The 55,132-nt window shown below is 63.8% G+C and carries 56 protein-coding genes (2 of these 56 cut by a window edge); 27 read left to right on the top strand and 29 right to left on the bottom strand.

What is annotated here, in order from left to right; genetic code table 11:
- The 11 genes from IVB50_RS39280 to IVB50_RS39230 form a co-directional block, all read right to left on the bottom strand.
- Positions 1–359, bottom strand: partial view of a zinc-binding dehydrogenase gene (locus tag IVB50_RS39280; protein WP_018458567.1) — the 5' end (the start) only. It extends 610 nt beyond the left edge of the window; the window shows 359 of its 969 coding nt (coding positions 1–359); its start codon is at positions 357–359; the stop codon falls past the left edge of the window.
- Between the two features lie 25 nt (positions 360–384).
- Positions 385–1,380, bottom strand: a complete 996-nt coding sequence (locus IVB50_RS39275) for a nitronate monooxygenase family protein (RefSeq protein ID WP_018458568.1) — start codon at positions 1,378–1,380, stop codon at positions 385–387.
- Between the two features lie 1,027 nt (positions 1,381–2,407).
- The gene (locus tag IVB50_RS39270) at positions 2,408–3,055 is read right to left on the bottom strand and encodes a hypothetical protein (protein WP_085352311.1); all 648 of its coding nucleotides are present in this window, start codon (positions 3,053–3,055) and stop codon (positions 2,408–2,410) included.
- Positions 3,056–3,125: 70 nt separating this feature from the next.
- Complete coding sequence (locus tag IVB50_RS39265) at positions 3,126–3,326, bottom strand: hypothetical protein (RefSeq protein WP_007608336.1); 201 nt, start codon at positions 3,324–3,326, stop codon at positions 3,126–3,128.
- A 183-nt stretch (positions 3,327–3,509) separates the two neighbouring features.
- The gene (locus IVB50_RS39260; protein ID WP_247300165.1) at positions 3,510–4,916 is read right to left on the bottom strand and encodes a hypothetical protein; all 1,407 of its coding nucleotides are present in this window, start codon (positions 4,914–4,916) and stop codon (positions 3,510–3,512) included.
- Positions 4,917–5,190: 274 nt separating this feature from the next.
- Positions 5,191–5,976: a fumarylacetoacetate hydrolase family protein gene (locus tag IVB50_RS39255; protein ID WP_204510720.1), complete on the bottom strand. Its 786-nt coding sequence runs from the start codon at positions 5,974–5,976 to the stop codon at positions 5,191–5,193.
- Positions 5,976–6,995, bottom strand: coding sequence for a 2-dehydropantoate 2-reductase (locus tag IVB50_RS39250; RefSeq protein WP_018458572.1), 1,020 nt, complete (start codon positions 6,993–6,995; stop codon positions 5,976–5,978). Before IVB50_RS39250 ends, IVB50_RS39255 begins: the two co-directional genes overlap by 1 nt.
- Before the next feature lie 103 nt (positions 6,996–7,098).
- Positions 7,099–7,524 carry a CBS domain-containing protein gene (locus IVB50_RS39245; RefSeq protein ID WP_018458573.1) on the bottom strand — a complete coding sequence of 142 codons (426 nt, stop codon included), beginning with the start codon at positions 7,522–7,524 and terminating at the stop codon, positions 7,099–7,101.
- A gap of 173 nt (positions 7,525–7,697) precedes the next feature.
- Complete coding sequence (oxlT, locus tag IVB50_RS39240) at positions 7,698–9,020, bottom strand: oxalate/formate MFS antiporter (protein WP_018458574.1); 1,323 nt, start codon at positions 9,018–9,020, stop codon at positions 7,698–7,700.
- Positions 9,021–9,275: 255 nt separating this feature from the next.
- Positions 9,276–10,562 carry an oxalate/formate MFS antiporter gene (gene oxlT, locus IVB50_RS39235; RefSeq protein WP_026233613.1) on the bottom strand — a complete coding sequence of 429 codons (1,287 nt, stop codon included), beginning with the start codon at positions 10,560–10,562 and terminating at the stop codon, positions 9,276–9,278.
- Positions 10,563–10,813: 251 nt separating this feature from the next.
- Complete coding sequence (locus IVB50_RS39230; RefSeq protein ID WP_018458576.1) at positions 10,814–10,951, bottom strand: hypothetical protein; 138 nt, start codon at positions 10,949–10,951, stop codon at positions 10,814–10,816.
- Between the two features lie 278 nt (positions 10,952–11,229).
- Between IVB50_RS39230 and IVB50_RS39225 the strand changes: the two genes are divergently transcribed.
- Entirely contained in the window at positions 11,230–12,561 is a 1,332-nt protein-coding gene (locus IVB50_RS39225; RefSeq protein WP_018458577.1) for an Hsp70 family protein, read from the top strand.
- Positions 12,562–12,600: 39 nt separating this feature from the next.
- Here IVB50_RS39225 and IVB50_RS39220 read toward each other — a convergent pair whose 3' ends face one another.
- A complete protein-coding gene (locus tag IVB50_RS39220) occupies positions 12,601–13,044 on the bottom strand; it encodes an SRPBCC family protein (protein ID WP_026233614.1) in 444 nt (147 codons plus the stop codon).
- 398 nt (positions 13,045–13,442) lie between these two features.
- On the opposite strand from IVB50_RS39220, the gene IVB50_RS39215 reads away from it, so the two are divergent.
- The 3 genes from IVB50_RS39215 (at position 13,443) to IVB50_RS39205 (ending at position 14,271) form a co-directional block, all read left to right on the top strand.
- Positions 13,443–13,652, top strand: a complete 210-nt coding sequence (locus tag IVB50_RS39215; RefSeq protein ID WP_007593324.1) for a cold-shock protein — start codon at positions 13,443–13,445, stop codon at positions 13,650–13,652.
- Positions 13,653–13,749: 97 nt separating this feature from the next.
- Positions 13,750–13,992, top strand: a complete 243-nt coding sequence (locus IVB50_RS39210; protein ID WP_026233615.1) for a hypothetical protein — start codon at positions 13,750–13,752, stop codon at positions 13,990–13,992.
- A 54-nt stretch (positions 13,993–14,046) separates the two neighbouring features.
- Positions 14,047–14,271: a hypothetical protein gene (locus IVB50_RS39205; RefSeq protein ID WP_026233616.1), complete on the top strand. Its 225-nt coding sequence runs from the start codon at positions 14,047–14,049 to the stop codon at positions 14,269–14,271.
- 64 nt (positions 14,272–14,335) lie between these two features.
- Here IVB50_RS39205 and IVB50_RS39200 read toward each other — a convergent pair whose 3' ends face one another.
- The 4 genes from IVB50_RS39200 to IVB50_RS39185 all read right to left on the bottom strand — a co-directional run bounded on the left by IVB50_RS39200 (position 14,336) and on the right by IVB50_RS39185 (position 18,738).
- A complete protein-coding gene (locus tag IVB50_RS39200; RefSeq protein WP_007608360.1) occupies positions 14,336–14,518 on the bottom strand; it encodes a hypothetical protein in 183 nt (60 codons plus the stop codon).
- Positions 14,519–14,891: 373 nt separating this feature from the next.
- Positions 14,892–16,169, bottom strand: coding sequence for a formyl-CoA transferase (gene frc, locus IVB50_RS39195; protein WP_018458582.1), 1,278 nt, complete (start codon positions 16,167–16,169; stop codon positions 14,892–14,894).
- A 64-nt stretch (positions 16,170–16,233) separates the two neighbouring features.
- On the bottom strand, positions 16,234–17,967 hold the full coding sequence (gene oxc / locus IVB50_RS39190; protein WP_007608367.1) for an oxalyl-CoA decarboxylase: 1,734 nt from the start codon (positions 17,965–17,967) through the stop codon (positions 16,234–16,236).
- 78 nt (positions 17,968–18,045) lie between these two features.
- On the bottom strand, positions 18,046–18,738 hold the full coding sequence (locus tag IVB50_RS39185; RefSeq protein ID WP_162496371.1) for a GntR family transcriptional regulator: 693 nt from the start codon (positions 18,736–18,738) through the stop codon (positions 18,046–18,048).
- A gap of 348 nt (positions 18,739–19,086) precedes the next feature.
- Between IVB50_RS39185 and IVB50_RS39180 the strand changes: the two genes are divergently transcribed.
- The 11 genes from IVB50_RS39180 (at position 19,087) to IVB50_RS39130 (ending at position 32,055) form a co-directional block, all read left to right on the top strand.
- Positions 19,087–21,216 (top strand): acetate--CoA ligase family protein, encoded by a 2,130-nt coding sequence (locus IVB50_RS39180; RefSeq protein ID WP_018458584.1) that lies wholly within the window; start codon positions 19,087–19,089, stop codon positions 21,214–21,216.
- Between the two features lie 61 nt (positions 21,217–21,277).
- Positions 21,278–22,120: an IclR family transcriptional regulator gene (locus tag IVB50_RS39175; protein WP_018458585.1), complete on the top strand. Its 843-nt coding sequence runs from the start codon at positions 21,278–21,280 to the stop codon at positions 22,118–22,120.
- 103 nt (positions 22,121–22,223) lie between these two features.
- On the top strand, positions 22,224–23,192 hold the full coding sequence (locus tag IVB50_RS39170; protein ID WP_018458586.1) for a tripartite tricarboxylate transporter substrate binding protein: 969 nt from the start codon (positions 22,224–22,226) through the stop codon (positions 23,190–23,192).
- Positions 23,189–23,674 (top strand): tripartite tricarboxylate transporter TctB family protein, encoded by a 486-nt coding sequence (locus tag IVB50_RS39165; protein ID WP_018458587.1) that lies wholly within the window; start codon positions 23,189–23,191, stop codon positions 23,672–23,674. The genes IVB50_RS39170 and IVB50_RS39165 overlap by 4 nt, the downstream gene beginning before the upstream one ends.
- Positions 23,674–25,173: a tripartite tricarboxylate transporter permease gene (locus tag IVB50_RS39160; protein ID WP_018458588.1), complete on the top strand. Its 1,500-nt coding sequence runs from the start codon at positions 23,674–23,676 to the stop codon at positions 25,171–25,173. The genes IVB50_RS39165 and IVB50_RS39160 overlap by 1 nt, the downstream gene beginning before the upstream one ends.
- A 52-nt stretch (positions 25,174–25,225) precedes the next feature.
- Complete coding sequence (locus IVB50_RS39155; RefSeq protein ID WP_018458589.1) at positions 25,226–26,026, top strand: NYN domain-containing protein; 801 nt, start codon at positions 25,226–25,228, stop codon at positions 26,024–26,026.
- Positions 26,027–26,111: 85 nt separating this feature from the next.
- Positions 26,112–27,914, top strand: a complete 1,803-nt coding sequence (locus IVB50_RS39150) for an adenine deaminase C-terminal domain-containing protein (protein ID WP_247300163.1) — start codon at positions 26,112–26,114, stop codon at positions 27,912–27,914.
- 153 nt (positions 27,915–28,067) lie between these two features.
- Positions 28,068–29,858, top strand: a complete 1,791-nt coding sequence (gcl, locus tag IVB50_RS39145; protein ID WP_018458591.1) for a glyoxylate carboligase — start codon at positions 28,068–28,070, stop codon at positions 29,856–29,858.
- Between the two features lie 12 nt (positions 29,859–29,870).
- Complete coding sequence (gene hyi, locus IVB50_RS39140; RefSeq protein ID WP_018458592.1) at positions 29,871–30,656, top strand: hydroxypyruvate isomerase; 786 nt, start codon at positions 29,871–29,873, stop codon at positions 30,654–30,656.
- A gap of 12 nt (positions 30,657–30,668) precedes the next feature.
- A complete protein-coding gene (locus IVB50_RS39135; protein ID WP_018458593.1) occupies positions 30,669–31,556 on the top strand; it encodes a 2-hydroxy-3-oxopropionate reductase in 888 nt (295 codons plus the stop codon).
- A gap of 115 nt (positions 31,557–31,671) precedes the next feature.
- Positions 31,672–32,055 carry a DUF1236 domain-containing protein gene (locus IVB50_RS39130; RefSeq protein WP_018458594.1) on the top strand — a complete coding sequence of 128 codons (384 nt, stop codon included), beginning with the start codon at positions 31,672–31,674 and terminating at the stop codon, positions 32,053–32,055.
- 43 nt (positions 32,056–32,098) lie between these two features.
- Here IVB50_RS39130 and IVB50_RS39125 read toward each other — a convergent pair whose 3' ends face one another.
- From IVB50_RS39125 to IVB50_RS39115, 3 genes are all read right to left on the bottom strand, one after another.
- Positions 32,099–32,476 (bottom strand): antibiotic resistance protein VanZ, encoded by a 378-nt coding sequence (locus IVB50_RS39125; RefSeq protein ID WP_018458595.1) that lies wholly within the window; start codon positions 32,474–32,476, stop codon positions 32,099–32,101.
- Positions 32,477–32,552: 76 nt separating this feature from the next.
- Positions 32,553–33,155 carry a thiamine pyrophosphate-dependent enzyme gene (locus tag IVB50_RS39120; RefSeq protein ID WP_018458596.1) on the bottom strand — a complete coding sequence of 201 codons (603 nt, stop codon included), beginning with the start codon at positions 33,153–33,155 and terminating at the stop codon, positions 32,553–32,555.
- Between the two features lie 11 nt (positions 33,156–33,166).
- Positions 33,167–33,733 (bottom strand): thiamine pyrophosphate-binding protein, encoded by a 567-nt coding sequence (locus tag IVB50_RS39115; RefSeq protein ID WP_026233617.1) that lies wholly within the window; start codon positions 33,731–33,733, stop codon positions 33,167–33,169.
- 278 nt (positions 33,734–34,011) lie between these two features.
- On the opposite strand from IVB50_RS39115, the gene IVB50_RS39110 reads away from it, so the two are divergent.
- Positions 34,012–35,061: a hydroxyacid dehydrogenase gene (locus IVB50_RS39110; protein WP_018458598.1), complete on the top strand. Its 1,050-nt coding sequence runs from the start codon at positions 34,012–34,014 to the stop codon at positions 35,059–35,061.
- A 185-nt stretch (positions 35,062–35,246) separates the two neighbouring features.
- Positions 35,247–35,459: a hypothetical protein gene (locus tag IVB50_RS39105; protein ID WP_007608382.1), complete on the top strand. Its 213-nt coding sequence runs from the start codon at positions 35,247–35,249 to the stop codon at positions 35,457–35,459.
- Between the two features lie 60 nt (positions 35,460–35,519).
- Here the strand turns inward: IVB50_RS39105 and IVB50_RS39100 are convergent, their stop codons facing one another.
- The 4 genes from IVB50_RS39100 to IVB50_RS39085 all read right to left on the bottom strand — a co-directional run bounded on the left by IVB50_RS39100 (position 35,520) and on the right by IVB50_RS39085 (position 39,855).
- Positions 35,520–37,724, bottom strand: coding sequence for a xanthine dehydrogenase family protein molybdopterin-binding subunit (locus IVB50_RS39100; RefSeq protein ID WP_018458600.1), 2,205 nt, complete (start codon positions 37,722–37,724; stop codon positions 35,520–35,522).
- A gap of 7 nt (positions 37,725–37,731) precedes the next feature.
- On the bottom strand, positions 37,732–38,748 hold the full coding sequence (locus tag IVB50_RS39095) for a xanthine dehydrogenase family protein subunit M (protein ID WP_018458601.1): 1,017 nt from the start codon (positions 38,746–38,748) through the stop codon (positions 37,732–37,734).
- Positions 38,745–39,236, bottom strand: a complete 492-nt coding sequence (locus IVB50_RS39090) for a (2Fe-2S)-binding protein (RefSeq protein ID WP_018458602.1) — start codon at positions 39,234–39,236, stop codon at positions 38,745–38,747. The genes IVB50_RS39095 and IVB50_RS39090 overlap by 4 nt, the downstream gene beginning before the upstream one ends.
- Before the next feature lie 139 nt (positions 39,237–39,375).
- Positions 39,376–39,855 carry an Lrp/AsnC family transcriptional regulator gene (locus IVB50_RS39085; protein WP_018458603.1) on the bottom strand — a complete coding sequence of 160 codons (480 nt, stop codon included), beginning with the start codon at positions 39,853–39,855 and terminating at the stop codon, positions 39,376–39,378.
- A gap of 134 nt (positions 39,856–39,989) precedes the next feature.
- Between IVB50_RS39085 and ald the strand changes: the two genes are divergently transcribed.
- Positions 39,990–41,105, top strand: a complete 1,116-nt coding sequence (gene ald / locus IVB50_RS39080) for an alanine dehydrogenase (RefSeq protein WP_018458604.1) — start codon at positions 39,990–39,992, stop codon at positions 41,103–41,105.
- A gap of 9 nt (positions 41,106–41,114) precedes the next feature.
- On the opposite strand, the gene IVB50_RS39075 is transcribed toward ald, so the two are convergent.
- Complete coding sequence (locus IVB50_RS39075; RefSeq protein ID WP_247300161.1) at positions 41,115–41,750, bottom strand: DsbA family protein; 636 nt, start codon at positions 41,748–41,750, stop codon at positions 41,115–41,117.
- 201 nt (positions 41,751–41,951) lie between these two features.
- Between IVB50_RS39075 and IVB50_RS39070 the strand changes: the two genes are divergently transcribed.
- A complete protein-coding gene (locus IVB50_RS39070; protein ID WP_007593267.1) occupies positions 41,952–42,170 on the top strand; it encodes a hypothetical protein in 219 nt (72 codons plus the stop codon).
- A gap of 149 nt (positions 42,171–42,319) precedes the next feature.
- Positions 42,320–43,378 (top strand): putative sulfate exporter family transporter, encoded by a 1,059-nt coding sequence (locus IVB50_RS39065; RefSeq protein ID WP_085352331.1) that lies wholly within the window; start codon positions 42,320–42,322, stop codon positions 43,376–43,378.
- Between the two features lie 73 nt (positions 43,379–43,451).
- Here IVB50_RS39065 and IVB50_RS39060 read toward each other — a convergent pair whose 3' ends face one another.
- From IVB50_RS39060 to IVB50_RS39040, 5 genes are all read right to left on the bottom strand, one after another.
- Complete coding sequence (locus IVB50_RS39060; protein WP_026233618.1) at positions 43,452–44,324, bottom strand: ABC transporter ATP-binding protein; 873 nt, start codon at positions 44,322–44,324, stop codon at positions 43,452–43,454.
- On the bottom strand, positions 44,321–45,190 hold the full coding sequence (locus tag IVB50_RS39055) for an ABC transporter permease (protein ID WP_198288234.1): 870 nt from the start codon (positions 45,188–45,190) through the stop codon (positions 44,321–44,323). The genes IVB50_RS39060 and IVB50_RS39055 overlap by 4 nt, the downstream gene beginning before the upstream one ends.
- Before the next feature lie 35 nt (positions 45,191–45,225).
- Complete coding sequence (locus IVB50_RS39050; RefSeq protein ID WP_162496366.1) at positions 45,226–46,647, bottom strand: ABC transporter substrate-binding protein; 1,422 nt, start codon at positions 46,645–46,647, stop codon at positions 45,226–45,228.
- A gap of 181 nt (positions 46,648–46,828) precedes the next feature.
- Entirely contained in the window at positions 46,829–47,605 is a 777-nt protein-coding gene (locus IVB50_RS39045; protein WP_198293387.1) for a Crp/Fnr family transcriptional regulator, read from the bottom strand.
- A gap of 194 nt (positions 47,606–47,799) precedes the next feature.
- Positions 47,800–48,096 (bottom strand): gamma-butyrobetaine hydroxylase-like domain-containing protein, encoded by a 297-nt coding sequence (locus IVB50_RS39040; RefSeq protein WP_018458611.1) that lies wholly within the window; start codon positions 48,094–48,096, stop codon positions 47,800–47,802.
- Positions 48,097–48,305: 209 nt separating this feature from the next.
- Here IVB50_RS39040 and IVB50_RS39035 point away from each other — a divergent pair, with 209 nt between their 5' ends.
- The 7 genes from IVB50_RS39035 to IVB50_RS39005 form a co-directional block, all read left to right on the top strand.
- The gene (locus IVB50_RS39035; RefSeq protein ID WP_018458612.1) at positions 48,306–49,079 is read left to right on the top strand and encodes a ferredoxin--NADP reductase; all 774 of its coding nucleotides are present in this window, start codon (positions 48,306–48,308) and stop codon (positions 49,077–49,079) included.
- Positions 49,080–49,183: 104 nt separating this feature from the next.
- Entirely contained in the window at positions 49,184–50,926 is a 1,743-nt protein-coding gene (locus tag IVB50_RS39030; protein WP_026233620.1) for a fumarate reductase/succinate dehydrogenase flavoprotein subunit, read from the top strand.
- Between the two features lie 28 nt (positions 50,927–50,954).
- A complete protein-coding gene (locus tag IVB50_RS39025; RefSeq protein WP_007593252.1) occupies positions 50,955–51,188 on the top strand; it encodes a ferredoxin family protein in 234 nt (77 codons plus the stop codon).
- A 2-nt stretch (positions 51,189–51,190) separates the two neighbouring features.
- A complete protein-coding gene (locus IVB50_RS39020) occupies positions 51,191–52,168 on the top strand; it encodes a HEAT repeat domain-containing protein (RefSeq protein ID WP_085352336.1) in 978 nt (325 codons plus the stop codon).
- 111 nt (positions 52,169–52,279) lie between these two features.
- Positions 52,280–53,452, top strand: coding sequence for a fumarylacetoacetate hydrolase family protein (locus IVB50_RS39015; RefSeq protein WP_026233621.1), 1,173 nt, complete (start codon positions 52,280–52,282; stop codon positions 53,450–53,452).
- A gap of 445 nt (positions 53,453–53,897) precedes the next feature.
- On the top strand, positions 53,898–54,863 hold the full coding sequence (ytfQ, locus tag IVB50_RS39010) for a galactofuranose ABC transporter, galactofuranose-binding protein YtfQ (protein WP_018458617.1): 966 nt from the start codon (positions 53,898–53,900) through the stop codon (positions 54,861–54,863).
- A 119-nt stretch (positions 54,864–54,982) separates the two neighbouring features.
- On the top strand, positions 54,983–55,132 hold the beginning of the coding sequence (locus IVB50_RS39005; protein ID WP_085352337.1) for a sugar ABC transporter ATP-binding protein. Its footprint extends 1,395 nt past the window's final position; 150 of the gene's 1,545 nt are visible here — the first part of the coding sequence; it begins with the start codon at positions 54,983–54,985; its stop codon lies beyond the right edge, outside the window.

Genomic DNA, 55,132 nt, shown 5'->3' with positions numbered 1-55,132 from the left:
AGTGCGACGGGCAGGGTGGCGGCTTCCTCGAAGTTCATGTTCGAGGGCGCGTGGAAAAGCCGGCCGTGATCGGCCAGCGTGTATTCGGCAAACGCCGCGCCGCCCGAGCCCATGATGCGGTCGCCGACCTTGAGGCCCTTGGCATCCGGTCCGAGCGCGGCGACCTCGCCGGCCCATTCCATGCCGAGCACGGTGCCGGCGCCGCCGGCCGCGCCATGGGCGTGGCCCTTGCGCATGCCGGTGTCGGCGCGATTGAGGCCACAGGCGCGGACCCGGACCAGCACCTGCGTGCCTTCAGGCTTTGGTTGAGCGACGTCGGAAATCGTAGCGCCACCAGGGCCGTAGACATAAGCCTTCATGAATTGCTCTCGCTTCTTGCAGTGATTATTCAGCAGCCTGCGCTGTCGGATGAACGATCATGCCTTCGAGCCGGCTGCGGATGATGGCCTCCGCTTCGCGCACGATGCGGGAGATCAGTTCCGCGCAGGTCGGGATGTCCTGGATCAGGCCCTGGACCTGGCCCGCCGACCAGATGCCTTCGTCCGAGTTGCCGGTCGCGTAGACCATCTTGCCGCGGGCGCCCGCGACGAGTTCGCGGATGTCCTCGAACTTGGCGCCTTCCTTCTCCATCGCTACGACCTTGGTCGAGATCTCGTTCCTGGCGACGCGGGAGGTGTTGCGCATGGTGCGGAAGATCAGCTCGGTTTCGCGCTCGTCATTGGCCACGATCTTCTCCTTGATGAGCTGATGAATGGGGCTCTCTTTGGTCGCCATGAAGCGGGTGCCCATGTTGATGCCTTCGGCGCCGAGCGCCAGTGCGGCGACGAGGCCGCGGGCGTCGGCAAAGCCGCCGGAGGCGATCATCGGGATCTTGATCTTGTTGGCGGCGGCCGGGATTAGGATCAGGCCGGGGGTGTCGTCCTCGCCGGGATGGCCGGCGCATTCGAACCCGTCGATCGAGATGGCGTCGACGCCCATGCGCTCGGCCGAGAGCCCGTGACGGACGCTAGTGCATTTGTGCACGACCTTGACGCCGTGCTTCTTGAACTCGTCGACATGCTCCTGCGGCTTGTTGCCGGCGGTTTCGACCACCTTGATGCCGCTCTCGATGATGGCGGCGCGATATTCGGCATAAGGCGGCGGCTTGATTGCGGGCAGGATGGTGAGGTTGACGCCAAACGGCTTGTCGGTGAGATCGCGGCAGCGGGCGATCTCCTTCCTGAGGTCCTCCGGTGTCGGCTGGGTCAGCGCCGTGATGAAGCCGAGCGCGCCGGCATTGGCGACGGCGGCGACCAGCTCGGCGCGCCCGACCCACTGCATGCCGCCCTGGACGATCGGGTGCTCGACTCCGACGAGCTTGGTGAACCGTGTCTGCAGCATGATCTGTTTCCCCGCTTGCGTGGCGCTCTTTTATCGGTCGATGCCGGCAGGATGCCGCCCGGGTCGGGAAAAGTCTATTGCGAGGGCGTGCGGTGGAGGCGGGGCGATCATGCGGGGAGTGGGGGGATTCCGTGAGGCGGATAATTGACGCGGGCTCGTGTCCCGGACGCGCTGCAACGCCTCTTCGCGTTGCCGCGCAGAGCCGCGACCCATGCCCAGCGAGCGCTCTGAAAGATGGGCGCCGGCTCTGCAGCGCACCGTCGAACCGGACGATGCTTCGCTCTGCCGGGGGATGCTGCGCTGCGTCCGGGGCACGGACGCACAATCTTCCGATCAATCTCGATCCGACTTGCAAACAGCAGACGCATCTTCGCATCCTCGCGGCGCATTTCGCCCGAGCTTTGCCTGATCGCATCGCCCTCGTCGTGACAAGGGCGCAGGGAAGGCCGGGCGCCGGCTGGCACCCGCAAGTCCGTGCGCCAGAAGAATGCACACGGGGTGGACCACAGGTCAGCCAATCGCCCGGCCTTCCCTGCGCGGTGGTTTACGGCTTACTTCGTGCTCTCCCCGGGGAGCGATGCACTATTGCCCCCGTCGCCCCGCAGATGGCTGATGCAAGCGCCCGGTCGGGCAGCACGCATCACCACAGGACTTGACGCACAGACCCCGGGCGTCAGGACCACACGACTTCGCCGTCCGCGCACGTCCTCGCTGGGTCTTCGGGAGCTGGCGTGTGCTCGCACCCGAAGCCATGCGAAGACGCTGTCGGCGCCGTGTCGTAGGCGCGAAAGCCTGTGCTCACGGTTTCCCGCCCTGCAAGGCTCGCCGCGCCCGACGCCGTCGCGTCCATCGCTGCCCCACCCGCGGTCCGTGACGATCGCGATCCGCCCCTTGTCCCGGGTCAGGGTGTGTCGTAGGTGCGCCAAATCCGAATTTCGGTAAAGTGGAATATTTTGGCAGACGGGGATTGACAGGCGGCGCGCGAAATTTGTGCGGCTGTTTTGCCCGACGGGCGAACCCTGCCGGGCTATTCCGTCGACAGCCGCACCATCTGGCGGCCGCCGTTCATTTCCTTGAGGCTGTTGACGAAGTTTTCGGGGCGCTGCCAGCGGTATGGGACCTTCAATCCCATGTACTCGGCGATGTCGCCGATGAAGCCGGTGCAATTGGTGGTCTCGGCGTTCCAGACCGGCGAGCTCGCCTGCAATTTCTTGATATAGGCAAACACGCGCTTGGCGTCGGCTTCGTTCAGATATACGCGGTAGTTCGCGGTCAGATACTCCGGGTCGAGATCGCCGTAGCTCGCGCCGGTCTCCGCCGGCACCCAGGTGAGGTGACCAAGCACATAGGCCCAGGTGTCGCCGGCGGGCGTGAGCCCTGCCACTTCGACGGCGCGCTCGCTGGTCTTGCCGTACCAGACGAAGGCGTGGCCCCAGCTCGCCGCCGTGCGGGCGCGGAAATCGACGTAGTACGGACCTTTTTCCGCGCGCGCGACCGGGCGCCGGGTCGATGGCGCCGGCCGTGATACGGTGTCGGTCGTGGCAAGCGCGTTTGCGTCAGCAACGCGCTTGTTCGCTTCGTGGGCCGAGGCCGAAGGTGTCGTACACGCGAGCATGGCCGCGAGCGCGAATCCCGCAAGGATGCAGGGTCCCGATCGATCAGGTTTGTTCGTCACGCTGTGCCCCTCGACTGTCGGCCACTCACGCAGAGTCTACGCTTGCTTCTGCGGGTATTTCGCTAACGCGTCAGTAGCGCGCTGCGACGGGGCCGGGCGCCTTGCCGATCGGGGCCTTTCCAACCGGGCTCTTGCCAATCGGCATCTTGCCGATCGGCGCCTGCTCCGAATAGACGGGAACGGGCTGCCGGCGCGGCAGATCCGCGGCATTCGCGACCGTTACCAGAGCAAGCGTAGCACCCACGACAAATACAATCTTCTTCACAGTCATACCCCTAGAAGGTTTGGTCCAAACACGGCACCGCCGTGCCCCCAGACACGCCTCACAGAAGGGCGGCCGAATGCGTCCACAGTGCGGCATCGGCGCGACATGTTGGCGGCATCTGCCGGCCGCGCGGAGATGTGATGTGTCTGGATGTTTCGGCGCGCTCTGCCCAGCCTACGCGACTCGGCCTCACCCGATCCGGTTCAGGCTGTTCCTGATCGTCGAGAAGATGCCGCCGATGTCTTTTCGCAAACCGTCGAGCGCGTTGAAACTGTCGAAGATGCGGGCGAGGCGGTCTTCGACCTCGCGTTTGCTCTTGGTCAGCGCGTCGACGCGCGAGGCGAGGGTGACGTCGCCGTTTGCCTCGATCTCGCCGACGGTTTTGGCGAGGAGGTCGTGCGTCGTGCCGACGTCCGCGATCATGGCCTCGATTCCGAACACGGGCGCCTTCAGCGGGACGAGGTCAGCCTGCGACTTCGACAGCTCTGTCTTGAAGGCGTTCAGCGTCGCCAGCGTTTCCTGTAACGCACCGAGGCGCTGGCGCGACTGGAGAACAAAATCGTTCAACGCATTCTGGCGGTCGGCAATCGTCTTGCCCTCGGCGTCGATCTCGACACGGGCGAGCGAGCGTTCGAGCTGGGCCCGGCGCTCGCCGAGCTCTTCGAAGTCGAGCCCGATGCCTTTCAGGATGTGGAAGCTGTCGTCGATGCGGGCCAGGCGCTGCTCGATCTCGATCTTGTTCTTCGACAGCGTCTCGACGCGGGCGCCGAGCGGTGCTTCGCCGCCGGTTTCGAGCTCGTCGACGCTCTTGGCGAGGCGCTCATGGCTGAGGCTCAGCTCGCCGATCAACGCATTGAGGCCAGCGTCCGACGCGCGCAGCGGCACCAGCTCAGCGTGGGACTTCGCTAGATCGTCCTTGTACTGGTTCAGGGTCGCAAAGGTGTCCTGGACCGCGCCGACCCGGGACAGCAGCGTCGATACGTCGCCCGCGATGTCCTTGAGCCGGTCGGCGAGGTTGTTCTTGCGGTCGTCGGTCTCGAGGTCGTGCAGCGAGCGTTCGAGCTGGTTCTGGCGGTCGCGGATCTCAGTGAAAACCGGCTCGACCGCGCGGCGCTGCTCGGCGATCTTGCCGACCATATCGCGCAATTCCTGCTGGCGGCGGCGGATTTCGGCGAGCTGGTCGTGCATGTCGGTGGATTCGTTGCGGCCCCGCTGCAGCAGGGCGCGCTGCTCGGTCTCGCCCAGCTTGTCGTGCAGGGCGGAAACGGCCTCCCGGGGATCGCTCTCGATCAGGTGCTGGACGGTGGCGTCGAGGTGGTTCTGCAGGGCGTGGGCGACGACCACGTCCTCGCGGGTCTTCTTGAGGCGGTCGCGCAATGTGTCGAGGCGCCGGTCCTGGCGCGAGAGCCGCCAGGCGGAGGCGCCGATCAGTGCCAACGCCAAGGCCAGGATCGCGCCGGTCGCAACACGCTGCGGGACGGGCAGGCCTCCGAACCAGGCAGGCAGGTGGCCGACATCGTAACCGAGCGCCTGCTGGGCGAAGATCGCGATGGCAGTGAGCAGAACAAACCAGGCAACCAGGAAAAACAGCCACATCGTGACTTCCTCACGCCGGCACATTATCGCCATAATTGCTATTGGAGAGCGGAACCGAGATCAAGGGCGGCGGGAGCTTGCTGGATAGGTCCGGCCTCACGATCCACGGCTGAATGCGTCAGCCGATCGGTGGAGGGGGAGAGGCGCGTTTCCCGTGTTGGGGGCAGACGTTCAGGGCGCTGGTCATGCCCGGGCTTGTCCCAGGCATCCACGCGCCTCCGCGCCAACAGAACGTGGATGGCCGGGACAAGCCCGGCCATGACGGAGAGAGAAGCTACAGCCGAAACTCGTTGGTCAGCTCGCCGATGCCGTCGATCGCGACGGTCACAATGTTCACCGGCTCTTTCATCACGCCGACGCCGACCGAGGTGCCGACGGCAATGAGGTCGCCGGGGAGCAGGGTCATGTCGTGGGAGATCCTGCTGACCAGCTCCTGCGCGGTGAAGATCATGTCCGATATCGGATAGTTCTGTCGCTCCGCACCGTTGAGGATGGTGCGGACCACCAGCCTGACCGGATCGAGACCGGTCGCGATGACGGGGCCGAACGGGCCGTAATCGTCGATGCCTTTGGCCCGTGCCCATTGCGGGAAGGTCGGGTCGCTGGTCAGGATGTCGTTGGCGGTGATGTCGTTGACGCAGGTGTAGCCGAAGATGAAGCTGTCCGCTTCCGCCGGCGACACCCGGGCACAGGTCTTGCCGATGACGATGCCGAGCTCGCCTTCATACGTGGTCTTGCCATCGTAATAAGAGGGACGGCGGATCACCGCGCCTGGCGTCGTAATGCTGGTGGTGGCCTTCAGGAGGTAGAGCGGCTCCGGTGGCTCGGGCTGGTTGAGCCTGGCCGCGAGTGCATGAAAATTGTTCCAGAGCGCGACGATCTTGCTGGGCACGCAGGGCGCGAGCAGTTCGACCTCCGACAGCGCCAGCGTCTTGCCGGTGGCTGCATGGCGGCCAAACATCTCGCCCTCATGGACGCTGATACCCGACGACGTTAGCGTGCCGAAGCCGGTCGCACCGCTATTCCGGAAGCGGAGCCATTGTTTGATCTCGCCAGCCATCACGCCACCGCCAGTGCGCGCGGATCCGATGGGGTCGGGATGCCGTCGTAGAGACCGGCAATGCGGGCGCGCTGGGTCACCATCGCCAGCACTGAATCGAGGGCGGGGGTGGCGACGCCGGTGAGGCGGCCCATCTCCTGCACGACGGTGACGAGCGGGTCGATCTCCATCGGGCGGCCGCGCTCGAGATCCTGGAGCATCGAGGTCTTGTGCGCGCCGACCTTGCGCGCACCTTCGATGCGGCGCTCGACGTCGACGCGGAATTTGACGCCGAACGTTTCGGCGATGCCTTGCGTCTCCATCATGATCGCGCGCGACAGCGCGCGAGTGGCCGGATCGGTGCAGATCACGTCGAGCGTTGCATGGGTGAGTGCGCTGATCGGGTTGAAGCAGACATTGCCCCACAGCTTGAGCCAGATCTCGTCGCGGATGCGGTCGAGCACCGGCGCCTTCAGCCCGGCTGCGACGAAGAGATCGGCGAGGCGTTGCACGTCCGGGGTGATCTCGCCGGAGGGCTCGCCGAGCGGAAAGTTGTTGCCGTAGACGTGACGGATCACGCCGGGCGCCTCGATCTCGGTGGCGGGATAGACGATGCAACCGATGGCGCGCTCGGCGCCAATTTCGCGCCACTGCCGTCCGCCGGGGTCGATGCTCTCCAGCGTCGAATTCTCGTATTGGCCGCCGTGCTTGTAGAAGTACCAATAGGGGATGCCGTTGACGGCGGTGACGATGCGGGTGTGGGGTCCGAGCAGCGGCTGCATTGTCTCGATCACGCCGGTGATCGAGTGCGCCTTCAGCGTGATGATGATGTAGTCCTGCACACCGAGCTCGGCGGGATCGTCGGTGCAGCGCGGATGCACGGTGTGCTTCTCCTCGCCCGCGAGCAACGTCAGGCCGCGCTCGCGCATCGCGGCAAGGTGCGCGCCGCGTGCGACGAGGCTGACGTCGGCGCCCGCGCGCGCGAGCTGAACCCCGAGATATCCGCCGATTGCGCCGGCGCCGTAGATGCAGATCTTCATGGAATCCTCGCGAAGCAGCGGAAGCCGGATTTCGGGACGAAAGATCCGGTCCGGCTCGGAAGGTCCGAGCCGGGGACGGTAGTCGCAGGGGAAGTGAGACGCTTTAAGCTGCTTGCGGCGTGCCGTTGATCGCTTCGTCCACGAAGGAGGCGATGTCACGCATGCTGATGACCGAGACGAGGCTGTAATCGTCGATGACAGGCAGGTGCCGGATGTGATTCCGGTTCATCAGATGGCGGACGTGCTCGATCGTGTCGTTTGAGGTGCAGGATACGAGCTGCTGCACCGAGACGAGCTGCGAAACCTTGACGTTGACGGCATTGGCGCCGTGCTCGGCGACGGCGCGCACGACGTCGCGCTCGGTGAACATGCCGACCGCGGTGTTACCCTCGGAGCGGACCACGTCCTTCACCACAAGTGCGCTGATATTGTTGGCGCGCATCAGCTTGGCGGCGATACCCACCGTTTCGTTCATTCGCACCGTGACAACGCGCGGTGTCTTCTTGCGCAGAATGTCTCCGACCAGCATTGCAACCTCCCTGGGTGAATGATGCGGCAAGTGTGGTATACATAATGCCAATCGTCAAGCACTCGATTTGGCTGTTCCGAAAAATCTTGAGGCAACAATGCTGACGTTTGCCGTGAGCCAAAAGAAAGAGGCGCATCGCTGCGCCCCCTGTCTCACCGTGCAAGGAGTGTTCGTTATGCCGTCTCGGTCTTGGCGTTCCCCGTCGCGGCGTTGGCGCTCTCGGCTTCCTTGCCGAGGATGAAGGAGCGGCGCATCGGCTTGATCACGAACAGCGCCGTCAGGGCCGCCGTCGCGTTCAGCGCGACTGCGACCACGAACACGGCCTTCCAGCCATACGTGGCCGAGATCACGCTGGCGAGCGGAACGAGCAGGGACGCGGTCCCCTTCGCCGTGTAGAGCATGCCGTTGTTGGTGGTTGCGAACTTCGAGCCGAAGGTGTCGCCGCAGGTCGCTGGGAACAGCGAGTAGATCTCGCCGAACACGCCGAAATAGACCGCGGTGGCGAGCACGAAGACGACAGGGACGTGGCCATAGGCCGACAGCGTCAGCAGCATCAGCGCGGCGGTGCCGAAGGCGATGAACATGGTGTGCTCGCGGCCGATCGTGTCGGAGACGAAGCCGAAGAACGGCCGTCCGAAACCGTCGAAGATGCGGTCGAGCGAGATCGCGAACGTCAATGCCGCCATCTGGAATCCGGCGAGCGTGACCGGCGTGTCGGCGATCTTGAAGTCGTGTGCGATCGGGGCGATCTGCGCCGCGGTCATCAGGCCGCCGGAGGCGACCATGACGAACACGAGATACATGACCCAGAAAATAGGGGTGCGCAGCACCTGGGGCGGGGTGAAGTCGATCTTGGTCTGCGGCAGATTGAGCTGCTTCTTCTTCGGCGGGATCGAGATCCGCGGCGGCTGAATGAAGAAGGCGAGCACGAAGACGATCACGCCCTGGCCGATGCCGAAGGTGAGGAACGCGTGCTGATAGCCGCTCGTTGCGATCATGGCTGCGATCGGCACGACGGTGAGTGCAGCGCCTGCGCCGAAGCCGGCGGCAGTCGCACCGGCGGCAAGGCCCCGGCGATCGGGAAACCATTTCAGCGCGTTGCCGACGCAGGTGCCGTACACGGCGCCCGCGCCCATGCCGCCGATGATCGCGGCCGCGTAGAGCAAGGTGAGGCTATCGGCATAGGAGTTGAGAATCCACGACAGCGCGATCATGACGCCGCCGAACATGATGACGATGCGCGGGCCGTATTTGTCGACGAACCAGGCCTCGATCGGCACCAGCCAGGTTTCGGTGACGACGAAGATGGTGAAGGCGAGCTGGATCGCGGCGCGTCCCCAATGGTGCGCGTGATCGATCGGATCGACGAACAGGGTCCAGCCATATTGCAGGTTGGCGATCATCGCCATGCAGACGATGCCCATGACCAGCTGGAGCCAGCGGAAACCTGTGCGGAGAGGCGCGGCCGTGACAGCGCCATCGGTGCTGGAAATCATCAAGAACCTCCCAAGCGCCTGTCTGGTTCGACACCGGTCGCAAGATGACCTGATGTCGCAATATTGTGGCTTATCGTCGCAAGCGCGGTGGCGACCTTGGTATACCATATTCCAGATTGCAAGCCCTATCTTGGCGCGCGCCTGAAAATTTGCGGAGTTCCTTTAGGGACGGCGGGTTCACGAAAACGTCGCGCACAACGAAAACGCCCGGCCGCGAGGCCGGGCGTTTTGCGCGAGAAGCGCTTTTGGAGCGCGTCAGACGGTCGATTGCGCGACCACGACCTTGCGCCAGGGCTTGAGCACCGCGATCGCCAGCGCCGAGGCCAGGATGTTGGCGCCGGCTGCGATGATAAACACGTTGTCCCAACTGCCCGACGACTGCTGCATGTAGTTGCCGATCGGGACCAGCAGCGCGGCCGTACCCTTCGCGGTGTAGAGCAGGCCGGCATTGGTGGTCGCGAACTTGGCGCCGAACGTGTCGGTGCAGGTCGAGGGGAACAGCGAGTAGATCTCACCCCAAGCGAAGAACACGAAGCCCGAGAGCAGCACGAACCAGAGCGGATCGTGGCCCCAGAGGTAGAGCATCCAGATGCCGATACCTTCCATGCCGAAGGCGATGAACATCGTGTTCTCGCGGCCGATCATGTCGGAGATCCAGCCGAAGAACGGACGCGTCAGGCCGTTGAGCACGCGGTCGATCGTGGCCGCGAAGGTCACCGCGGTCATCGTCACCGCCATCAGCGTGACCGGCACGTTGTCGATCTTCCAGTCCGCCGCGATCGGCTTCAGGTTCGCCGTCACCATCAGGCCGCCAGCGCCGACAATCACGAACATGAAGTACATCAGCCAGAAGATCGGCTGACGCAGCACCTCGGTCGGCTGGTAGTTGCGCCGGGTCTGCTGCAGATTGGCGTTCACGACCGCGTTCGGCACCTGACCTGCTTTCGGCGCGAGCAGGAAGAAGGCGAGGATGCAGATGATAATGCCTTGTCCGAGGCCGAAATAAAGGAAGGTGGTCTGGAAACCGCTGTCCTTGATCATGGCCTGGATCGGCGCGACGGTCAGCGCGGAGCCCGCACCGAAACCAGCGGCCGTGATGCCCGCGGCAAGACCGCGCTTGTCCGGAAACCACTTCAGCGCGTTACCGACGCAGGTGCCGTAGACGCCGCCGGCGCCGATGCCTGCGATGATCATGCCGAGATAGTAGCCGTTGAGCGTGGTCGCCTCCGCGTTGATCGCCCAGCCGGCGGCACAGAGCACGCCGCCGACCAGCACCACGATGCGCGGACCGTATTTGTCGACGAACCATCCTTCGATCGGCACGAGCCAGGTCTCGAACAGCACGAACAGCGTAAAGGCCCATTGGATCGACGCACGATCCCAGCCGAACTTCTTCTGGATGTCGGGGACGAAGAACGTCCAGCCGTATTGATAATTGGCGATCATTACCATCGCCGCGACGCCAACTGCCAATTGCGTCCAGCGATACGTGTCGCTAACGCGCGCGGCTGTCGGGGCGGTTGCTTGCACCATGTCCGTCATAAAGCCTCCCGTGGCGCCTCTCATTTTTCTGCGAGCGCTGGAACGGCATTCTTGTATGCATTATGCCAAGCTTCAAGCGCTGGTCCGGTCACCGTGCGCAAATGCCGCAGGACCTTGCCCGGTTGCGGCTGTGACTCAGGACAGCACAAGTAGAAATGGCCCCGTGATCCGGGGCCATTCATCAAAAGTAGTATGCGGACTGATCTAAAACCGTCTCCCGCTGCGCGCGCAGGCGCGGGCGGCTGTCCGGCCTACAGGCCAAAGCGCGGCAGGTCGCCGTTGTGATTCGAGATCTCGGCGCTCGCCATCAGGAGGCGGTCGATCGTTGCCATCAGGCGGGCGAACAGCGTGGAGGAGGGCGCGAGAGCGACGGAAGCGGTCTTGGACATCGGAAATCCCTTTCTCGAGACGGTCAGTAGTGCTGTCTCATTTCGAAAGGGAATTTATGTATACCAGATGCCAATGTCTATGCATGCCATTGCATAGCAGCATTTAGCTTTTCGCATTGCAGCATAATAATCAGTTAAATGGGCCGATTTGAGCGGGATATGCCCAAAGCCGGCCGAAACTGAACCATTTGACCGTCGATATCCAAAAACGGAGCCTTGGCAGCGGCACATGAAGCCGTTAGTGGTCTGCCCCCTCCAATCATCTGTCAGAGTGGTTCATGTCGAGCGCCTCGCCCGCCGTCTCGATCGGCATCGATTTTGGGACCAGCAACACGGTCGTGGCCCTTGCGGCGGACGATCGCCGGGTCGAGGCCATCCGCTTCGACCATGGTGAGCAGCGCCACAGCGTCTTCGTGTCAGCGCTGTGCTTCTGGGAGGACCGGCCGGGAGCCGGCGCCCAGGCTGAAGGCGGCCCGTGGGCGATCGAGCAGTTCCTGGAAGGACGCCATGTCTACCGCTTCCTCCAGTCGTTCAAGACCTTTGCCGCAAGCTCCAGCTTCAACACCACCCAGGTGTTCCGGCAGCGCTACAAGTTCGAGGATATTTTGGCGGCGTTCCTGCGGACGCTGGCGCGGCATGGCGGCGATAAATTCGGCTTCGAGACGTCCACCATTACAGTCGGTCGCCCCGTCCGCTTCGCCGGGGGCAATCCCGACGAAGCGCTGGCGATGCAGCGCTACCGGGCCGCGTTCGAGCGCCTCGGCGCCGGCCACGCCCGCTATGTCTACGAACCCGTGGGCGCGGCGTTCTCCTTCGCCCGCCGGCTGGAGCGCGATGCGACCGTGCTGGTCGCGGATTTCGGTGGCGGCACCAGCGATTTCTCGGTGATGCGGTTCTCGCGTGCCGGCGGCGCCTTGCGCGCCGAGCCGCTCGGCCATGCCGGCATCGGGATTGCGGGCGACACCTTCGACTACCGTATCGTCGATCACGTCGTCTCGCCGCGGCTGGGCAAGGGCTCGAGCTTCCGCTCGTTCGACAAGGTGCTGCCGATCCCCACCGGCCACTACACTAATCTCGCGCGCTGGCATCAGCTCGCGATGATGAAGAGCAACGGCGACCTGCGCGAACTCCGGGAGCTTGCGCGCACCGCGGTGAAGCCGGCTCTGCTCGAGGATTTCATCACCATCGTCGATCTCGACCTCGGCTTTGCGCTGTACCGCGCGGTGTCCGACGCCAAGGTCGCGCTGTCGGCCCAGGATCAGGTGGAGTTCCGCTTCAAAGGAGGCGGGGTCGATATCGGCTCGACTATCACGCGGAAGAATTTCGAAGCCTGGATTGCCGACGACATCGCGAGGCTCGGGGCCACCGTCGACAAGGTGCTGGGCGAAGCCGGCATCACCGCGCGCGAGGTCGAGAAGGTGTTTTTGACCGGCGGCACGTCTTTCGTGCCGGCCGTTCGAAAACTGTTCGCCGAGCGGTTCGGCAACGAACGGCTGATGTCGGGCGATCAGTTCGAGTCGATTGCGTACGGCCTTGCTTTGATCGGACACAGCCCGGACCCGGACCGCTGGACCGCAAGCGGCGGGCTCCAGTCGAGGGCGGGCGCGTAGCCTACGGTCACGCGGCCGCCCCTAAGTCGCGTCCGATCGCTATTGCTTGATCTCAGGCTCGACGAGCTTCGCCAGATTGCGCAGCGATTCCTGCCAGCCGAGATAACAAGCCTCCGGCGGGATGACGTCGGGGATGCCGGCCTGCGTGATATCCAGCTCGGTGCCTACGGATACTTTCTTCAGGATCACGGTGACCTGGATCTCTCCCGGCAGATTGGGGTCGTCGAACCTGTCGGTGTAACGGAGACGTTCGCCGGGGACGAGCTCGAGATATTCGCCGCCGAAGGCGTGGCTGTTGCCCGTCGTGAAGTTACGGAACGACATCTTGAACGTGCCCCTGACCTTCGGCTCGAAATGATGGACGGTGCAGGTGAAGCCATTCGGCGGAAGCCATTTTGCCAACGCATCCGCCTCCAGGAAGGCGCGATAGACTTTCTCCGGGCTGGTCGTGAGAACGCGGTGCAGGCGGACAGTGCTGGGCATGATCATTCTTCCTCATGAATCGCCGGGCTCGACGTGGGCGTCTACTGCCCGTTCATGTCCAGATGACGAAGGAGATGCTGCCGATCCGACGCGGCGTCTCGATTTTTTTTGATGGATCCACGCATGGGGCGCTCGGCAGCCTTCGAGAGCAGCTCGCCGGGGGGCGAAAGATGAGCGCTGAATAGCGCGCGTCCTGCACCTACCGCCGGGCTCCCGAGCCGTTAAATTCCGTCAAGCCTTGCAAATGGCGAGGATGAGGTATACGTTGAGGCTGTTCGTTCAGCCGCTGTGCCTTGTTGAATGCGCCCGCGGGCTCCTTTTCCATAGACATCGACGAATAGAATTTGTTCTGCGTGACGATCACGCGGAACCTGCGCGTATGCGCTTTGGAGAAGAAAATGACGACAGGTACTGTAAAGTGGTTTAACGGCCAGAAGGGCTTTGGATTCATTCAGCCGAACGACGGCGGCAACGATGTGTTCGTTCACATCAGCGCGGTCGAGCGGGCTGGTCTTGCAGGTCTCGCTGAAGGCCAAAAGGTCAACTTCGAACTCAAGACCGACAAGATGCGGGGCAAGGTCAGCGCTGAGAATCTCTCGCTGGCCTAAGCCTTGGTGCCGTTTCACGGATGTACTGAAACGGCCATGCCACCCGCTCGATCCCAGGATTGAGCGGGTTTTTGTCCGTTGCAGAGCAGGGTGAATAATGAGCGCCAAGAGACCGGCCGAACCGTCACCCGAAAGCATCGCGCGTTCTAACCGTCAGCGTTTGGCCGCTGAGGAAGGCGCGCGGGCGATGGTGGACGTTGGAAAGCAAGCCGTCGATGTTCGCAAGAACATGGCGCGGCTTCGAGAGCTGCGCCAGGCCAAGGAAGCGGCAGACGCCGCCCTTCAGGCGTCGCTGCCGCCGCCCGTCCCGACGAAGCGCAAGAAGAAGGTGACGCCATAACTGGCTTCCATTGCGCCGAGGACAATTTGGAGAGGGCCGATCACATGCCAAAGAGTGCGGGTCGTGCCTAGAATAAAGTCGGATGGCGGTGGCACCATCACCTTCTTTCTCGCGCTTGGCGCGGGACGACAGATGTGCCGTCTTGCGACGACGTTCCTGACGCAGAAGCAGGCTTTCAGTTATCTTCGCAAGAACCGGACCGAGTTCGAGCGCATGGCGCGGGCGCAGCTCGCTTCTGGTGCAGTCGAAGACGGAATCGTCGTGCTCTCGATGCTGTAGACCAGGCGGATTTCGGCGCCCCGCCTTTAGCGGAATTCGCGGTCGGAGTCTGGGATCGTCGTGCCTATTCGGAGCCGCTTCCCGGCTTCGCCTCCCGGGCCAATCGCTCCGCTTTCAGCCGTTCGCGATTCTCGTTGAAGGAGTTCTGGTCCTTCGCATAGTCATTGATCGGCTTCTGCGTTGTCGCAGGCTTGAACGCCTTGTTGGCTTCACGCTTGGCGCGATCAGAGGATTGATCTTTCGACATTTAAGCCCTCAATTTGATCAACGAGCGTGGTCCTGGCGAGTGCCGGACGCGACGCCACCCGTGCCCGAACTGAAAGGCCGACTTGCCATCCTCGGAAGCGAAGGCGACCAGTTCTTCAGCGTGGGGCAGGGTCTTTGCGAGGCGTACTGCACTCGCCGTGGAGATGGCATGCTGGCATTTCCGGCATGCTCGCATTTCCGGGAGCACACCGGTCGAGGGAGCAACGGCCGGCCACCGCATCTGTTCCTCGCGAACCAATCTTTAATCCAGCCTTGGCGGCGCGGCAAGCGCGCCGATCGTGCGATGCAGCCTTTGCGCGCCAACAAAAAGGCCGCCGAAGCCGGCGGCCTTTCGCGTCGTGAGATAAGCCCGCTTATTCGGCGGCCTGCTTCTGCGGCGGATCGAGCGCGCCGGACTTGTGGATATCGGCGACCTGATGGTCCGAGAAGCCCAGCACGGTGCGCAGGATCTCGTCGGTGTGCTCGCCGAGCAGCGGGGATCGCTCCACCTCGCTCGGGGAGTCCGACAGCTTGATCGGGTTGCCGACGGAGATGTACTTGCCGCGGGTGGGGTGGTCGACCTCGACCACGGTGCCGGTCGCGCGCAGCGACTGGTCCTCGGCGATCTCCTTCATCGACAGGATCGGGCCGCAGGGAATGTCGTCCTTGTTGAGGATTTCCATCGCCTCGAACTTCGTCTTCGTCATCGTCCATTGTTCGATGCGGCCGAAGATCTCATTCAGGCGCGGCAGGCGGACGGCCGGCTTGGCGTAGTTCGGATCGGTCTTCCAGGAGGGCTCACCGATCACGTCGCAGATCTTCTCCCAGACCGGGGCCTGGGTGATGAAGTAGATATAGGCGTTGGGATCGGTCTCCCAGCCCTTGCACTTCAGGATGCGGCCGGGCTGGCCGCCGCCGGAATCGTTGCCGGCACGCGGCACGGCATCGCCGAACGGAATGCCTTCGCCGAACTGGCTGTATTCCTTGAGCGGACCATGGGCGAGGCGCTGCTGGTCGCGCAGCTTGACGCGCGCGAGATTGAGCACGCCGTCCTGCATCGCGGCGGTGACGCGCTGGCCCTTGCCGGAATGGGTGCGCTGATAGAGTGCGGTGACGATGCCGAGCGCCAGATGCAGACCGGTGCCGCTGTCGCCGATCTGCGCGCCGGTCACGAGGGGCAAGCCGTCGCGGAAGCCGGTGGTGGAGGCGGCGCCGCCGGTGCACTGGGCGACGTTCTCATAAACCTTGCAGTCCTCGTATGGTCCGGGACCAAAGCCCTTAATAGAGGCGACGATCATCTTCGGGTTGATCGCCTGGATCTTCTCCCAGGGGAAGCCCATGCGGTCGAGCACGCCGGGGCCGAAATTCTCGACCAACACGTCGCACTTCTTGATGAGCTCGGTGAGGACTTCCTTGCCCTTGGGGTTCTTGGTGTCGAGCGTGATCGAGCGCTTGTTGTGGTTGAGCATGGTGAAATACAGGCTGTCCACATTCGGGATGTCCTGCAGCTGGCCGCGGGTGATGTCACCCACGCCCGGGCGCTCCACCTTGATCACGTCGGCGCCGAACCATGCGAGCAACTGCGTGCAGGTCGGCCCGGACTGGACGTGGGTGAAGTCGAGAATGCGAACGCCCTCGAGCGCTTTTGTCATCGTGTTGCTCCGTACTCTGATCTACCCCTGCACCCGCAGGGACCTTGTGGGTTGACGGGGATGCTTACTTCTTCTTCTGCAGAACGCTCTGCGGATTGAGGTTGCCGATGCGGCCGCTCTCGGAACCGGCGGCCGGATCGATCACGGCGTTGATGAGCGTCGGCTTGCCCGAAGCCATGGCCTCGTTGACGGCGCGCTTGAGCTCGTCCGGTGAGGTGGCATTGACGCCGACGCCGCCGAAGGCTTCCATCATCTTGTCGTAGCGGGCGCCCTTGACGAACACCGTCGTCGCCGGATCGGCGTTGGCGCCGTTGACGTCGGTGCCGCGATAGATGCCGTCATTGTTGAAGATGACGACGCAGATCGGCAAATTGTAGCGGCAGATGGTCTCGACCTCCATGCCGGAGAAGCCGAAGGCCGAGTCGCCTTCGACCGCGAGCACGGGATGGCCGGTCTCGAGAGCAGCCGCGATCGCCTGGCCCATGCCAATGCCCATCACGCCCCAGGTGCCGACGTCGAGACGCTTGCGTGGGCGATACATGTCGATGACGCCGCGGGCGAGGTCGAGCGTGTTGGCGCCCTCGTTGACGAGGATCGCCTCGGGATGATCCTTGATGACGTTTTTCAGCACGCCGAGCGCGCCGTGATAGTCCATCGGCGATTTGTTGTTCATGAGCTTCGGCGCCATCTTGGCGACGTTCTCTTCGCGCTTGGTCGAAATCGCCTTGGTCCATTCGGCAGGCGGGGCGGTCCAGCCCGAAGCCATCGCCTGGTTGAAGGCGGAGACGACCGAGCCGATGTCGCCGACGACGGGCGCGACGATCTCGACGTTGGAGTCCATCTCGCGCGGTTCGATGTCGACCTGGATGAACTTCTTGGGCGCTTCGCCCCAGTTCTTGCCCTTGCCGTGCGAGAGCAGCCAGTTCAGCCGGGCGCCGATCAGCAGGACGACGTCGGATTCCTTCAGCACCGTCGAGCGGGCAGCGCCTGCGCACTGCGGATGGGTGTCTGAGAGGAGACCCTTGGCCATGCTCATCGGCAGGAAGGGGATACCGCTCTTCTCGACGAAGGTTTTGATCTCCTCGTCGGCCTGCGCGTAGGCCGCGCCCTTGCCGAGGATGATGAGAGGGCGCTTTGCGCTCTTCAAAACATCAAGCGCGCGCTTGATCGAAGCGGGCGAGGGGATCTGCGCGGGAGCCGCGTCGATTACCTTGACCAGCGACTTCTGGCCGGCATCGGCGTTCATCACCTGGCCGAACAGCTTTGCCGGCAGGTCGAGATAGACGCCGCCCGGACGGCCGGAGACGGCGGCACGGATGGCACGGGCAAGACCAATGCCGATGTCCTGGGCGTGCAGCACACGGTAGGCTGCCTTGCACAGCGGCTTGGCGATCGCGAGCTGGTCCATCTCTTCATAGTCGCCCTGCTGGAGGTCGACGATCTCGCGCTCGGAGGAGCCCGAGATCAGGATCATCGGGTAGCAGTTGGTGGTGGCGTGGGCGAGCGCGGTGAGACCGTTGAGGAAGCCGGGCGCGGAGACGGTGAGGCAGATGCCGGGCTTCTTGGTGAGGTAGCCGGCGATGCCCGCCGCATAACCGGCGTTCTGCTCGTGGCGGAACGAAATCATGCGAATACCGGCCGCCTGCGCCATGCGGCCCAAATCCGTGATCGGGATGCCCGGCACATTATAGATGGTGTTGATGCCGTTCAGCTTGAGCGCGTCAATGACGAGATGAAAACCATCCGTCAATTCCTGCTCGGTGCCCGGTGCTTCGGACTTGGTCGCGGTATTCAGCATGGGCCTTGTCTCCCTGGTCTCAAGATGCCGTTTCAGGCTTTTGGGGGCGATGCCTCGCCCTTTGGTGAACGTTGCCGGCTAGAAGAGTTCCTGACCATGCGCTTCGACGTAAGCGGCAAGGCCAAGGGTGTGATCGCGGGCGCGCTTCTCGGCGAGCTCGGTATCGCGCGCCTCCAGGGCTTCGATCATGCCGAGATGCTCGGGAAGCGACGTCGCGGTGCGGTCCTTGCGTCCGATGGTCAATTGCCGATAGCCACGCACATGCAGCAGCAAGTCGTTGGTGAGATCGACCAGCACCGGTGATTCCGACAGCGAGATCAGCGCCTGGTGGAAGGCGATGTTGGCGCGCGAATATTCCTCGACGTGATCCTCGGGCAGGCGATCCTTGCCAAATTCCTTGAAGTAGTCGCGCAGCGCCGTGATGTCTTTCTTGCGCGCTGTGGCGGTGATGAGGCGAGCCGCCATGCTCTCCAGCGCCGCCCAGGCGCGGATCATGTCGACGATCTCGCTCTTGGTCCTTCGGACCACCATGATGCCGCGGCGAGGAACCGTCTTCACGAAACCGTCTTGCTCTAGCATCGCGATGGCTTCGCGGATCGGCGTGCGGCTCACGCCGAGGCGCTCGGACAACGCGCGCTCGTCGAGCATGACGGGTTCGGGCGTCGAGTAGATGTCCATCTTGAGGATGGCTTCCTTCAAGGCGTCATACGCCTTGTTCTTGAAGCTCGACTCCGGGGCAATACGAACGATTGCGATATCTGCCTCGGCCATGTTCGGCAACGCCTTGGTTGGTTTCCGCAGTGACACGACGAATCTCCTCCAGTGGGAGTCGTCTTTTACAGGATTATTAACGGGAAAGTTTTTGGCATACCAAATACCAGAATGTCAAGCTGCCTATTTTTTGCAGCGTTCTAAGGTGCGCTGCAGCTTGACAAGTTGGCTTCTGGCATACCAAATGCCATCGCCAGCCATTTTTGATCCAAGCCGGCGGAGTAATCTCGGCTTTATGCCACTCCGTTCCGCGACATGGAACAGAGCGCGGCGAATGGAAAGCATCACGGGCAGCCGCAACGCGCGCGCGCTTTGAGAACGCAAGAACCAAGGTCAAGGGAGAGCCACATGTCCAATTCCAAAGATGCCGTCCGCAAGGTGCTTGACCAGGTCAAGGCGGACAAGCGCACCAGCCTGACCGCGCCGGAAGGCAAGCTGGTCTGCGACGCCTACGGCATTGCGGTGCCGAAGGAGGGTGTGGCGAAGTCGGCCGGCGAGGCCGGCAAAATGGCCGCCTCGATGGGGTTTCCGGTGGTGATGAAGATCGTCTCGCCGGACATTCTCCACAAGACCGAAGCCGGCGGTGTCATCGTCGGCCTCAAGACGGCCGAAGACGCCGAGAAGGCCTACGAGACGATTCTCTCCAACGCCAGGAAGTACAAGTCCGATGCCAAGATCGAGGGTGTCCAGGTGCAGCAGATGCTGGCCGGCGGCACCGAAGTGATCGTGGGGTCGATCACCGACGCCTCGTTCGGCAAGCTGGTTGCCTTCGGCCTCGGCGGCGTGCTGGTCGAAGTTCTGAAGGACATAACCTTCCGCCTCGCGCCCGCGACCAAGCAAGATGCGCTGTCGATGCTCGACGGCATCCAGGCGCATGAGATTTTGAAGGGCGTTCGCGGTGGCGAGCCGGTGAACCGCACCGCGCTTGCGGATGTCATCGTCAAGGTCTCGCAGCTCGTCACGGATTTCCCCGAGATCGTCGAGCTCGATCTCAACCCGGTGTTCGCGACGGCCAAGGACGCCATCGCGGCCGACGTCCGCATCGTCGTCGACTTCGCTTACGTGCCCAAGCCGAAGCCGCGCCCGACCGAAGAGATCGTCGCGGCCATGAGCCGCATCATGCAGCCGAAGGCGGTTGCAGTGGTCGGCGCTTCAGCCGAAGACGGCAAGATCGGCAATTCCGTGATGAAGAACCTCATCAACGGCGGCTACAAGGGCGACATCTACCCGATTCATCCCAAGGCCGCCGAGATCCTCGGCTACAAGGCGTATAAGAGCGTCAAGGACGTGCCCGGCGTGATCGACACCGCGGTGTTCGCAATTCCCGCGAAGTTCGTGGCCGCGGCGCTCACCGAATGCGGCGAGAAGAAAATTCCCGGCGCGGTTCTGATTCCGTCGGGCTTCGCGGAAGCCGGCGCGCCGGAGCTCCAGGCCGAGATCGTCGAAGTCGGCAAGAAGTACGACATCCGCCTGATGGGACCGAACATCTACGGCTTCTATTATACGCCTGCCAACCTCTGCGCGACCTTCTGCACCGCCTATGATGTCAAGGGCCACGCGGCACTGTCTTCGCAATCGGGCGGCATCGGCATGGCCATCATCGGCTTCTCCCGTTCGGCCAAGATGGGCGTGTCGGCGATCGTCGGCCTCGGCAACAAGTCCGACATCGACGAGGACGATCTGCTCGCCTTCTTCGAGCAGGATCCGAACACGAACCTGATCGCGCAGCACTGCGAAGACCTCAAGGACGGCCGCGCCTTTGCGGAAGCCGCAAAACGCGTCTCCAAGAAAAAACCGGTCATCGTGCTCAAGGCCGGCCGCACCTCCGCCGGTGCCAAGGCGGCCTCGTCGCACACCGGCGCGCTCGCCGGCAACGACAAGATCTACGAGGATGTCCTGGCCCAGTCCGGCGTGATCCGCGCCCGTAGCTTGCGGCAGCTGCTCGAATTCGCGCGCGGCGTGCCGGTGCTGCCGACGCCGAAGGGCGAGAACGTGCTGATCATTACCGGTGCAGGCGGTTCGGGCGTGCTGTTGTCGGACTCCTGCGTCGACAACGGCTTGTCGCTGATGTCGATGCCGCCGGATCTGGATGCGGCCTTCCGCAAGTTCATCCCGCCGTTTGGCGCGGCCGGAAATCCCGTGGACATCACCGGCGGTGAGCCGCCGATCACCTACGTCAACACCGTAAAACTCGGCCTGACGGACGAGCGCATCCACTCGCTGATCCTCGGCTACTGGCACACCATCGTCACGCCGCCGATGGTGTTCGCCCGCAACATGGTCGAGGTGAAGAAGGAGATGGAGGCCAAGGGCTTCGTGAAGCCGATCGTCGCCTCGCTCGCCGGCGACGTCGAGGTTGAGGAAGCCGCCGAATATCTCTACCAGAACGGCATTCCGGCCTATGCCTACTCGACCGAACTGCCGGTCGAGGTCCTCGGTGCCAAGTACAAATGGGCGCGCGGAGCAGGGCTGCTCTGAGCCGACGATGCCGCTTCACCTCTCCCCGCGCGCGGGGAGAGGTGAGAACAGTCAGGTCGCGATGGGCAGGAACGTGATCCGGCGCAAATCGATCGAGCCCCGATCGCCATCGGCGGCCGATCACGACGCGCGCGACGGCGGCGTGCAGTCCGTCGATCGCGCGCTGTCGATCCTCGAGACATTGTCCGAAGACGACGAAGGCTATCGCCTCAGCGATCTCGCCGTCCGCACCGGGCTCTCGGCCTCGACCGTGCATCGCCTGCTGGCGACGCTGGAAAGCCGCCGCTTCGTGCAGTTCGACCGCGCCGAATCCAAATGGCATGTCGGCGTGCGCAGCTTCACGGTGGGCGCGAGCTTTGCGCGGCGGCGCAATTTCAGTGCCCAGGCCATTCCTTACTTGCGCAAGCTGCGTGATCTTACCCGCGAGACCGCCAATCTCGCCGTGGTCGACGACGAGTTCATCATCGTGCTGACCCGGATGGAGAGCCGCGAGATCATGCGCTCGCTGACCCAAGTCGGCGGCCGCGTTCCGATGGTGACCTCCGGCGTCGGCAAGGCGGTGCTCGCGACCTATTCCGACGAGGACGTCGGCGCCGTCATCCGCCATCACGGCATGCCACGCCTGACCGAGAAGTCGATCGTGCGGCCGAGCGACCTGTTCAAGGAGCTCGAAAAGATCCGCAAGCAAGGCTACGCGCTGGATGATGAAGAGGCCTGCATGGGCCTGCGCTGCGTTGCAGCGGTGGTCTACAACGCCTGCGCCGAGCCGCTTGCTGCGATTTCGGTGTCCGGCATGACCAGCCGGCTGACCGATCAGCGGTTACCGGAAATCGGGCAAATCGTCCGTGATGTTGCCGCCGAACTGACGGCAGCGCTCGGCGGGGCAATTCCGACGCCCCGCTAATCGGAAACCGGGGGTATGTCACTGGACAGTGTCGGCCGTTTTGGCTGATATGCGACCAAACGACACGATGCGGCAAACGTCCGCATGAGCCCGGAGACGTCCCATGTTTCAACTTCCCGCGCGCCTCGTCGGCGCAGCCGTCGCGCTGACCCTTGCGGCAGCCACGCCGGCCTTTGCCCAGCAGCTCGAGCTCAAGCTGATGGCACCTGCGGCGCCGGGCGGTGGTTGGGACCAGACCGCGCGCTCGATGCAGCAGGCGCTGGTCGCTGCCGGCGTCGCACGCAGCGTGCAGGTCACCAACGTTCCCGGCGCAGGCGGCAGTGTCGGCATCGCGCAGTTCGTCAACGGCGCCAAGGGCGACGGCAACCAGCTGATGGTCAACGGCTTCGTCATGGTGGGCGCGCTCGCCATGAACAAATCACCCGTCACGCTCGAGCAGGTGACGCCGATCGCGCGCCTCACCGAGGAAATCCAGGTGATCGTGGTGCCGGCCAATTCGCCGATCAAGACCGCGCAGGATCTGGCCGCCGCGGTGAAGGCCGACATCGCCAAGGTGACCTTCGCCGGCGGCTCGGCCGGCGGCGTCGATCACGTGATGGCGGCATTGTTCGCTGGTGCCGTCGGCGCCGACGCGAAGAAGATCAACTACATCCCGTTCTCGGGCGGCGGCGAGTCGCTCGCCGCCATTCTCGGCGCGAAGGTCACTGCCGGCATTTCCGGCCTCAGCGAATATGATGGGCAGATCAAGTCGGGCAAGCTGCGCGCGATCGGCGTGACCTCGGAGAAGCGCATTCCAGGCAGCGACATCCCGACCTTCAAGGAGCAGGGCATCGACCTCGTGATCGCCAACTGGCGCTCGGTGGTCGCGCCTCCCGGAATCACGCCGGAGCAGCGCAAGACGCTCAGCGACGCGGTCGAGAAGATGGTGAAGTCGGACGCCTGGAAAGACATCCTCAAGCAGAAGGGCTGGGAGGATGCCTATCTCGGCGGTGACGCCTTCGCCGATTTCCTGAAGAAAGAAACGGTGCGTGTGACGGACGTGCTGAGATCAGTCGGCCTGGTCAAGTCATGACCACAGGCGATCCCGTCCAGCCACCGCGGCGCATCGATCGCGCCGGCGTCGTCATCGCCGCGCTGCTCGCAGGTCTTGCCGCGGTGCTGGTCTGGGATGCGCACGGCCTGCAATCGACCGCGATGTACGGGATGGGGCCGGAAGCCATGCCGGTCGTGATCGCCTCCGGCCTCGCGCTGCTCGCGATCGGCAATCTCGTTGACGCGCTGCGCGGCAATCTGCCAGAGCGCGAAAGCGCCGATCCCGTGCCTGTGGTCTTCATCCTCGCCGGCCTTGCGCTGCTGATCGGCATCATCGGCTTCGGCGGCGGGTTCATCCTGGCGACGTCGGCGCTGTTCGTCACGACCTCGGCGGCATTTGGGCGCCGGGCTGTCCTCGTCGATTCCGCCATCGCCCTCGTGATGTCGACCCTCATTTACCTCGCGTTCGACCGCCTGTTGACGTTGAGCCTTCCGGCCGGCCCCCTGGAGCGACTGCTGTGATGGAAACTTTCGCGGCGCTGGCCCACGGCATGGCGGTCGCCGTCCAGCCGATGAATCTCCTCTACGCCCTGATCGGCGTGTTCCTTGGCACGGCCGTGGGCGTGCTGCCCGGCATCGGCCCGGCGTTGACGGTCGCGCTGCTGCTGCCGGTGACGTACAAGCTCGATCCCGGCGGTTCGCTGATCATGTTTGCCGGCATCTATTACGGCGGCATGTATGGCGGATCGACTACGGCCATCTTGATCAACACGCCCGGCGAGAGCGCCTCGATGGCGACGGCGCTCGAAGGCAACAAGATGGCCAAGGCCGGCCGCGGCGGACCGGCGCTCGCGACCTCCGCGATCGGCTCCTTCGTCGCGGGCACCATTGCCACCATCGGGCTTGCCTTTCTCGCGCCGTGGTTGGTCGATTTCGCCGTGCGCTTTGGTCCGGAGGATTATTTCGCGCTGATGTGCGTCGCCTTCGTCACGGTGTCGGCGACCTTCGGCGATTCTCCGATCCGCGGCCTGACCAGCCTATTTATTGGTCTGACATTAGGTCTCGTCGGTATAGACAAGCTGACCGGTCAGGCGCGGCTTGCGTTCGGGGTGCCCGAGCTGCTCGACGGCGTCGAGGTGACGACGCTCGCGGTCGGCCTGTTCGCGGTGGGCGAGGCGCTCTACGTCGCATCGCGCCGCCACCACACCGAAGAGAAGCTCGAGCCGGTGCGCGGCTCGCTGTGGATGACCAAGGAAGACTGGAAGCGATCGTGGAAGCCGTGGTTGCGCGGCACCATGTTCGGCTTCCCAATCGGTGCGCTGCCTGCCGGCGGCGCGGAGATCCCGACTTTCCTGTCCTATTCCTGCGAGAAGCGACTGACCAAATACCCCGAAGAATTCGGCAAGGGCGCGATCGAAGGTGTCGCAGGACCGGAGGCCGCCAACAACGCTTCGGCTGCCGGCACGCTGGTGCCGCTCTTGACGCTGGGATTGCCGACCTCGGCGACGGCCGCGATGATGCTGGCGGGCTTCCAGCAATACGGCCTCAACCCGGGGCCGCTGCTGTTCGCCGAGCGGCCCGACCTCGTGTGGGGCCTGATCGCGAGCCTGTTCATCGCCAATTGCATGCTGCTGGTGCTCAATCTGCCGCTGGTTGGCCTGTGGGTGCGGCTGCTGGCGATCCCGCAGCCGTGGCTCTATGCCGGCATCCTCGTGTTCGCGACCATGGGCACCATCGCCGCAAAGCCGTCGGTGGTCGAACTGTCGATGCTGGCCGGCTTCGGCGTGCTCGGCTTTCTGATGCGGCGGTTCGATTTTCCGATCGCGCCCGTCGTGGTCGGCCTGATCCTCGGCCCGATCGCCGAGAGCCAGCTGCGTCGCGCGCTCGCGATCAGTCTCGGCGATCCCATGACGTTGCTCCAGAGCCCGATCTCGGCGACGCTGCTTGCGCTGGCGTTCATCGCGCTGCTGGCACCCTTCGTGCTGAAAGGGATGGGACGCTTCAAGGCGAACGAGGACTAGCCATTCCGCCGCGAGCGTCTTCTAATGTTACGTTCATCTCGTGGGAAAAGTCATGCCGTCAGAGCTCCGTTCGCCCCGTCTCGCTGTCCTGATCGATGCAGACAATGCTTCGGCAAAAATCGCCGATGGGCTGTTCGACGAGATTGCCAAGATCGGCGAGGCCAGCGTTCGCCGCATCTACGGCGACTTCTCCAATGCCAGGTCGAGGGGCTGGGCCGACATCCTGTCCAAACACGCCATCATCCCGCAGCAGCAGTTCGCCTATACGACGGGGAAGAATGCCTCCGACATCACGCTGGTCATCGACGCAATGGACCTGCTTCACAGCGGCCGGTTCGATGGCTTTTGCCTGGTGTCGTCGGACAGCGATTTCACCCGTCTGGCCGCCCGCATCCGGGAGCAGGGCATCGACGTCTTTGGGTTCGGCGAACAGAAGACGCCGGAGAGCTTCCGGCAGGCCTGTCGAAGGTTCGTCTACACGGAGAACTTGCTTGCCGCCCCAGCGAACACCCAGGACGCCGCCTCGAGATCGACGTCGCTTCAGCCGCTCGATGCCGCAACCCCCATCATCAAGAAGGTCATCACCCAGATGGAAAGCGAGGACGGCTGGGTGACGCTCGGGGAAGTTGGCCGCCAGCTCGCCAATCTCGCGTCCGATTTCGATCCGCGAACGTTCGGCTTCCGCAAGCTGAGTGACCTCGTGCGCAAGACGAATGCGTTCGAGATTGACGAGCAGAACGGGAGGTCGATGCGGATTCGGGTCAAGCCCGCTGCCGCACCGGCCCCGCGACGACGGAACTCGCGCAGACCTGCGAGGCCAGCGGCGGCAGGCGCTTCTCCGCCTAAAGCGTAAGCAGAGCCTGCCGTTATATTTGCGCTTGCCCGGTCGGGCGCAGGGCGTAACCATCGCAGGGCCATAACGCCACGCGAGGGTTCTGATGACCAGACTTACCCGCTTCGCCGTCGCACCGCTGCATTCGATGACCCGGCGTCTCGCCGATGTGGCCTCGGCGCGTGTCGCGCCGGATCTCGTCGTCACCGGCGCGCGGGTGCTCTCGACCTATTCGGAGCGCATCCTTGCGAACCGCGAAATCTGGATCACCGGCGGCCGCATTGCTGCGATGAAGCCGGCCGGCGCTGCGAAGAATGTCTTCGGCGACGTGCCGGTTTACGACGCGGCGGGCGGCATCATCGCGCCGGGGCTGGTCGACCCGCACATCCACATCGAATCCTCGATGGTGACGGCCTGCGCCTATGCCGAGGCCGCCCTGCTCAACGGCACCACCACAATCTTCTGCGACAGCCACGAGATCGGCAACGTCATGGACGTCGTCGGCGTCGAGGCGATGCTGGAGGACGCACGCGAGGCTCCGCTCTCGATCTTCCTGACGGTGCCCTCGACGGTTCCTGCGACTTCGGCCGCACTGGAGACTGCGGGCGGCGATCTGACGCCCGACAAGATCGCCGGCCTGTTCGACCGTTGGCCGGAAGCCGTCGGGCTCGGCGAGAAGATGGATTTCGTGCCTGTCACCATGGGCGATGAGCGAAGCCACGCCATCCTCGCTGCCGCCCTGAAGCGCGGCCGGCCGGTGTCCGGCCATATCTATGGCCGCGACTTCGTTGCGGCCTATGCGGCGAGCGGCATCACCGACACCCATGAGGCGGTCGACCGCGACATCGCCGACGATCTGCTCGATGCCGGGGTCTGGGTGTTCCTGCGCGGGGGACCGCCGACCACGCCCTGGCACTCGCTGCCGCAGGCGATCCGGACCATCACCGAGCTCGGCGCCTCGCACAAGCGCACGGCCGTGTGCACCGACGATCGCGACGCCGACGATCTCCTGCTGTTCGGTCTCGACTGGGTGGTGCGCGAAGCCGTGAAAGCAGGGATGTCGCCGGAGCAGGCCTGGTCGATGGGCTCGCTGCATGGCGCGACGCGCTTCAACATGGACAGCGATATCGGCGGGCTCGGCGGCGGGCGCCGCGCCGATCTGGTGCTGATGGACGACAATCTGAAGCCGCAATGCACCTGGTATGGCGGCGAACTCGTGGTCGAAAACCGAAAGATCACGCCGAAGCTCGAGCAGGCGCTGTCGCAGCGCTATCAATATCCGCAGGCGGCCTATGCGACGGTGAAGCTGCCCGAGAAGGTCAAGCTGACGCCGGAGCTGCCGGCGAAGGCCTGCACTGTCAACGCGATCAAGACCGCGTTGCCCGGCATCACGCTGATCCATGAGAAGATCGCGATCGAGCCCGCAAAGGACTGGCCCTCACTGTTCGCCCGCTACGGCCTATGCTTCGTCACGGTGGTCGAACGCCACGGCAAGTCGGCCGGCAATGTCGCCTACGGCCTGTTGAAGGACTTTGGACTGAAGCGCGGCGCGGTCGCCTCCAGCGTCGGGCACGACAGCCACAACATCATCGTTGCCGGCACCAACGAGGCCGATATGCAGGTCGCGGTCGCCGCCATCAAGGAGCAACAGGGCGCCGTCTGCCTCGTCGCCGAGGGCAAGGTGAGGGCGCTAGTGCCGCTGCCGATCGCTGGGCTCTTGTCCGACAAGCGCGTCACGGAGGTGGCGGAAGAAGTCAAGGCGCTGAAGAAGGAATGGGCGGAGGCCGGCTGCACCATCCCCTACATGGGTTTCAATCTGATTCCGCTATCGGTCATTCCGGAAATTCGTATCACCGACAAGGGCCTCGTGCTGGTGCCGCAGATGCAGCTGGCGCCGCTGTTCGAGTGATCGCTTTCACGGATATCTCGATCTAACCGATTGAGACCGCCACGTTTTTTCCGCGGCTGCCGCATCGTGGAAAATAAAATCGATCTCGTTGAGTGAAGCCCTCGCGGGCCCGATGATCTCGCTCAAGCCAATGCAACTCAAGCGAGGTCCGATATGGCGAAGATGCGAGCCATCGATGCTGCCGTGCGAATTCTGGAGAAGGAGGGCATCTCGACTGCCTTCGGCGTTCCCGGGGCCGCGATCAATCCGCTTTACTCGGCGCTGAAGAAGCGCGGCTCGATCCGCCATATCCTGGCGCGCCATGTCGAGGGTGCCTCGCACATGGCCGAGGGCTATACGCGGGCCAAGGCCGGCAATATCGGCGTCTGCATCGGCACCTCGGGGCCGGCCGGGACCGACATGATCACCGGGCTCTATTCCGCGATCGCTGATTCCATCCCGATCCTCTGCATCACCGGGCAGGCGCCGCGCGCGCGGCTCTACAAGGAGGATTTCCAGGCCGTCGACATCGAGTCGATCGCAAAGCCCGTGACCAAATGGGCGGTGACGGTGCGCGAGCCGGCGCTGGTGCCCCGCGTGTTCAGCCAGGCGTTTCACGTGATGCGCTCGGGAAGGCCCGGCCCGGTGCTGATCGACATGCCGCTCGACGTGCAGCTCGCCGAGATCGAGTTCGACGACGAGACCTATGAGCCATTGCCGGTCTACAAGCCGACCGCGACCCGCAAGCAGGTCGAGAAGGCGCTGGAGATGCTCAATGCGGCCGAACGGCCGCTGATCGTCGCGGGCGGCGGCGTGATCAATGCCGACGCCTCGGATCTGCTGGTGGAATTCGCCGAGATTGCCAACGTGCCGGTCGTGCCGACGCTGATGGGCTGGGGGGCCATCCCCGACGACCACGTGCTGATGGCCGGCATGGTCGGTCTTCAGACCAGCCACCGTTACGGCAATGCCACCATGCTCGAATCCGATTTCGTGCTCGGCATCGGCAATCGCTGGGCCAACCGCCACACCGGCTCGGTCGAGACCTACACCAAGGGGCGCACCTTCGTGCATGTCGACATCGAGCCGACGCAGATCGGGCGCGTGTTCAATCCCGATCTCGGCATCGTCTCGGACGCGAAGGCCGCTCTCGAACTCTTCGTCACCGTCGCCAGGGAGTGGCGCCGGTCCGGCAGGTTGCGCGAGCGCCAGGCGTGGCCCGCTGCCTGCCGCGACCGGAAGAAGACAATGTTGCGCAAGAGCCATTTCGATAACGTCCCGATCAAGCCCCAGCGCGTCTACGAGGAGATGACCAAGGCGTTTGGCCGTGACACCTGCTACGTCTCCGTGATCGGCCTGTCGCAGATCGCCGGCGCGCAGTTCCTGGGCGTCTACAAGCCGCGCAACTGGATCAATGCCGGGCAGGCGGGCCCGCTCGGCTGGACGCTACCCGCGGCGCTCGGCGTGCGCGCGGCGTGTCCGGATCGTGATATCGTCGCGCTCTCAGGCGACTACGATTTCCAATTCCTGATCGAGGAGCTCGCAGTCGGGGCGCAATTCAATCTGCCCTACATCCACGTCGTCGTGAACAATTCCTATCTCGGCCTGATCCGCCAAGCCCAGCGCGGCTTCGACATGGACTATCACGTCCAGCTCTCGTTCGAGAACATCAACGCGCCCGAGCTCGGCGGCTACGGTGTCGATCACGTCGCTGTCGCCGAAGGGCTCGGCTGCAAGGCGATCCGCGTCACCGACCCGAAGGACTCGCAGGCGGCGTTCGCGACCGCGCGCGAATGGATGGCCAAGCATCGCGTGCCCGTGATGGTCGAGTTCATCCTCGAACGCGTCACCAACATCGCGATGGGCACGGAAATCGACAACATCGTCGAATTCGAGGAGGTGCTGGATCTGCCGCTCGACGAGGTCGCGACCGCGCGGCCCGGCGTGCTGCAGCCGGCGGAATAGGGAGATAGCATCATGCCGAAATTCGCCGCCAACCTCACCATGCTCTTCAACGAAATGCCGTTCGTGGACCGCTTCGCAGCGGCCAAAGCAGCGGGCTTCGGCGGGGTCGAGTACCTCTTCCCCTACGAATTCGACAAGGCGCAGCTGCGCGAGCAACTCGACGGCCATGGGCTGACGCAGGTGCTGCACAATCTGCCGGCCGGCAATTGGGCGGCGGGCGAGCGCGGCATCGCGATCCTGCCTGATCGTATCAGCGAGTTCAGGGACGGCGTGTTTCGCGCCATCGACTATGCCAAGGCGCTCGATTGCGAGCAGCTCAACTGTCTCGTCGGCATCGCGCCTGCGGATGCCGATCCGCGTGAGCTCAACGAAACGCTGGTCGGGAATCTGCGCTTTGCGGCGTCGACGCTGGCGCGGGAAAACATCAAGCTGCTGATCGAGCCGATCAACACGCTCGACATCCCCGGCTTCTTTCTGAACGGCACCGAGCAGGCCGTGCAGCTGATCTCCGAGGTGCGCTCGAACAATCTGTTCGTCCAGTACGACATCTACCACATGCAGATCATGGAGGGCGACCTCGCCCGTACTATGCAGGAATACCTGCCGCAGATCGCGCACATCCAGCTCGCCGACAACCCCGGCCGTCACGAGCCTGGCACCGGCGAGATCAACTATCCCTTCCTGTTCCGCCATCTCGACGCGATCGGTTACCGCGGCTGGGTCGGCTGCGAATACAAGCCGCGCACCACGACGCTGGAAGGCCTGTCCTGGCACGCGGCGCAGACGTTCGAGACCTGAGGAAACGTTGACATGATCGACATCGGCTTTATCGGACTTGGCACCATGGGACGGCCGATGGCCGGCCATCTTCTGACCGCAGGCCATCGCGTTCTCCTGCACGATGTCGGGCCGGTCGCGCCCGGGCTGATCGCGGCCGGCGGCGTTGGCTGCAAGTCAAGCAAGGAGGTCGCGGAGGAGGCGGATGCGGTCATCATCATGGTGCCGGATACGCCGCATGTGGAGGCCGTGCTGTTCGGCAAGGACGGCGTCGCGGGCGGCATTTCCAAGGGGAAGATCGTGGTCGACATGAGCTCAATCTCGCCGCTGGCGACCAAGGAGTTTGCGAAGAAGATCGAGGCGCTCGGCGCGGATTATCTCGACGCACCGGTGTCAGGCGGGGAGGTCGGTGCCAAGGCGGCAAGCCTCACCATCATGGTGGGTGGCCCCGAGCGCGCCTTCAACACCATGAAGCCGATCTTCGACCGGATGGGGAAGAACGTCACCCGGGTCGGCGCCAATGGCGACGGCCAGACGACGAAGGTCGCCAACCAGATCATCGTCGCGTTGACGATCGAGGCGGTCAGCGAAGCGCTGCTGTTCGCGTCGAAAGCCGGTGCGGATCCGGCGCTGGTGCGGCAGGCCCTGATGGGCGGCTTTGCGTCGTCGCGGATTCTCGAAGTGCATGGCGAGCGCATGGTGAAGCGCAATTTCGATCCCGGCTTCCGCATCGAGCTGCATCAGAAGGATCTCAACCTCGCGCTTGAAGGCGCCCGCGCGCTCGGCCTGTCACTGCCAAGCACGGCAGTGGCGCAGCAATTGTTCTCGTCTTGCACCGCACATGGCGGCAAGGGTTGGGATCACTCGGCAATGGTGCGTGCGCTGGAACTGATGGCGCGGCACGAGATCGCCGCAGCCTGAACTGTTACCAGGTAACAGTCTCCACTTGTAGTTCTGCCTAGATCCGGCGGGGAACCGGAACAATGATCCGGCCCCGCGGTTGAAGGCGCACAACAATCACTGGAGACATAAGCACATGAAGACCCGTCTTGCGATTACGTTCGCTGCCGCGTCGCTGCTGGCGTCGAGTGCAGCCTTTGCCCAGTCGACGACCGAACAGGGCGCCAGGGACGGCGCTCGCGCGGGCGGCGACATCGGCGGCCCGGTCGGAGCGATGGTCGGTGGTACCGTCGGTGCGGCGGTCGGCGCTGGTCTGGAAATCCCGAATGCGATCCTCGGCGGAATTCCGCGCGATGATTCCGTCGTGGTCCACGAGCGCGTCGTGGTCGGCGAGCCACTGCCGCCGACCGTGGTGCTGCGGCCCGTGCCGAACTACACCGAATATCGCTATGCGGTCGTGAACGATCGCCGCGTGATCGTGGAGCCGCGCACGCGCCGCGTCGTTAAGATCATCGACTGATCGACCGGAGCGTGAGCTTTGAAGAGACGGGCCCTGCGGAGCGTCACTCCGCGGGGCCTTGACTCGTCAGGGCCGGATTTGCGCGAAACCGCGTCATGGCCCAATCGGCGATGGCCGCCAGCGCGAAACCGATGCAGGTGGTGCCGGCATCGACCAGAAAGTCCTCCAGCCGCGCATGCCGTCCCGGTGCCCAGAATTGCATCAGTTCCAGCAGGCCGATCAGCACCACGGCGATCGCTGTGGCCGACAGGCGGCGGCGCGGATAGGCGAGGCCGAAGGCTAGTCCCACCAGGACGAAGGCAAGGGCATGTTCGCCGTCCTGGCCAAGGTCGGAATGGGGCCGTAGGCCTGGCGGGCCGAGGGTTGCAAAGGCGACGGCGGCGGCAAGCAGCCAGGCAGAGGAGCGAAGCAAAATGGACATCCGCACCGCTTAGCACGGATTGCAGCAGCCTGCCGAGGCGCCAGGATCAGATCGCCGTGTAGTTAATGACGAACCGTTAAAGTGGCTCGCGCACGCCAAGGCCGTGCATGAAGCGTTCCCGGATTTGTACGGGATCGCGTCGGGTGGCGCCGACGCCGGGCTTGTCATCGATGCGGACGGCGATCAGGCTGGGCTCGCCGGCCGACATGGCTTCCTCGACCAGACGCTCGAAATCCGCCTCGTCCGCGGCCCAGGCGCTGTTGGCAAGCCCGGAGCCGGTTGCGATGGCGACGATGTCAGCCACGTTCGCGGCCGGTGTCGGCTGCGCGCCCGTGATCTGGTAGATGCCGTTGTCCATCACGATCATGATGAGGTTCTTCGGCTTCAACGCCGCGATCGTCGAGAGTGCGCCGAGCTGCATCAGCAGCGAGCCGTCGCCTTCGAGCGCAAAGACGCGCCGGTCCGGCTGCGCCAGCGCCACGCCCAGCGCGATCGGGAAGGCGAGCCCCATGCTGCCGAGCATGTAGAAATTTTGCGCACGGTGGCCGGCGGCCCAGAGGTCGAAATTGGTGTTGCCGATGCCGCCGATCACGGCTTCCTCGTGCTCGAGTTTCGCGATCAGGCGCGAGGTGACGTCGAAGCGGTTCATCACTTTGGTGTTGCGCACGTCTGTATTCATTTGGGCCGGACTCACTTGTCGAACACCTTGCCGCCCGTGAGCAGCGGGTTGAGGATCAGCGCGACTGGCGCCTGCGTCGTGACGGCCTGCTTGATCGAACGATCGGCAATGAATTCGAGCTCGTCGAGCCGGGTGATGGTGTGATGCTCCAGCGCCAGCGAATCCAGCACCGGACGCATGGTGCGGCAGACCAGTGACTGGCCGTAGTTGAACTCGCCGAGCGTGCCGCGCTCGGACACGAACATGATAAGCGGAATCTGGTAGGGCACCGCGAGCGAGGCCAGCACGTTGGCGAGCGTCGCAAAGCCTGAGGTCTGCATCAGCACCGCACCGCGCCGTCCGCCCATCCAGGCGCCCGAGACGATGCCGACGGCCTCCTCCTCGCGGGCGGTGGCAAAGGTGGTGAAGAACTGATCGGCGTGCAGGTTCTTGATCAGCGGCGTCAGCACGCGGTCGGGCACGTAAGGGACGAGGCTGATCTCATTCCGCTTTAAGGTTTGCAGGATGATGCCGTGCCAGCTCTTGTCACTGGAGGTCTGCGCCGCCTCGGACGAGGTTTGTTGCTCCGCAATCGGCATTGCGTTCTCCCTTCGGCCGCGCATGCTTCTTGGTCTTTGCCATTGTCTTAGGCGTCGTCTTAGCCCTTGTCTTGGCCGTCGCGGCGGTCTGCCGAACTTGACGCAGGCAGCGGGATTGTCAACATGTCCGGACTGCACCGTGATCTGCGCCAGACGGCCTGCCGCAGCCGGTGCCGCCGTGTCATAAGCGGCAACAACAAGAGAACGGAGGAACGCATGACAGGAGCGCGCGAAGCGCTGGCCCTGCGGATCTCCTGGAGAAAGCCGGAAGGGTCCTGATGTCCGTCAACAGCAAGCGCGTCTTCTACGTCAAATATCTGGCCAATCCGATCTATATCGACATCCTGAAGGCGCGGCCCGACGTCCGGCTCGATCGCATCGAGAACGAGAGCCCCGAGGAATATTTCGCGCCGATCATCGAGGCGGCTCATGTCTACCAGATCGGCGCCGCCCGTGACGAACTGGCCCCGCACTTCCATGTCGATGCTGCCTTCCTGAGGCGCGCGCCGAACCTGCTGCTCGTCTCCAGCAACGGCGCGGGATTCGATCCTGTCGATGTCGAGGCTTGCACCGATGCCGGCGTGCTGGTCGTCAACCAGTCCGGCGGCAACGCCCACTCGGTCGCCGAGCATGCGCTGGCGATGATGTTGACGCTGTCCAAGCGCATCATCCAGTCCGACCGCAAGCTCCGCAGGGAGTCCAACGTCAACCGCAACGAACTCGTCGGCAACGAGATCGAGCACAAGACCGTCGGCATCGTCGGCCTCGGCAATGTCGGTCGCCGCATCGCCGCGCTGTGCAAGGGCCTGTTCGGCATGAAGGTGCTGGCCTACGATCCTTACCTCACGGCCGAGGTGATGGCCGAGCGGGGCGGCGAGAAGGTCGAGCTCGACGAGCTGCTGCGCCGCGCCGATTTCGTCTCCATCTCCTGCCCGCTCGACAAGCGCAGCCGCAACATGATCAGCGTGCGCGAATTTGCGTTGATGCAGCCGCATGCGTACTTTATCACCACGGCGCGCGGCTTCATCCACGATGAGGATGCGCTGCTCCAGGCCTTGCGCGAGAAGCGCATTGCGGGCGCCGGTCTCGACGTCTGGTCCAAGGAGCCGCCGCCGCCGGAGCATCCGCTGCTCCAGCTCGACAACGTGCTGGCGAGCCCGCATACCGCGGGCGTCACGATCGAGGCGCGGCAGAACATGGGCCGCATCGCGGCCGAGCAGGTGCTGGATACGCTCGATGGCAAGCGGCCGCCGCGCATCATCAATCCGGAGGTCTGGCCACGCTATGTGGAGCGATTCAAGCAGGCGTTTGGTGTGACGCCGGCGTAGTTGACAGTCGCTCTGTCCTTCCGGGGTGCGATGCTCCTGCTGCCCAATGTCCCGGTTAGCGCTACGCGCCACGGAACGATCGGCGGGGGGAACCGCGCCCGACTTTGATCCGTGTCAAAATCTCCCTCCCGGATTCCGCCTAAATGGGATAAGAGTGAGCGCCGCCGGGGCAGGCAGGAGGTCCCATGTCAACTTATGTGGTCAGGTTCATGAAGGACGTGCTCGGCCAGTACGGCCGGCAGATCGAGGTGTGCCAGGGCACGCTCGAGATCGACGCTTCCGACGAGGACGAAGCCAGAGAGCGGGCGAAGGCGAGGTTTTGCGAGGATCAGGCGTTGCACCACTGGTCGCTGCATGCCGACCGCATCCAAGTCAGACCGGCTGACTTTCCCTCGTGAGGCCTGGCGGCCGGGCGCCGTGAGGTGACGCCGGCGCCGAGAGGGGACTGCTGCACCGTCTCAGTCGAGCAGCTTGTCCAGTGTGATCGGAAATCGACGGATGCGTTTGCCGGTGGCGTGATAGACGGCGTTCGCGATCGCGGCGGGAACGCCGACGATGCCGATCTCTCCCAGCCCCTTGATGCCGAGCGCGTTGATGTGCGCGTCCGGCTCGTCGACGAAGATCACGTCGATGTCGTGAACATCGGCATTCACGGGAATGTGGTACTCGGCGATGTTCGCGTTCATGATCCGCCCGAAGCGGTGATCCATCACCGTCTCCTCGTGCAGGGCCATCCCAATCCCCCAGACCACGCCGCCCATGATCTGGCTGCGGCCTGTCTTGGTGTTGAGAATCCGCCCGGCCGCGACGGCGCTCACGACCCGCGTCACGCGAATGACGTTTAGCTCTTCGTCCACCTTGACCTCGGCGAAGACGGCCGAGTGGGTGTTACGCGCGTGCTTCTTGTCCTCGCCGAATTGATTGAGCTTTTCCTTCTCGATGCGTTCGACGCCGCCGTGACGCATCGCGTCGGCGATCGAGACCGCGCGGCTGTTGTTGCTGGAGCTGGCAATGCTGCCGTCGGTCAGCACCGTATCGGCTAGCTCGGCGCCGGCGAGCGGCGAGCCTGGCATCTTCCCGGCCAGGCGTAACAGTTCCTTGCGCACTTCCTCGGCGGCTGCGAGCACCGCATGCGCGCTCGAAGCGGCCATCCAGGAGCCGCCCTCCACAGGCGCCTGCGGCAGACTGGAATCTGCGAGCCGGACGCTGATGTTCTCAATCGGCAGGCCGAGCGCATCGGCTGCGACCTGAGCCACAATGGTGTAGGTGCCGGTGCCGATGTCGGATGCGGCGCAGGACACCTCGGCATGTCCGTTCGACGTCAGCACGATACGGACGGCGACCGGCATCTGCAGTGCTTCCCACACACCCGTCGCCATGCCCCAGCCGATCAGATCCTTGCCGTCGCGCATCGAGCGCGGCGCAGGATCGCGTCTGCTCCAGCCGAAGGCGTCCGCGCCGCGCGCGTAGCATTCGCGCAACTGCTTGCTGGTGTAGGGCAGGTTTTCGCTCTGGTCGCGATCCGAGTAGCACTTCAGCCGCAATTCGATCGGGTCGAGCTTGAGTGCGACGGCGAGCTCGTCCATCGCGCATTCCAGCGCGCAGACGCCCGACGCAGCGCCCGGTGCGCGCATGTCGCAGGGGGTGGAGACGTCAAGGTGCACCAGCTTGTGGGAGAAGCGGCTGTTCGGGCTCTTGTAGAGCTGTTCGGCCCAGCCGGTATCGTTGCGGGCAAAATCCTCATAGCGCGAGGTGACGGCAATCGCCTCGTGCGTGACCGCGTCGAGGGCGCCATCGGATCTTGCGCCGAGCCCGACGCGCTCGATGGTCATCGGCCGGTAGCCGAGCCCGTACATCTGCTGCCGCGTCAGTACGACGCGAACGGACCGCTTCAGCGCGAGCGCGCCGAGTGTTGCCAACACCACCTGATATTGCGGCCGCAAGCCGGAGCCGAAGGCGCCGCCGACGTACGGCGAGACCACGCGAATGTCGTCCGGCTTCTTGTCGAACACGCTGCAGAGAAATTTGTGGACGTTCTGGACGCCTTGGGTCTTGTCGTAGATCGTGAGCTTGCCATTGCTGTCCCAGACCGCCGTGGTCGCATAGAGCTCCATCGGGTTGTGATGCTCGGTCGGTATCACGTAGTCCGCCTCGTGGCGCACATCAGCTCCCGCAAGGGCGGCTGCGGCGTCGCCCCGCGGTTTATGCGGCTCGTTCTTCTCGGCGGCGTTGCTGCGTTCGCCTTCGAGGTCGGTTGCAAAACCATGCTGCTCATATTCGACCCGCACGAGCGTCGCGGCGAATTTCGCGGTTTCCCAGTCCTCTGCGACGACAAGTGCGATCGGCTGGCCATTGAACTTGATCTTGTCATCATAAAGCGGACGGAAAGGCGAGCCTTCCTCGGGCGCCACCTCGTCCTTCCACGCCTCGTCCTTGTCGGCCAGCGGCGGACGGTTCGCATGCGTGAGCACGTTGAGTACGCCCTCGACCTTCAACGCCTCGCTCGCGTCGAGGCGGGCAATGCGCCCGCATGGAATGATGGCCTCGACCACGAAGCCATGGAGGAGCTTGTCGGCTGGAAATTCGCCGGCGTATTTGGCGGCGCCGGTGACCTTGGCTCGGCCGTCGACACGCGACGTTGGCGTTCCGACATAAGCGTTCATGGGGTCCTCACGCGATCTTCTTGTGCGCCTGAGATTGCGGCGTGGCGTTCGCCGCCTGTGTCAGCGTCCGCACGATGGCGCGGCGTGCGAGCTCGACCTTGAAGCCGTTATGTGAGCGGGCTGTTGCTCCCTGGAGCAAGAGATCCGCGGCGTGCGAGAAGTGATCGGGCGTTGCGGCCTGGCCGCGCAACGTAGCTTCGGCCTCGAGGCTGCGCCAAGGCTTGTGAGCCACGCCGCCGACCGCCACGCGTGCCCCGCTGATCGCGTTGCCCTCCAATTCGAGCGCGGCGGCAACCGAGACCAAAGCAAAAGCATAAGACATCCGGTCGCGAATTTTTAGATAGCTGTAGTTTTGAGCAAAGCCGCGCGGCGGAAGCTCAATCCCGGTGATGATCTCGCCGGTGCCGAGATTGGTATCGACATGAGGCTTGTCGCCGGGCAGCCGATGGAGATCGGTCAGCGCGATGGTGCGTTCGCCGGAGGGACCCGCGATGTGCACGAGCGCATCGAGCGCGGCGAGCGCCACGCTCATGTCGGATGGATTGGTCGCGATGCAGGCGGCGCTCGTGCCCAGGATCCCATGGTTGCGGTTCAGCCCGTCCATTGCCGAGCAGCCGCTGCCGGGATGTCGCTTGTTGCACGGCGTGGCCGTGTCATAGAAATAAGCGCAGCGCGTTCGTTGCATCAGATTGCCGCCGACCGATGCCATGTTGCGCAGTTGCGCCGAGGCGCCGGCCAGGATGGCGCTGGCGAGCAGGGGATAGCGCTGCTCGATCAATGGATGATAGGCGAGGTCCGAGTTCGGCACCAAGGCGCCGATGCGCAAGGACCCGTCGGGCGTCTCTTCGACCTTGCGGAGCGGCAGGCGGGAAATGTCGATCAGCCGGGAGGGGCGCTCGACATTCTCTTTCATCAGGTCGATCAGATTGGTGCCGCCGGCAATCAGTTTGGCGCCGGGACCGGCGGCGAGCAAGCGGATGGCGTCGGCGACATCAGTGGCTCGAGCGTACTGGAAGTTGTTCATGGCTGGCCCATTGCCTGCTGGATGGCGGCGACGATGTTTGGATAGGCGCCGCAGCGGCAAAGGTTTCCGCTCATCAGCTCCCGGATCTCGTCGGTATCTTTGGCACGGCCTTCGGCGAGCAGTCCGGCCGCCGAGCATATCTGTCCCGGCGTGCAATAGCCGCACTGGAAGGCGTCATGGTCGATGAACGCCTGTTGCAGGGGATGCAGCGCGCCATCCTTGGCAAGACCTTCGACAGTCGTGATCTCCGCGCCGTCCTTCATGACGGCGAGCGTGAGACAGGAATTGACGCGCCGGCCGTCCACCAGCACCGTGCAGGCGCCGCACTGACCATGGTCGCAGCCCTTCTTGGTGCCGCTCAGTGCAAGATGGTCCCGCAAGGCATCGAGCAATGTGGTCCATGGCACGAGATCGAGCGTGTGACTGACGCCGTTGACGACAAGATGGATCGGAATGCGTTCGGAAATCTGATGCGTGACATCGCCCATGTCCTGCTCCCTGCGACGGCGACCGTGCCGGACGTCAGCCGTGTTGACGCGGGGGCACGCCTCCGCCGGCCAATAGCGCCCAACGGACCACCGACCGGTTGGTTCCTTGCCAGCAGTTCGCCTTTCCGAGAGGTTGCGGTCAGCGCTTTGCTTCGCCGAACACCACATTCGGCACGGCGCGGTCGACAACTTCGCGCAGCGCGAAGCTCGATTGTACCCTCGCGACGCGCGGCAGGCGCGACAGCTCCATGCGGTGGATGCGCTCGAAATCCTGGATATCGCGGGCGAGCACGATCAGGATGTAGTCGTCGGTCCCCGACATCAGGAAGCAGCGCACGACGGACGGGCATTTCACCACCTCCGCCTCGAACGCCTTCAGCGCCTCATCGCTCTGGCTTTCCAGCGCGATACGGACCAGCACCGTGGTGGTGAGGCCGAACTGCGCGAGGTCGAGCGTGGCCTGATAGCCCTGGATATAGCCGTCGTCTTGCAGCGCCTTCTGCCGCCGCGCGAGCGCGGTGCTTGATAGCCCGACCTTGTGCGCGAGCTCGGTGTGACTGGCCCGCGCGTTGGTCGTGAGCTCCGCGAGGATGGCGAGATCTTTCCTGTCGAGGGCCAAGGTTTCGTTTCCAGCGTGAAAGGGCGTTTGCGCGCCGGAAACCGGCGCAGGGAGGCCAAAGCTAGCGGATATTTGCACGAAACCAAACAGGGCACGTCGCTACGATCATGAGGTGAATCACAAGGAGGCCCGGGATGCGCGTCGGTGTGCCCAAGGAAATCAAAGTGCAGGAATATCGCGTCGGGCTCACCCCGGGTGCGGTCCGCGAATATGTCGCCGCGGGGCACGAGGTGACGGTCGAGACCGGTGCGGGCGGCGGCATCGGCGCCTCCGACGAAGACTACCGGCGGGCAGGGGCCACCATTGCCGAGAGCGCGCGCGACATCTTCGCGAAGTCCGACATGATCGTGAAGGTGAAGGAGCCGCAGACAAGCGAGTGGCCCCAGCTCCGCGAAGGCCAGATCCTGTTTACTTACCTTCATCTTGCGCCGGATCCCGAACAGGCCAGGGGTTTGCTCGCCTCCGGCTGTACTGCGATCGCCTATGAAACCGTCACCGACGCGGCCGGTCACCTCCCCCTGCTTGCGCCGATGAGCGAAGTCGCCGGCCGCCTCGCTATCGAGGCCGCCGGCGCCGCGCTCAAGCGCTCCGCTGGCGGTCGCGGGCTGCTGCTGGGCGGTGTCCCTGGCGTGCAGCCGGCGCGGGTCGTCGTGCTCGGCGGCGGCGTGGTGGGAACGCAAGCCGCGCGCATGGCCGCGGGCCTTGGCGCCGAAGTCACCGTGATCGACCGCTCCATTCCAAGGTTGCGGGAGCTTGATGATCTCTTTGTCGGACGCGTGCGCACCCGCTTCTCCACCATCGAGTCGGTCGAGGAGGAGGTGTTCGCCGCCGACGTCGTGATCGGCGCGGTACTGGTGCCGGGCGCGAGTGCGCCCAAGCTCGTCACGCGTGCGATGCTGACATCGATGCGCCCAGGCGCCGTGCTGGTCGACGTCGCGATCGATCAGGGCGGCTGCTTCGAGACCTCGCACCCGACCACGCATGCCGATCCGACCTATCTTGTCGACGGCATCGTGCATTATTGCGTGGCCAATATGCCCGGCGCGGTGCCGGTGACGTCGAGCCAGGCGCTGAACAACGCGACGCTGCCGTTCGGCTTGATGCTCGCGAACAAGGGTTTTGCTGCGATCTTGGAAAATCCACACCTGCGCAACGGGCTGAATGTGCATCGCGGCCGTATCACCAACAAGGCGGTGGCGGAGAGCCTCGGGCTGGAGTTTGCTCCGGTGGAGAGCGGGCTAGCGGCGTAGCGTTGCTGCTCATGCCGGCTTGCGATGGCGGCTGCCGAGAGCTGCCTCGATCGTCCCGGGCTTCTCGATGCGTTCGATCAACATGTCGATGCGGTCGCCGCCCCAAAACAGCTCGCCGTTGAACACCATGGTCGGCACGCCGAACACGCCGAGCACTTCGGCCTCGTCGATGATGCGGTCATGCTCGGCGCGTGCGGGGCCATGGACGTAGGCTTCGAACTCGCTGGCCGAGCCACCGCAGGACGTGATGACGTCCGTGATTGCGGCGAGATCGTCGATCTCGAGCTCATGCCTCCAGAACCGACGAAACACCGTGTCGTGATACGGACGGAAGAAGCGGTGCTGTTGGGCGAACAGCATGCCGACGCTGGAATAGAACGCGTCGTAGATCCGCCTAGGCCCTTTCATGACGAGCCCTTGCGCATTGGCATAGCGCCGGGCGTCCATATAGGCGTAGCGCACCTTGCGCCAGAAATGCGGCGTGCGCTCTTCCACGATCCCCATGAATTCGGCAACGCGCAGCGTATAGGGCAGCCATTCGAGCTCGACGCCGTGCGTCTCCTGCAGTTCGAATAGGCGCTTGTTGGCCACGAACGCGTAGGAGCTCTTGTAGTCGGTGTAGACGCGCACGCGGGGGTTTGGCATTGGCAGATTCCTTTCATACGCGCGGCGCTACCTGCTCGCCGTGGCGCCGGTGCTCAAATAGGCCGGAAGAAGAAAACTATTGCCCCGGGTCCGTCCGGCGGAAGGAGTTTCCTCTTCGGGAGGCAAAAAAGCCAATCGCTTCCATTGCTGTTTGGGGCCGAAACGACGACATTTCCATCAGAAATTGATGGATTGACTGCTATGGAACGCACCAGGTTTGAGCCTTTCGGCGAGCAATTGGTGTCCGCAACGGACACCCAGCCGCGCTCGCGCGGGTCAAAGCTGCTGCTGCGGGTCGGCACCGGGCTGTTCTGGTCGCTGGTCGCCGGTATCGTGCTGGCGCGCGCGGCCTTCTTCGAGCCCGGCGTCTATGACGGCTTCAGCCGCGTCGCCTCGCTGGCCAAGAGCCTGATCTTCTAAGGCGCGCCTGATCTTCCAACGGGCGCCTGATCTTCCGAGCCAGATTATTCCGGATTGAGGATAGAACTTCGCTCGGCCCTGATATGTCGAAAACTTATTCCCCAATCGGATGGCGCTGCGTATAAATCCTTCTCCTTGGGGAGAGATTTGTGTCGCAGAATCAAGCATCCAGCCCGGCCGACGCCAAGCGGACCACGGCCATCAGCCGCATCGTCGCGCTGATTCCCGGGATCCTCCTCTGCATCGCCGTGGCCGGCGTTTCGGCCCTGCTCGAACGGGCGGAATTGGGCATCTTCGAACATCCCTATGTCGAGGCGCTGGTGATGGCGATCTTGCTCGGCATGGCTGTGCGCAGCTTTTGGAAGCCCGCGCCGCGCTGGCAGTCCGGCATCGCCTTCAGCGCCAAGCAGCTGCTCGAAGTCGCCGTCATGCTGCTGGGGGCCTCGATCAGCTTCGCTGCTATCGCGGCGTCCGGCGTCGCGCTGTTGGCCTCGATCGCGGCCGTCGTTGTGGTCGCGCTCTGCGTTTCCTTCGGCATCAGCCGGCTGCTTGGTCTCTCGACGCGGCTCTCGATCCTGATCGCCTGCGGAAACTCGATCTGCGGCAATTCGGCGATTGCGGCGGTGGCGCCGATCATCGGCGCCAACAATGACGAGATCGCATCCTCCATCTCCTTCACCGCGATCCTCGGCGTGATGATGGTGCTCGGCCTGCCGCTGCTGATTCCGCTGCTGCAGCTATCGGCTACGCAATACGGCATCCTTGCAGGCCTCACTGTCTATGCCGTGCCGCAGGTGCTGGCTGCGACGGTGCCGGCGGGACTCGTCTCGACGCAGATCGGCACGCTCGTCAAGCTGATGCGCGTGCTGATGCTCGGGCCGGTGGTCGTCGGCCTCTCGCTGACGGCGTCGCGCTGGCACAGCGATGCCAAGAAGACCAATGTCGGCTTCTTCCGCCTGGTCCCGTGGTTCATCCTCGGCTTCCTTGCGCTGGCGACCTTGCGCTCGCTCGAGATCGTGCCGTCCACGGTGATTGCCCCGATCACGCGGATCACGGGTTTTCTCACGGTGGTATCGATGGCCGCGCTTGGCCTCGGCGTCGATGTGAAGGTGCTTGCCAATGTCGGGGGACGGGTGACGGCGGCCGTGACCTTGTCGCTACTGCTGCTGCTCGGCATTAGCATCGCGCTGGTGCACTGGTTCAAGTAAGGCAAGCTGCTGCGCATACTCCACTTCCTTCTCCCACAAGGGGGAAGGAAGTCAGCGCGCAAGTCGAAGATCCCTAAATCACATCCGCGAGCGAGTGCCCGTGCAGCTCGATGTTCAGCCCCTGCATGCCCATGTCGTTGAGCTCGCCGCCCATCGCCTTGATGCTCTCCTCGCGGATCAGCGACATCAGTCCGCGGCGCAATGCCAGGAATTCCGACGACATCATCATCGACTGCTGCCGCGGCCGCTCCAGCGGGATCGGAATCTCCGCCTTGATCGAGCCGGGGCGTGCGGTCATGCAGTAGACACGGTCGGACAGGAAGATCGCCTCGTCGATGTCGTGGGTGACGAATAGCACCGAGATCTTCAGCCGCTGCCACATGTTGGTGAGGATCTGCTGCATGATGACCCGGGTCTGCGCGTCGAGCGCGCCGAAGGGTTCGTCGAGCAGCAACACTTTGGGTCCCGTCGCGAGCGCGCGGACGATGCCAACGCGCTGCTTCATGCCACCTGAGAGTTTCTCGGGGTAATGCTTTTCGAAGGCTTCGAGGCCCGCGAGTCCCAGCAGCGTGCGGGCGGCGCGCTCGCGCTGCGAGCGCGGCATGCCGCGCATCTTCAGGCCGAACTCGACGTTCTCCCGCACGGTCTTCCAGGGAAACAGCGAATATTGCTGAAACACCATGCCGCGCTCCGCGCTGGGGCCGTTCACCTTCTCGCCGTCGACGGTGACGATGCCCGTGGTCGGCTTGAGGAAGCCGGCAACCGCGTTGAGCAGCGTCGACTTTCCGCAGCCGGAGGGCCCGACGATCGAGACGAACTCGCCAGGCTTCACATGAATCTGCGTATCGGCGACGGCTTCGACCGGCCCCTCGATGCTGTCGTAGCTGAGGGAGAAGTTCTTGACCTCGATATGGCCCTGCGGTGCCTTGACAACGATCTCACTCATCTTGACCTCCACGGCATCACCAATTGTCCGGCGCCTCGGATCAACATGCTCGATCCGAGGCCAAGCACGCCGATCGCGATCATGCCGAGCGCGATGTCGGCATACTGGACCAGCGAATAGGCCTCCCAGGTGAAATAGCCGATGCCGTACTGTCCGGAGATCATCTCGGCAGCGATCAGCGACACCCAGGCCACGCCCATGCCGACGGTGAGGCCGGTGAAGATGTGCGGGAGCGAGGCCGGAAAATACACATCGCGGAAGATCGAGCGCTCCCGCGCGCCGAGACATTGCGCGGCACGCACCAGCACGGGATCGACCAGCGACATGCCGTGCAGCGTGTTGACCAGGATCGGGAAGAACGATCCGAGGAACGTGATGTAGACGATGCTCTGCTCGTTGGTCGGCCACAGCATGATCGCCATCGGCACCCAGGCGATCGCCGGGATCGGCCGCAGCACCTCCGCCACGGGAAAGATGATCTCGTGGACGAGCTTGAAGCGGCCCATGATCAGGCCGAGCGGCACCGCGACGATCGCCGCGAGCGAGAAACCGAAGAAGATGCGGCGGCAGCTCAAGAGGACGTGCAGCAGGAATTTCGGATCGTGGATCGCCTTGGTGAAGCTCGCATAGACCGCGAGCGGCGAGGGCACGTTGGTGAAGCGCACGAAGAACACGACGCGATAGGTTGTCAGCAGATGCCAGACCAGCAAGAAGGCGAGCAGCGAGATGATGCCGATCGCGGTCGCGCGCAGCCCGCCCCGGTTGAGCCGGTACCAGCGCAGTGCGAGCGTGCCGAAGGAGGGTGGAGACGCGGGTGGCGTGGAGGCGGGCATGGCGCTTGCCTCCGCGATTGCACTTGCCGGCATGCTGTCCTCGGAATGTCTGCGGAGGGCGGGACTGCTCACGTCTTACCCCCGCCGACCGCCGCCTTCACCGCGTCGTCGAAGCCGAGCACCTTGCCGCTGATCTTGGCGGCATAGGCTTCGGCGTCCTTTTTCAACAGGAACGGCGCAACCTCGCCATTGCCGACCGCGAAGAAAGCCTGGTCGGCGAACAGCTTGATGCCGCGGGTTGTATCGAAAACGTAGGCGACGTTGATCTTCTTGCCCTTGGCTTTGTAGTCGGCATAGGCCCCGAGCGTGCAGCTGGCTGACGAGAAGGGCACGATGCCTGAATCGTCGACCCAGACCTCGCCGGCCTTGCGCGGATCGGCGATCGGTTTCTTGCAGAAGGAATCGTCGCCGGAGATCTCGTAGTTCTTGGTGCTCGCAAGCTGCGCGTCATAGTCGAGCTTCATCTCGGCATAGGCTTTGCGGATGTAGCTGTCGTCGACCCATTTCTTCGGGTCGAACTCCTTCATCCGGCCGAGGTTCTGCAGCACCTTGACGTCGGCCGTGGCAGCGTCGATCAGCGCCGGCTTGATCGAGGGATCGGTCGTCATGTTGCCGCTGGGGCCGAGAAAGATATAGACGACCTCCTTGCTGATGCCGGTCCATTCCTGGATCTTCTCGGCGGCGAGCTTGGGATCGTCGCGCAGCCATTGATTGGCGGCGATCACCGCCTTGAAGTAGGCGACGACGACTTCGGGATATTTTTCGGCGAAATCGGTTCGCACCACGATGCCGTGGAAAGTCGGGAGATTGGTCTCGACGCCGTCGAAGATCTTTCGCGCAAAACCGCGGAACGGCAGCAACTCGGCGAACGGAACGAAGTCGGCATGCGCGTCGATCTTCTTCTCCTGGAGATTGGTCGAGCCGACCTCCGGACTCTGGCTCACCAGCTGGAAGAAATCCGATGCATAGCCGCGGTCCTGCATCGCCTTCAACACCATGCCGTGTGCGGCCGAGCCGAACGGCACGCTCACGAGCTTGCCCTTGAGATCGGCGAGATCGTAGTAGGGCGAATCCTTGTGAACGACGATGCCGTTGCCGGAGCCCGACAGGCTGTAGGCGGCGATGCCGATCAGCCGGCTCTTGCTCTCGGGATTGCTGTCAAAAGTGAAGCCGTTCACGATCAGCGGATAGTCGCCCATCATGCCGATCTGCAGCTTGTTGGCCATCATCGCGTTGGTGACGGGCGGGCCGGAGGTGAAGTTCTGCCACTCCAGCTCGAACTTGATGTTGGCGTATTTGCCGTCTTTCGGCAGATATTTTTCGAGGAGATGGAGCTGGCGGATGACGACGCCGGCGGTCACCGTGTTGGTTGTGGTGTCCTGCGTTCCGATGCCCAGCGTGACGGTTTCCGCCGCGGCCGGCTGCGCGAGGAGAAGCGCCAGCGACGTCACCGACATCGCGATCGAGAGCGTGGGAAGATGGCGGACCATTCTCATCCTCATTCGGTTGGATGTGCTGTGGTTGCCATGATTGGGTGAGGGCGTGGGCAGGGCAAATCCGGAATGAGCGCCACAGTCGATTAGTTGCCGGGAAAAGTTGATTGCATACTCCTTGGGCAGTCCTGCACTATTAAGCCGCTTGCATGGGCACCGGCCCTGGTCGCAAGCTCGGTCAGTCGGCCGCCTGCCCTCGCATCTCTTCCAGCACGTCGGACCGGCAGACCACGATCTGCGAGCGCTTGGTCAGCACGATTCCCTTTTCCTGCATGCGCTTCAGGCTGATCGTGACCCATTGCCTGGTGGCACCGACCATGTGGGCGATATCGGCATGGGTGAAGGCGGCCGCGATCACCCGGCCGTCGGCGTCATCGACGCCATAGAGGTCGACGAGATGCAGCAACAGATGCGCAAGGCGCTGTGTGATCGAGCGCGTTCCCAACATCTGGGCCAGCGCCGAATAGCACTTGCCCTTGAAGGTCAGGCCTTCGATCAGGCCGATCGCGAGGTTCGGGATCTCGACCGCAAGGGATCGTAGCTCCTTTCCGGGCAGATGCACCACGCTGCAATTGCTGGATGCAACGCCGGACCATTGATGCACGGTGCCTTCGAACACTTCCGGCCCGCCGACGAAATTGCCGACATGCCAATAGGCCAGCGTGATCTCGCGGCCGAGCGGAGAGGTGTAGAACACCCGGATCCGGCCGCTCTCGATCAGCCAGATACCGTCATGCTTGCCACCCTGGCTGAACAGCGTCTGGCCACGGTTGAGCACTTTTCGGCGGCCCTGCTTCAGCACCAGCTCCCGCTCGCGCTGGCTGAGCTTGTCCATCAAGGGCGGCGGTCCGCCGATCCATTGCTGGTTCTCGGTGAGCAGCAGCGAGGAACCGCCGGTAGGCCGGACCGTTGCGGGAACCGTCCCGCGAACCACATTGGCCGCCGCCTGCAACATCATCTGCCTCCGGAACGTTCAAACCGTTCTAAAGAGGAGCAATGTCCGTGCCAGATTCACTCCGCTGTCATCGCCCGGCTTGACCGGGCGATCCAGTATTCCAGAGACGTCAATGGGCTATCGAGAAGCCGCGGCGTACTGGTTCCCGCCTTCGCGGGGAATGACAGCGAAGCTTGGAAGACGACCTGTGGCGTCTACCGCCCCACCAGGCTCAGCAAATACGGCTTCGGGTAAATCCCCCGATTGTGCCCATCCGAAAACGAGATGTTCAGCCCGTAACCGAGATCGCCGATCTCGGTGATCGCGATGCCTGGAAACCGCTCGGGAAAGCGGCCGTCGAAGCGGGCGCGGGTGCAGTGGGCGCATTTGCAGGAGAGGCGGAGCGTTTCCGCCGCCAAGTCCAGCGTGTCGTCCTGAGCGGTGCGGACGCGGAGCGTCGCGAGGTCGGCGCTTGCTTCGTAATCTGCCACGGTCGGTCCCACCAAGGTCATGACGTGTCTCCGACCCTTCTCTACCTTGCCGCAGCACTGCCGCGATAGCAACTAATTGCCAGGCGCAGGGTGCGCGGCGCTGATCGTCGCTGCCTGCTGTTCGATCATCGCCCACGAAATGTGAAACTAATCGACCGGCAATTTCAGTTCGGCGTTGCCGGATTCCTGTCTCTCCGAAACCTTGTGCGCAATCGAGATCAGGAGAGACAATGAGTGCATTTCAGAGGGAAACGGTCCTGTCGGTCAGGCACTGGACCGATAGCCTGTTCAGCTTCACCGCGACGCGCGATCCGGGCTTCCGCTTCCAGAACGGCCAGTTCGCGATGATCGGGTTGGAAGTCGAGGGCAAGCCGTTGCTGCGGGCCTACAGCATGGCGAGCGCCAATCACGAGGAGGCGCTCGAGTTCTTCTCGATCAAGGTACAGGACGGTCCGCTGACCTCACGCCTTCAGAAGATCAGGGAGGGAGACGTCATCCTGGTCGGCCGCAAGGCCACGGGCACGCTGATCACGGGCAATCTCATTCCCGGCAAACGCCTGTTGCTGCTCTCGACCGGAACGGGACTCGCGCCGTTCGCCAGCCTGATCAAGGACCCCGACGTCTACGAGAATTATGAAACCATCGTGCTCGCCCATGGCTGCCGCCAGGTCTCCGAGCTCTCCTATGGCGAGCACCTCGTGGAAGGCCTGCGAGATCACGAGTTCTTCGGGCCGCTTATCCGTGACAAGCTCGTCTACTACCCGACCGTCACCCGCGAGCCGTTCAGGAATCGCGGCCGCATCTCCGACCTGATCGCGTCGAACCAGCTCTTCGACGATATCGGGCAGTCGGGACTCGACATCGAGACCGACCGCATCATGCTGTGCGGCAGCCCGGCGATGTTGGAGGAACTTCCCGCGATGCTTTCTGCGCGCGGCTTTGTCGAGGGCAATCACAGCCGGCCCGGCCATTTCGTGATCGAAAAGGCCTTTGTCGAGCGCTGAGGCGCAAATCGCAGCCCGGCGACAACTAATTGCTATCGCCGGGACGCCTGCTGAACAAATCTGATGCAAAGGCGCCGGATCTGCCGGCGGACCAGGAGCAAGCGATGTCACTAGATCAGATCGTCGACGGACTTTCGGAGGTTTCCTGCGACGTGCTCGTTATCGGCGGCGGCACTGCCGGCCCGATGGCGGCGTTGAAGGCGAAGCTGAAGAATCCGAAGGCCAACGTCGTCCTGCTCGAAAAGGCGAACGTCAAGCGCTCCGGAGCGATCTCGATGGGCATGGACGGCTTAAACAATGCCGTCATTCCCGGCTACGCGACGCCGGAGCAGTACACCAAGGAAATCACCATCGCCAATGACGGCATCGTCGATCAGAAGGCGGTCTACAAATACGCGCAGAACTGCTACTCGATCATCGAGGAACTCGACAGTTTCGGCATCCGCTTCCTGAAGAACGAGAACGGCGACTACGCCGTCAAGAAGGTGCACCACATCGGCACCTACGTGCTGCCGATGCCGAACGGCGAGACCGTGAAGAAGGCGCTGTATCGCCAGCTCCGGCGTGCCCGCATCCTGATCTCCAACCGCTATATGGCGACGCGGCTGCTCAAATCCGCCGATGGCCGCATCGCCGGCGCGATCAGCGTCAACACCCGCACCGCCGAGATGCTGGTGATCAAGGCCAAGGCCGTCATCCTGTGCATGGGCGCCGCCGGCCGTCTCGGCCTGCCGACCTCGGGCTACATGTTCGGCACCTACGAGAACGCGGCCAATTCCGGCGACGGCTATTCCATGGCCTATCACGCCGGTGCAGCACTGGCGAACCTCGAATGCTATCAGATCAATCCGCTAATCAAGGACTATAACGGCCCGGCCTGCGCCTACGTCGCCGGTCCCTTCGGCGCCTTCACCGCCAACAACGAGGGATCGCGCTTCATCGAATGCGATTACTGGTCCGGCCAGATGATGCTGGAGTTCTACAACGAGCTGTTGTCCGGGAAGGGCCCGGTGTTTCTCCAGCTCAAGCATCTTCACCCCGACACCATCTCGGAGATCGAATCGACGCTGCACAAGGTCGAACGTCCCACGCGCGGCCTGTTCCAGCAGGGGCGCGGGGTCGACTACCGCAGCGAGTCGATCGAGATGCACATCTCCGAGATCGGCTTCTGCTCCGGTCACAGCGCGTCGGGCGTGTTCGTCGACGACAACGCGCGCACCACCGTCCCGGGCCTCTATGCCGCCGGCGACATGGCGAGCGTGCCGCACAACTACATGCTCGGCGCCTTCACCAACGGTTCGGTCGCCGGCGTCGACGCGATGGAGTTTGCGGACAATCACGACTTCGCGGAATTCGACGCGGCTGAGGTCGCCCGCGAACGTGACCGCGTCATGGCGCCGACCAAACGCGAGGACGGTATTCCGCCGAACCAGATCGAGTACAAGACGCGGCGTCTCGTCAATGACTATCTCCAGCCGCCGAAAGTCACGCGCAAATACGAGCTCGGCATGCGCCGGCTCGCTGAAGCGAGGGAAGACATGCAGGAGCGCATGATCGCGCGCAATGCGCACGAACTGCTCCGCGCGCTCGAAGTCCAGTCGATCATGGATTGCGCGGACATGGCTGTGCATGCCTCGCTCTACCGCGAAGAAAGCCGTTGGGGCCTCTATCACTGGCGGACGGATTTCCCGGAGAAGGACAACGAGAACTGGTTCTGCCACACGTTGCTCAGCAAGCAGGATGGCAAGATGACCAGCGAGAAGCGTGCCGTGGAGCCCTATATCGTACCGATCGCCGACGATGAGAAGGATCTCTACGACAAGCAGCGCATCCGCGCGACAGCCTGACCCGCCGCACAAATACAGGAGACATACGATGCCTCTCGCTTCCTATCAGACATCGGTTCCGGTGGTCGTCGATGACGCCAAATGCATCGCGGACAAGGGCTGCACGGTGTGCGTCGACGTCTGTCCGCTCGACGTACTGCGTATCAGCGATATGACCAACAAGGCCTACATGGCCTATGACGAATGCTGGTACTGCATGCCCTGCGAGGCGGATTGCCCGACCGGCGCCGTCACCGTCAACATTCCTTATCTCCTGAGGTAGCCATGTCGAGCCCGTTCGAATCCTACGACGATCTCGAAGACGCCGACGAGCGGCTCCAGGCTGCCGATCCAGGGGAGCGCCGCGTCGCGATCATCGCGCTCGGCCATTCCGGCGATCCCGCCGCCGTCGGCCATCTCGCCAAAATGGTCGCCGATCCTGATGCCGGCGTCCGCCAGCAGGTCGCGATGGCGCTCGGCGAGTTCGACGGGCCGGAGGCCGCGGCTGCGCTGGTGAAGCTGCTCGTCGATCCTGAACGAATCGTTGCGTCCGCCGCGGCCGACAGCATGGCGGAGTTCAAGGATCCGGCTTGCGCCGAGATCATCCTGCCGCTGGTCAAGCATGCCCACGCCTTCGTCCGCATGGGCGCGTTGCGTGCGCTGAAGGAGCTGCGCTGCAAGGACACACTGAAACCGGCGCTGGAAGCGCTCCAGGATTCCGATGCCGCCGTGCGGGTGCAGGCGATCGGCGTGATCGGGTTCCTCAAGCTGGAGGAATCAATTCCGGCGCTGACCGCGCTGATCAACGATCCCGACGCGCATGTGCGCCGTGCCGCCGTCAGCGCGCTCGCCTTCTCGCAGATGAAGCCCGCGGCCGAGATGATCACGCGCGCGTTGAAGGATTCGGACTGGATGGTGCGGGAGATGGCCGCGGAAACGCTGGGCCTCAACGTCAACGGATCGATTGCCGCCGACCAGCTCATCGCTTCGCTCAGTGACGAGTTCTGGCAGGTGCGGCTGAAGGCAATCCGCAGCCTTGGCCGGATGAAAATCGAGCGCGCGGTGCGCCCGATCGGCAACTGCGTGAACCATGAGCAGGCCAATCTGCGGAAAGAGGCGGCGGCTGCGCTTGGCGAGATCGCCCACCACGACGGCGAAGCGTTCCTTGCCGTCATCGCCGACGATCCCGATCCCGAGGTGCGCAAGAACGCGCGCTGGGCGCTTCAGCAGATTGCGGCCCGAAAAGCGCGGGCGGGGGCATAGAAGCGCGGCGGGCTGCCGCGCTGGACTTCCCGTCCCAGACGTTTATTGGTCTTCGCCAATGTGATAGGCCTCCGCGAGCGAGGCCGATCCGAAAAGAGCGAGGATACGCCCATGACGACATTGACGGTAAAGGACCTTCTTCCCGAGGACGGCACGCGGGGAACGCTCGTCGGCCGCGTCTGGCTGCCGCAGGCGAATGGCCCGGCCGTGGTCGCCGTGCGCGGCGATGGTGTGTTCGACGTCACCGCAAAATTCCCGACCGTCAGCGCACTCTGCGAGGAAGACAATCCGGCGAAGGCGCTTGCCGCGACCAAGGGCGAGCGCATCGGCGATCTCGAGGCCATCGTCGCCAACACGCCTCCCGATCAGCGCGATCCGAAAAAACCGTGGTTGCTTGCGCCCGTCGATCTCCAGACGCTGAAGGCGGCCGGCGTCACCTTTGCCATCTCGATGCTGGAGCGCGTGATCGAGGAGCGGGCAAAGGGCAATCCGGCCTCGGCCGAAGCGATCCGGAAGGAAGTGACCCGGCTGATCGGCGACGATCTGTCGAAGCTCAAGCCGGGCTCGGACAAGGCGATGCACCTGAAGCAGGTGCTGATCGACCAGAACGCCTGGAGCCAATATCTCGAGGTCGGCATTGGCCCCGATGCCGAGGTCTTCACCAAGGCGCCGACCTTGTCGTCGGTCGGCACCGGCATGGATGCGGGGCTGCATCCGAAGTCGACCTGGAACAACCCCGAGCCGGAGCTGGTGCTGTTCGTCTCGAGCCGCGGCACGATCGTCGGTGGCGCCCTCGGCAACGACGTCAATCTGCGCGACTTCGAGGGCCGTTCGGCACTGCTGTTGTCGAAGGCCAAAGACAACAACGCCTCGTGCTCCATCGGCCCGCTGCTGCGCCTGTTCGACGACAGCTTTACCCTCGACGACGCCCGCAAGCTCGACATCAGCCTGAACGTCAAGGGGCAGGACGGTTTCGTCCTCGACGGCCATTCCTCGATCAGCATGATCAGCCGCGATCCGACCGATCTGGTCGAGCAGACCATCGGCAAGGTGCACCAATATCCCGATGGCTTCGTGCTGTTCCTCGGGACCATGTTCGCGCCGGTTAAGGATCGCGACGCGCCGGGACAGGGGTTCACCCACAAACGCGACGACATCGTCACGATCTCGGCGCCCCAGCTCGGCAAACTCGTCAACCGCATGCGGGCCAGCGACGAATGCGAGCCCTGGACGTTCGGCATCGGCGCGCTGATGAAGAATCTCGCGCAGCGCAAGCTGATCTAGCTCACTGCACGCCGGATGTGGGGGACTCTCCACGAGTCGCTTTGCCTCGATCGACGCAGAAACTCTCTCCCCACCGTCATTGCGAGCGCAGCGAAGCAATCCAGAATCCCTCCCCGGAAAGACTCAGGATTGCTTCGCTGCGCTCGCGGTGATGGGGGGAGGGGTTGCGGGTTCGCCTTTCACCATCCTCCTAGACAGTGTCTTCGCCCCAACTGCCGCATCATTTCGTTCATCTCCGCGTTGCATCCGTGGAATAAAATCGCGCTGCGCGTGACATAGAAGTCGCTCATCCGCTCGCGCGCGCTTTCCGCCTCAATAGTCAAATAATATGACTAGTCGGAACCAAACTTCCGTGAAATAGTCCCTCCCGCCACCTCAAAGGTCGGCCTGTGGGTGCGATGCTACCAATCGGCGCCCCCGGATAACATTTTGGGAGACACGCCTGATGATCGTCAAAGCCCTCTTTGCGGCCAGCGCGACGGCCGCGTTGCTGCTCGCGCTGCCGGCGAATGCCGCCGAGCTCACCATTGGCTTCTCGCAGATCGGATCGGAATCCGGCTGGCGCGCGGCCGAGACCTCGGTCTCCAAGCAGGAGGCCACCAAGCGCAAGGTCAATCTCAAGATCGCCGACGCGCAGCAGAAGCAGGAGAACCAGATCAAGGCGATCCGCTCCTTCATCGCGCAGAATGTCGATGCGATCTTCCTCGCGCCCGTCGTCTCAACCGGCTGGGACTCGGTGCTGAAGGAAGCCAAGGAGGCCAAGATCCCGGTCGTGCTGCTCGACCGCGACATCGATCCCTCCGGCAAGGAGCTCTATCTCACCGCCGTGACCTCCGACAGCGTTCACGAAGGCGAGGTCGCGGGTGACTGGCTGGCGAAGACCGTCGGCGCCAAGGCCTGCAACATCGTCGAATTGCAGGGCACGGTCGGCGCGAGCGTCGCCGCCAACCGCAAGAAGGGGTTTGACACCGCTATCGCCAAGCATGCGAACCTGAAAGTGGTGCGCAGCCAGACCGGCGACTTCACCCGCGCCAAGGGCAAGGAAGTGATGGAAAGCTTCATCAAGGCCGAAGGTGGCGGCAAGTCGATCTGCGCGGTCTATGCGCACAACGACGACATGATGGTCGGCGCGATCCAGGCGATGAAGGAAGCTGGGCTCAAGCCGGGCAAGGAGATTCTCACCGTCTCGATCGATGCAGTCCCCGACATCTTCAAGGCGATGGTCGCCGGCGAAGCCAATGCCACGGTCGAGCTGACGCCGAACATGGCAGGCCCCGCTCTCGATGCCATCGCGGCCTTCAAGGACAAGGGTACCGTTCCGCCGAAATGGATCCAGACGGAATCCAAGCTCTACACCGCCACCGATGATCCGCAGAAGATCTACGACAGCAAGAAGGGCCTCGGTTACTGAGGCGAGAGTGTCGCCGGACGGCCGTGCTTCGGCAGTCCGGCGATCCCGCTCGAAACCGCTGCGCGAACGAACAGGCTCCGTGTCCGCATTGTCAGCGGGCGCCCTTGGGAGTGAATGTCATGGAGAACAGCCAGGATTCCGCTGCTTCCCTGCTGGAGGTGCGTGGGATCAGCAAGAGCTTTGGCGCCGTGCGTGCGTTGCAGGAGGTCGACTTCACGCTTCGCGCCGGCGAGATCCATGCGCTGCTTGGTGAGAACGGCGCGGGCAAG

Origin of the sequence: Bradyrhizobium sp. 87 (genome assembly GCF_023073015.1) — a bacterium.
In the GTDB taxonomy this organism is placed as follows: Bacteria; Pseudomonadota; Alphaproteobacteria; order Rhizobiales; family Xanthobacteraceae; genus Bradyrhizobium; species Bradyrhizobium canariense_D.
The sequence above is the reverse complement of the archived record's forward strand: the minus strand, read 5'-3'. Positions and strand labels throughout refer to the sequence as shown.

What these genes read in the sequence shown, in the direction of transcription:
- IVB50_RS39275 (WP_018458568.1), bottom strand. Translation starts at nt 1,380, where the DNA reads ATGCTGCAGACACGGTTCACCAAGCTCGTCGGAGTCGAGCACCCGATC.
- IVB50_RS39265 (WP_007608336.1), bottom strand. Translation starts at nt 3,326, where the DNA reads ATGACTGTGAAGAAGATTGTATTTGTCGTGGGTGCTACGCTTGCTCTG.
- IVB50_RS39260 (WP_247300165.1), bottom strand. Translation starts at nt 4,916, where the DNA reads ATGTGGCTGTTTTTCCTGGTTGCCTGGTTTGTTCTGCTCACTGCCATC.
- IVB50_RS39255 (WP_204510720.1), bottom strand. Translation starts at nt 5,976, where the DNA reads ATGGCTGGCGAGATCAAACAATGGCTCCGCTTCCGGAATAGCGGTGCG.
- IVB50_RS39250 (WP_018458572.1), bottom strand. Translation starts at nt 6,995, where the DNA reads ATGAAGATCTGCATCTACGGCGCCGGCGCAATCGGCGGATATCTCGGG.
- IVB50_RS39245 (WP_018458573.1), bottom strand. Translation starts at nt 7,524, where the DNA reads ATGCTGGTCGGAGACATTCTGCGCAAGAAGACACCGCGCGTTGTCACG.
- oxlT (WP_018458574.1), bottom strand. Translation starts at nt 9,020, where the DNA reads ATGATTTCCAGCACCGATGGCGCTGTCACGGCCGCGCCTCTCCGCACA.
- oxlT (WP_026233613.1), bottom strand. Translation starts at nt 10,562, where the DNA reads ATGACGGACATGGTGCAAGCAACCGCCCCGACAGCCGCGCGCGTTAGC.
- IVB50_RS39230 (WP_018458576.1), bottom strand. Translation starts at nt 10,951, where the DNA reads ATGTCCAAGACCGCTTCCGTCGCTCTCGCGCCCTCCTCCACGCTGTTC.
- IVB50_RS39225 (WP_018458577.1), top strand. Translation starts at nt 11,230, where the DNA reads ATGTCGAGCGCCTCGCCCGCCGTCTCGATCGGCATCGATTTTGGGACC.
- IVB50_RS39220 (WP_026233614.1), bottom strand. Translation starts at nt 13,044, where the DNA reads ATGCCCAGCACTGTCCGCCTGCACCGCGTTCTCACGACCAGCCCGGAG.
- IVB50_RS39215 (WP_007593324.1), top strand. Translation starts at nt 13,443, where the DNA reads ATGACGACAGGTACTGTAAAGTGGTTTAACGGCCAGAAGGGCTTTGGA.
- IVB50_RS39210 (WP_026233615.1), top strand. Translation starts at nt 13,750, where the DNA reads ATGAGCGCCAAGAGACCGGCCGAACCGTCACCCGAAAGCATCGCGCGT.
- IVB50_RS39200 (WP_007608360.1), bottom strand. Translation starts at nt 14,518, where the DNA reads ATGTCGAAAGATCAATCCTCTGATCGCGCCAAGCGTGAAGCCAACAAG.
- frc (WP_018458582.1), bottom strand. Translation starts at nt 16,169, where the DNA reads ATGACAAAAGCGCTCGAGGGCGTTCGCATTCTCGACTTCACCCACGTC.
- oxc (WP_007608367.1), bottom strand. Translation starts at nt 17,967, where the DNA reads ATGCTGAATACCGCGACCAAGTCCGAAGCACCGGGCACCGAGCAGGAA.
- IVB50_RS39185 (WP_162496371.1), bottom strand. Translation starts at nt 18,738, where the DNA reads ATGGCCGAGGCAGATATCGCAATCGTTCGTATTGCCCCGGAGTCGAGC.
- IVB50_RS39180 (WP_018458584.1), top strand. Translation starts at nt 19,087, where the DNA reads ATGTCCAATTCCAAAGATGCCGTCCGCAAGGTGCTTGACCAGGTCAAG.
- IVB50_RS39175 (WP_018458585.1), top strand. Translation starts at nt 21,278, where the DNA reads ATGGGCAGGAACGTGATCCGGCGCAAATCGATCGAGCCCCGATCGCCA.
- IVB50_RS39170 (WP_018458586.1), top strand. Translation starts at nt 22,224, where the DNA reads ATGTTTCAACTTCCCGCGCGCCTCGTCGGCGCAGCCGTCGCGCTGACC.
- IVB50_RS39165 (WP_018458587.1), top strand. Translation starts at nt 23,189, where the DNA reads ATGACCACAGGCGATCCCGTCCAGCCACCGCGGCGCATCGATCGCGCC.
- IVB50_RS39160 (WP_018458588.1), top strand. Translation starts at nt 23,674, where the DNA reads ATGGAAACTTTCGCGGCGCTGGCCCACGGCATGGCGGTCGCCGTCCAG.
- IVB50_RS39155 (WP_018458589.1), top strand. Translation starts at nt 25,226, where the DNA reads ATGCCGTCAGAGCTCCGTTCGCCCCGTCTCGCTGTCCTGATCGATGCA.
- IVB50_RS39150 (WP_247300163.1), top strand. Translation starts at nt 26,112, where the DNA reads ATGACCAGACTTACCCGCTTCGCCGTCGCACCGCTGCATTCGATGACC.
- gcl (WP_018458591.1), top strand. Translation starts at nt 28,068, where the DNA reads ATGGCGAAGATGCGAGCCATCGATGCTGCCGTGCGAATTCTGGAGAAG.
- hyi (WP_018458592.1), top strand. Translation starts at nt 29,871, where the DNA reads ATGCCGAAATTCGCCGCCAACCTCACCATGCTCTTCAACGAAATGCCG.
- IVB50_RS39135 (WP_018458593.1), top strand. Translation starts at nt 30,669, where the DNA reads ATGATCGACATCGGCTTTATCGGACTTGGCACCATGGGACGGCCGATG.
- IVB50_RS39130 (WP_018458594.1), top strand. Translation starts at nt 31,672, where the DNA reads ATGAAGACCCGTCTTGCGATTACGTTCGCTGCCGCGTCGCTGCTGGCG.
- IVB50_RS39125 (WP_018458595.1), bottom strand. Translation starts at nt 32,476, where the DNA reads ATGTCCATTTTGCTTCGCTCCTCTGCCTGGCTGCTTGCCGCCGCCGTC.
- IVB50_RS39120 (WP_018458596.1), bottom strand. Translation starts at nt 33,155, where the DNA reads ATGAATACAGACGTGCGCAACACCAAAGTGATGAACCGCTTCGACGTC.
- IVB50_RS39115 (WP_026233617.1), bottom strand. Translation starts at nt 33,733, where the DNA reads ATGCCGATTGCGGAGCAACAAACCTCGTCCGAGGCGGCGCAGACCTCC.
- IVB50_RS39110 (WP_018458598.1), top strand. Translation starts at nt 34,012, where the DNA reads ATGTCCGTCAACAGCAAGCGCGTCTTCTACGTCAAATATCTGGCCAAT.
- IVB50_RS39105 (WP_007608382.1), top strand. Translation starts at nt 35,247, where the DNA reads ATGTCAACTTATGTGGTCAGGTTCATGAAGGACGTGCTCGGCCAGTAC.
- IVB50_RS39100 (WP_018458600.1), bottom strand. Translation starts at nt 37,724, where the DNA reads ATGAACGCTTATGTCGGAACGCCAACGTCGCGTGTCGACGGCCGAGCC.
- IVB50_RS39095 (WP_018458601.1), bottom strand. Translation starts at nt 38,748, where the DNA reads ATGAACAACTTCCAGTACGCTCGAGCCACTGATGTCGCCGACGCCATC.
- IVB50_RS39090 (WP_018458602.1), bottom strand. Translation starts at nt 39,236, where the DNA reads ATGGGCGATGTCACGCATCAGATTTCCGAACGCATTCCGATCCATCTT.
- ald (WP_018458604.1), top strand. Translation starts at nt 39,990, where the DNA reads ATGCGCGTCGGTGTGCCCAAGGAAATCAAAGTGCAGGAATATCGCGTC.
- IVB50_RS39075 (WP_247300161.1), bottom strand. Translation starts at nt 41,750, where the DNA reads ATGCCAAACCCCCGCGTGCGCGTCTACACCGACTACAAGAGCTCCTAC.
- IVB50_RS39070 (WP_007593267.1), top strand. Translation starts at nt 41,952, where the DNA reads ATGGAACGCACCAGGTTTGAGCCTTTCGGCGAGCAATTGGTGTCCGCA.
- IVB50_RS39060 (WP_026233618.1), bottom strand. Translation starts at nt 44,324, where the DNA reads ATGAGTGAGATCGTTGTCAAGGCACCGCAGGGCCATATCGAGGTCAAG.
- IVB50_RS39055 (WP_198288234.1), bottom strand. Translation starts at nt 45,190, where the DNA reads ATGCCGGCAAGTGCAATCGCGGAGGCAAGCGCCATGCCCGCCTCCACG.
- IVB50_RS39050 (WP_162496366.1), bottom strand. Translation starts at nt 46,647, where the DNA reads ATGGTCCGCCATCTTCCCACGCTCTCGATCGCGATGTCGGTGACGTCG.
- IVB50_RS39045 (WP_198293387.1), bottom strand. Translation starts at nt 47,605, where the DNA reads ATGTTGCAGGCGGCGGCCAATGTGGTTCGCGGGACGGTTCCCGCAACG.
- IVB50_RS39040 (WP_018458611.1), bottom strand. Translation starts at nt 48,096, where the DNA reads ATGACCTTGGTGGGACCGACCGTGGCAGATTACGAAGCAAGCGCCGAC.
- IVB50_RS39035 (WP_018458612.1), top strand. Translation starts at nt 48,306, where the DNA reads ATGAGTGCATTTCAGAGGGAAACGGTCCTGTCGGTCAGGCACTGGACC.
- IVB50_RS39030 (WP_026233620.1), top strand. Translation starts at nt 49,184, where the DNA reads ATGTCACTAGATCAGATCGTCGACGGACTTTCGGAGGTTTCCTGCGAC.
- IVB50_RS39025 (WP_007593252.1), top strand. Translation starts at nt 50,955, where the DNA reads ATGCCTCTCGCTTCCTATCAGACATCGGTTCCGGTGGTCGTCGATGAC.
- IVB50_RS39020 (WP_085352336.1), top strand. Translation starts at nt 51,191, where the DNA reads ATGTCGAGCCCGTTCGAATCCTACGACGATCTCGAAGACGCCGACGAG.
- IVB50_RS39015 (WP_026233621.1), top strand. Translation starts at nt 52,280, where the DNA reads ATGACGACATTGACGGTAAAGGACCTTCTTCCCGAGGACGGCACGCGG.
- ytfQ (WP_018458617.1), top strand. Translation starts at nt 53,898, where the DNA reads ATGATCGTCAAAGCCCTCTTTGCGGCCAGCGCGACGGCCGCGTTGCTG.